Source organism: Enterobacter sp. MF024, from assembly GCF_005843915.1.
Lineage (GTDB): Bacteria > Pseudomonadota > Gammaproteobacteria > Enterobacterales > Enterobacteriaceae > Enterobacter > Enterobacter barmai.
In genome coordinates this window covers 57,342-114,772 of record NZ_VCBB01000010.1, presented here as the reverse complement: position 1 = coordinate 114,772, position 57,431 = coordinate 57,342, and the positions used below count along the sequence as shown (strand labels likewise).

At 56.9% G+C, this 57,431-nt stretch carries 54 protein-coding genes, 1 pseudogene and 1 other annotated feature (1 of these 56 only partly in view); of the genes and pseudogenes, 15 read left to right on the top strand and 40 right to left on the bottom strand.

The window, feature by feature from the left end:
- The 4 genes and pseudogenes from lspA to FFB58_RS23080 form a co-directional block, all read right to left on the bottom strand.
- Positions 1 to 268 carry the 5' portion of a signal peptidase II gene (gene lspA / locus FFB58_RS15920; protein ID WP_039030431.1) on the bottom strand. The gene continues 233 nt to the left of window position 1, outside the view, so only the first 268 of its 501 coding nucleotides appear in the window; it begins with the start codon at positions 266 to 268; the stop codon falls past the left edge of the window.
- Positions 268 to 3,084, bottom strand: a complete 2,817-nt coding sequence (gene ileS, locus FFB58_RS15915; protein ID WP_138370400.1) for an isoleucine--tRNA ligase — start codon at positions 3,082 to 3,084, stop codon at positions 268 to 270. Before ileS ends, lspA begins: the two co-directional genes overlap by 1 nt.
- A 33-nt stretch (positions 3,085 to 3,117) precedes the next feature.
- Positions 3,118 to 4,056, bottom strand: coding sequence for a bifunctional riboflavin kinase/FAD synthetase (ribF, locus tag FFB58_RS15910; RefSeq protein WP_138370399.1), 939 nt, complete (start codon positions 4,054 to 4,056; stop codon positions 3,118 to 3,120).
- A gap of 7 nt (positions 4,057 to 4,063) precedes the next feature.
- Positions 4,064 to 4,282: pseudogene (locus tag FFB58_RS23080) on the bottom strand (DUF2575 domain-containing protein).
- A 101-nt stretch (positions 4,283 to 4,383) separates the two neighbouring features.
- Here FFB58_RS23080 and rpsT point away from each other — a divergent pair.
- Entirely contained in the window at positions 4,384 to 4,647 is a 264-nt protein-coding gene (rpsT, locus tag FFB58_RS15895; RefSeq protein ID WP_012015991.1) for a 30S ribosomal protein S20, read from the top strand.
- A 57-nt stretch (positions 4,648 to 4,704) separates the two neighbouring features.
- Here rpsT and nhaR read toward each other — a convergent pair whose 3' ends face one another.
- From nhaR to dnaK, 4 genes are all read right to left on the bottom strand, one after another.
- A complete protein-coding gene (nhaR, locus tag FFB58_RS15890) occupies positions 4,705 to 5,604 on the bottom strand; it encodes a transcriptional activator NhaR (protein ID WP_039030434.1) in 900 nt (299 codons plus the stop codon).
- A 58-nt stretch (positions 5,605 to 5,662) separates the two neighbouring features.
- Complete coding sequence (gene nhaA, locus FFB58_RS15885) at positions 5,663 to 6,838, bottom strand: Na+/H+ antiporter NhaA (RefSeq protein ID WP_138370398.1); 1,176 nt, start codon at positions 6,836 to 6,838, stop codon at positions 5,663 to 5,665.
- 172 nt (positions 6,839 to 7,010) lie between these two features.
- Complete coding sequence (gene dnaJ, locus FFB58_RS15880) at positions 7,011 to 8,144, bottom strand: molecular chaperone DnaJ (protein WP_039030436.1); 1,134 nt, start codon at positions 8,142 to 8,144, stop codon at positions 7,011 to 7,013.
- An 86-nt stretch (positions 8,145 to 8,230) separates the two neighbouring features.
- Positions 8,231 to 10,150, bottom strand: coding sequence for a molecular chaperone DnaK (gene dnaK / locus FFB58_RS15875; RefSeq protein ID WP_039030437.1), 1,920 nt, complete (start codon positions 10,148 to 10,150; stop codon positions 8,231 to 8,233).
- A gap of 296 nt (positions 10,151 to 10,446) precedes the next feature.
- On the opposite strand from dnaK, the gene satP reads away from it, so the two are divergent.
- From satP to FFB58_RS15855, 4 genes are all read left to right on the top strand, one after another.
- Complete coding sequence (gene satP / locus FFB58_RS15870; RefSeq protein ID WP_138370397.1) at positions 10,447 to 11,016, top strand: acetate uptake transporter; 570 nt, start codon at positions 10,447 to 10,449, stop codon at positions 11,014 to 11,016.
- Positions 11,017 to 11,268: 252 nt separating this feature from the next.
- Positions 11,269 to 12,342, top strand: coding sequence for an iron ABC transporter permease (locus FFB58_RS15865; RefSeq protein WP_039030439.1), 1,074 nt, complete (start codon positions 11,269 to 11,271; stop codon positions 12,340 to 12,342).
- A complete protein-coding gene (locus FFB58_RS15860) occupies positions 12,339 to 13,115 on the top strand; it encodes an ABC transporter ATP-binding protein (protein WP_138370396.1) in 777 nt (258 codons plus the stop codon). Before FFB58_RS15865 ends, FFB58_RS15860 begins: the two co-directional genes overlap by 4 nt.
- Before the next feature lie 15 nt (positions 13,116 to 13,130).
- On the top strand, positions 13,131 to 14,267 hold the full coding sequence (locus FFB58_RS15855) for an ABC transporter substrate-binding protein (protein WP_138370395.1): 1,137 nt from the start codon (positions 13,131 to 13,133) through the stop codon (positions 14,265 to 14,267).
- A gap of 29 nt (positions 14,268 to 14,296) precedes the next feature.
- Here FFB58_RS15855 and FFB58_RS15850 read toward each other — a convergent pair whose 3' ends face one another.
- From FFB58_RS15850 to tal, 3 genes are all read right to left on the bottom strand, one after another.
- Positions 14,297 to 15,586, bottom strand: a complete 1,290-nt coding sequence (locus FFB58_RS15850; protein ID WP_138370394.1) for an MFS transporter — start codon at positions 15,584 to 15,586, stop codon at positions 14,297 to 14,299.
- 123 nt (positions 15,587 to 15,709) lie between these two features.
- Complete coding sequence (mog, locus tag FFB58_RS15845) at positions 15,710 to 16,297, bottom strand: molybdopterin adenylyltransferase (RefSeq protein WP_103178202.1); 588 nt, start codon at positions 16,295 to 16,297, stop codon at positions 15,710 to 15,712.
- Between the two features lie 111 nt (positions 16,298 to 16,408).
- Entirely contained in the window at positions 16,409 to 17,362 is a 954-nt protein-coding gene (tal, locus tag FFB58_RS15840; RefSeq protein WP_039030444.1) for a transaldolase, read from the bottom strand.
- A gap of 261 nt (positions 17,363 to 17,623) precedes the next feature.
- Here tal and FFB58_RS15835 point away from each other — a divergent pair, with 261 nt between their 5' ends.
- Positions 17,624 to 19,054: a sodium:alanine symporter family protein gene (locus FFB58_RS15835; RefSeq protein WP_138370393.1), complete on the top strand. Its 1,431-nt coding sequence runs from the start codon at positions 17,624 to 17,626 to the stop codon at positions 19,052 to 19,054.
- A gap of 66 nt (positions 19,055 to 19,120) precedes the next feature.
- Positions 19,121 to 19,894 (top strand): peroxide stress protein YaaA, encoded by a 774-nt coding sequence (yaaA, locus tag FFB58_RS15830; protein WP_138370392.1) that lies wholly within the window; start codon positions 19,121 to 19,123, stop codon positions 19,892 to 19,894.
- Positions 19,895 to 19,924: 30 nt separating this feature from the next.
- Here yaaA and FFB58_RS15825 read toward each other — a convergent pair whose 3' ends face one another.
- The 7 genes from FFB58_RS15825 to yjjY form a co-directional block, all read right to left on the bottom strand.
- Positions 19,925 to 20,212, bottom strand: a complete 288-nt coding sequence (locus FFB58_RS15825) for a DUF2502 domain-containing protein (protein ID WP_138370391.1) — start codon at positions 20,210 to 20,212, stop codon at positions 19,925 to 19,927.
- 293 nt (positions 20,213 to 20,505) lie between these two features.
- Positions 20,506 to 21,792: a threonine synthase gene (thrC, locus tag FFB58_RS15820; RefSeq protein WP_138370390.1), complete on the bottom strand. Its 1,287-nt coding sequence runs from the start codon at positions 21,790 to 21,792 to the stop codon at positions 20,506 to 20,508.
- A gap of 3 nt (positions 21,793 to 21,795) precedes the next feature.
- Entirely contained in the window at positions 21,796 to 22,725 is a 930-nt protein-coding gene (thrB, locus tag FFB58_RS15815; RefSeq protein ID WP_039030449.1) for a homoserine kinase, read from the bottom strand.
- A gap of 1 nt (position 22,726) precedes the next feature.
- Complete coding sequence (thrA, locus tag FFB58_RS15810) at positions 22,727 to 25,189, bottom strand: bifunctional aspartate kinase/homoserine dehydrogenase I (protein ID WP_138370389.1); 2,463 nt, start codon at positions 25,187 to 25,189, stop codon at positions 22,727 to 22,729.
- A gap of 25 nt (positions 25,190 to 25,214) precedes the next feature.
- Positions 25,215 to 25,332, bottom strand: a sequence feature (Thr leader region).
- Positions 25,271 to 25,339, bottom strand: coding sequence for a thr operon leader peptide (thrL, locus tag FFB58_RS15805; RefSeq protein WP_138370475.1), 69 nt, complete (start codon positions 25,337 to 25,339; stop codon positions 25,271 to 25,273). It overlaps the preceding feature by 62 nt.
- Positions 25,340 to 25,551: 212 nt before the next feature.
- Positions 25,552 to 26,238 carry a tRNA/rRNA methyltransferase gene (locus tag FFB58_RS15800; protein ID WP_039030450.1) on the bottom strand — a complete coding sequence of 229 codons (687 nt, stop codon included), beginning with the start codon at positions 26,236 to 26,238 and terminating at the stop codon, positions 25,552 to 25,554.
- Between the two features lie 399 nt (positions 26,239 to 26,637).
- Positions 26,638 to 26,778, bottom strand: a complete 141-nt coding sequence (gene yjjY, locus FFB58_RS15795; protein WP_001541509.1) for a protein YjjY — start codon at positions 26,776 to 26,778, stop codon at positions 26,638 to 26,640.
- A gap of 95 nt (positions 26,779 to 26,873) precedes the next feature.
- On the opposite strand from yjjY, the gene arcA reads away from it, so the two are divergent.
- The gene (arcA, locus tag FFB58_RS15790; protein ID WP_039030451.1) at positions 26,874 to 27,590 is read left to right on the top strand and encodes a two-component system response regulator ArcA; all 717 of its coding nucleotides are present in this window, start codon (positions 26,874 to 26,876) and stop codon (positions 27,588 to 27,590) included.
- A 44-nt stretch (positions 27,591 to 27,634) separates the two neighbouring features.
- On the opposite strand, the gene creD is transcribed toward arcA, so the two are convergent.
- Genes creD through creA form a run of 4 tightly spaced genes read right to left on the bottom strand, consistent with a single transcriptional unit; the run spans position 27,635 to position 31,641 of the window.
- Positions 27,635 to 28,984, bottom strand: a complete 1,350-nt coding sequence (creD, locus tag FFB58_RS15785) for a cell envelope integrity protein CreD (protein WP_138370388.1) — start codon at positions 28,982 to 28,984, stop codon at positions 27,635 to 27,637.
- A 58-nt stretch (positions 28,985 to 29,042) separates the two neighbouring features.
- On the bottom strand, positions 29,043 to 30,467 hold the full coding sequence (creC, locus tag FFB58_RS15780) for a two-component system sensor histidine kinase CreC (RefSeq protein ID WP_138370387.1): 1,425 nt from the start codon (positions 30,465 to 30,467) through the stop codon (positions 29,043 to 29,045).
- Complete coding sequence (gene creB, locus FFB58_RS15775) at positions 30,467 to 31,156, bottom strand: two-component system response regulator CreB (RefSeq protein WP_138370386.1); 690 nt, start codon at positions 31,154 to 31,156, stop codon at positions 30,467 to 30,469. The genes creC and creB overlap by 1 nt, the downstream gene beginning before the upstream one ends.
- A gap of 14 nt (positions 31,157 to 31,170) precedes the next feature.
- Entirely contained in the window at positions 31,171 to 31,641 is a 471-nt protein-coding gene (gene creA, locus FFB58_RS15770) for a protein CreA (protein WP_039030455.1), read from the bottom strand.
- 212 nt (positions 31,642 to 31,853) lie between these two features.
- On the opposite strand from creA, the gene robA reads away from it, so the two are divergent.
- Positions 31,854 to 32,723, top strand: coding sequence for an MDR efflux pump AcrAB transcriptional activator RobA (robA, locus tag FFB58_RS15765; RefSeq protein ID WP_039030456.1), 870 nt, complete (start codon positions 31,854 to 31,856; stop codon positions 32,721 to 32,723).
- Here the strand turns inward: robA and gpmB are convergent.
- A complete protein-coding gene (gene gpmB, locus FFB58_RS15760; protein ID WP_039030457.1) occupies positions 32,720 to 33,367 on the bottom strand; it encodes a 2,3-diphosphoglycerate-dependent phosphoglycerate mutase GpmB in 648 nt (215 codons plus the stop codon). The two genes, robA and gpmB, sit on opposite strands and share 4 nt — an antisense overlap.
- A gap of 49 nt (positions 33,368 to 33,416) precedes the next feature.
- Between gpmB and yjjX the strand changes: the two genes are divergently transcribed.
- Positions 33,417 to 33,932, top strand: a complete 516-nt coding sequence (gene yjjX / locus FFB58_RS15755) for an inosine/xanthosine triphosphatase (protein ID WP_039030628.1) — start codon at positions 33,417 to 33,419, stop codon at positions 33,930 to 33,932.
- Positions 33,933 to 33,993: 61 nt separating this feature from the next.
- On the opposite strand, the gene trpR is transcribed toward yjjX, so the two are convergent.
- Together trpR and sltY are read right to left on the bottom strand one after the other, a co-directional pair.
- Complete coding sequence (gene trpR / locus FFB58_RS15745; protein WP_039030458.1) at positions 33,994 to 34,320, bottom strand: trp operon repressor; 327 nt, start codon at positions 34,318 to 34,320, stop codon at positions 33,994 to 33,996.
- Positions 34,321 to 34,376: 56 nt separating this feature from the next.
- Positions 34,377 to 36,314, bottom strand: a complete 1,938-nt coding sequence (sltY, locus tag FFB58_RS15740; protein WP_138370385.1) for a murein transglycosylase — start codon at positions 36,312 to 36,314, stop codon at positions 34,377 to 34,379.
- Between the two features lie 220 nt (positions 36,315 to 36,534).
- Here sltY and ettA point away from each other — a divergent pair, with 220 nt between their 5' ends.
- Positions 36,535 to 38,202: an energy-dependent translational throttle protein EttA gene (gene ettA / locus FFB58_RS15735; RefSeq protein ID WP_138370384.1), complete on the top strand. Its 1,668-nt coding sequence runs from the start codon at positions 36,535 to 36,537 to the stop codon at positions 38,200 to 38,202.
- Positions 38,203 to 38,393: 191 nt separating this feature from the next.
- Here ettA and nadR read toward each other — a convergent pair whose 3' ends face one another.
- The 3 genes from nadR to serB form a co-directional block, all read right to left on the bottom strand.
- A complete protein-coding gene (nadR, locus tag FFB58_RS15730; protein WP_039030461.1) occupies positions 38,394 to 39,626 on the bottom strand; it encodes a multifunctional transcriptional regulator/nicotinamide-nucleotide adenylyltransferase/ribosylnicotinamide kinase NadR in 1,233 nt (410 codons plus the stop codon).
- A 35-nt stretch (positions 39,627 to 39,661) separates the two neighbouring features.
- Positions 39,662 to 41,047 carry a DNA repair protein RadA gene (gene radA, locus FFB58_RS15725; protein ID WP_138370383.1) on the bottom strand — a complete coding sequence of 462 codons (1,386 nt, stop codon included), beginning with the start codon at positions 41,045 to 41,047 and terminating at the stop codon, positions 39,662 to 39,664.
- 75 nt (positions 41,048 to 41,122) lie between these two features.
- Positions 41,123 to 42,091 (bottom strand): phosphoserine phosphatase, encoded by a 969-nt coding sequence (gene serB, locus FFB58_RS15720; RefSeq protein WP_138370382.1) that lies wholly within the window; start codon positions 42,089 to 42,091, stop codon positions 41,123 to 41,125.
- Between the two features lie 121 nt (positions 42,092 to 42,212).
- On the opposite strand from serB, the gene FFB58_RS15715 reads away from it, so the two are divergent.
- Together FFB58_RS15715 and lplA are read left to right on the top strand one after the other, a co-directional pair.
- Positions 42,213 to 42,857: a YtjB family periplasmic protein gene (locus tag FFB58_RS15715; protein ID WP_039030464.1), complete on the top strand. Its 645-nt coding sequence runs from the start codon at positions 42,213 to 42,215 to the stop codon at positions 42,855 to 42,857.
- A gap of 38 nt (positions 42,858 to 42,895) precedes the next feature.
- Positions 42,896 to 43,912 carry a lipoate--protein ligase LplA gene (gene lplA / locus FFB58_RS15710; protein ID WP_138370381.1) on the top strand — a complete coding sequence of 339 codons (1,017 nt, stop codon included), beginning with the start codon at positions 42,896 to 42,898 and terminating at the stop codon, positions 43,910 to 43,912.
- Between the two features lie 62 nt (positions 43,913 to 43,974).
- On the opposite strand, the gene deoD is transcribed toward lplA, so the two are convergent.
- The 4 genes from deoD to deoC form a co-directional block, all read right to left on the bottom strand.
- Positions 43,975 to 44,697 carry a purine-nucleoside phosphorylase gene (gene deoD, locus FFB58_RS15705; protein WP_014068806.1) on the bottom strand — a complete coding sequence of 241 codons (723 nt, stop codon included), beginning with the start codon at positions 44,695 to 44,697 and terminating at the stop codon, positions 43,975 to 43,977.
- An 89-nt stretch (positions 44,698 to 44,786) separates the two neighbouring features.
- The gene (gene deoB, locus FFB58_RS15700) at positions 44,787 to 46,010 is read right to left on the bottom strand and encodes a phosphopentomutase (RefSeq protein WP_138370380.1); all 1,224 of its coding nucleotides are present in this window, start codon (positions 46,008 to 46,010) and stop codon (positions 44,787 to 44,789) included.
- 51 nt (positions 46,011 to 46,061) lie between these two features.
- Complete coding sequence (deoA, locus tag FFB58_RS15695; protein ID WP_138370379.1) at positions 46,062 to 47,384, bottom strand: thymidine phosphorylase; 1,323 nt, start codon at positions 47,382 to 47,384, stop codon at positions 46,062 to 46,064.
- 124 nt (positions 47,385 to 47,508) lie between these two features.
- Positions 47,509 to 48,288 (bottom strand): deoxyribose-phosphate aldolase, encoded by a 780-nt coding sequence (gene deoC / locus FFB58_RS15690; RefSeq protein ID WP_205735743.1) that lies wholly within the window; start codon positions 48,286 to 48,288, stop codon positions 47,509 to 47,511.
- 261 nt (positions 48,289 to 48,549) lie between these two features.
- On the opposite strand from deoC, the gene FFB58_RS15685 reads away from it, so the two are divergent.
- The gene (locus FFB58_RS15685; RefSeq protein WP_138370377.1) at positions 48,550 to 50,100 is read left to right on the top strand and encodes a YjjI family glycine radical enzyme; all 1,551 of its coding nucleotides are present in this window, start codon (positions 48,550 to 48,552) and stop codon (positions 50,098 to 50,100) included.
- Positions 50,072 to 50,932 carry a YjjW family glycine radical enzyme activase gene (locus FFB58_RS15680; RefSeq protein WP_039030470.1) on the top strand — a complete coding sequence of 287 codons (861 nt, stop codon included), beginning with the start codon at positions 50,072 to 50,074 and terminating at the stop codon, positions 50,930 to 50,932. Before FFB58_RS15685 ends, FFB58_RS15680 begins: the two co-directional genes overlap by 29 nt.
- Here FFB58_RS15680 and FFB58_RS15675 read toward each other — a convergent pair.
- The 8 genes from FFB58_RS15675 to FFB58_RS15640 form a co-directional block, all read right to left on the bottom strand.
- Complete coding sequence (locus tag FFB58_RS15675) at positions 50,927 to 51,709, bottom strand: metal-dependent hydrolase (RefSeq protein WP_138370376.1); 783 nt, start codon at positions 51,707 to 51,709, stop codon at positions 50,927 to 50,929. The two genes, FFB58_RS15680 and FFB58_RS15675, sit on opposite strands and share 6 nt — an antisense overlap.
- Complete coding sequence (locus FFB58_RS15670) at positions 51,706 to 52,776, bottom strand: patatin family protein (protein WP_039030472.1); 1,071 nt, start codon at positions 52,774 to 52,776, stop codon at positions 51,706 to 51,708. Before FFB58_RS15670 ends, FFB58_RS15675 begins: the two co-directional genes overlap by 4 nt.
- Before the next feature lie 137 nt (positions 52,777 to 52,913).
- Positions 52,914 to 53,075, bottom strand: coding sequence for a DUF1328 family protein (locus FFB58_RS15665; protein WP_002887716.1), 162 nt, complete (start codon positions 53,073 to 53,075; stop codon positions 52,914 to 52,916).
- Between the two features lie 127 nt (positions 53,076 to 53,202).
- Entirely contained in the window at positions 53,203 to 53,820 is a 618-nt protein-coding gene (gene osmY / locus FFB58_RS15660) for a molecular chaperone OsmY (protein ID WP_039030473.1), read from the bottom strand.
- Positions 53,821 to 54,134: 314 nt separating this feature from the next.
- Positions 54,135 to 55,724 (bottom strand): peptide chain release factor 3, encoded by a 1,590-nt coding sequence (gene prfC / locus FFB58_RS15655; protein WP_039030474.1) that lies wholly within the window; start codon positions 55,722 to 55,724, stop codon positions 54,135 to 54,137.
- Between the two features lie 90 nt (positions 55,725 to 55,814).
- Complete coding sequence (gene yjjG, locus FFB58_RS15650; protein WP_138370375.1) at positions 55,815 to 56,492, bottom strand: pyrimidine 5'-nucleotidase; 678 nt, start codon at positions 56,490 to 56,492, stop codon at positions 55,815 to 55,817.
- 18 nt (positions 56,493 to 56,510) lie between these two features.
- Entirely contained in the window at positions 56,511 to 56,954 is a 444-nt protein-coding gene (rimI, locus tag FFB58_RS15645; protein ID WP_138370374.1) for a ribosomal protein S18-alanine N-acetyltransferase, read from the bottom strand.
- A complete protein-coding gene (locus tag FFB58_RS15640) occupies positions 56,923 to 57,336 on the bottom strand; it encodes a DNA polymerase III subunit psi (protein ID WP_138370373.1) in 414 nt (137 codons plus the stop codon). Before FFB58_RS15640 ends, rimI begins: the two co-directional genes overlap by 32 nt.
- Positions 57,337 to 57,431: the final 95 nt, after the last annotated feature.

The window sequence follows — 57,431 nt, the reverse complement described above, 5'->3', positions numbered from 1 at the left end:
CGCGGTACATCAGCACAGCCAGCACCACACAGATACCGAGCGCGATACCTGCAAAGAACCAGCGCTGCCAGCCGCCGCTGTCGGCCAGGAAGCTAAACGCCGCGCCATAGTTACGCGCATAGTGCAGATTAAGCGACGGGAACAGCGGTACGGTGTCCCCCAGAGCAAAGTTCTGGAGGATCAGGTACTTGCTGCCCAAATCAATAATCAGCACGACTACCACCAGCCACAGCCAGCGCAGCCCTGTTGAAGAGAGTGATTTACTCATCAGGCAAACTTACGTTTTTCGCCATCACCGGCGACGTTGCTGACACAGCGTCCGCAGATATCTGCGTGTTCCGCCACCTTGCCGACATCGGTAGTGTAGTGCCAGCAGCGCGGGCACTTATCACCATCGGCTTTCACCAGCGCCACTTTCAGCCCTTTGAGCAGTTCGCTCTGCTGGGCATCAGCGCTCGCGTCGGCATAATCCGCAACTTTCGCACCGGAGGTCAACAGGACAAATCGTAATTCATCGCCCAGCGCCGTCAGCTTCGCCGCCAGCTCTGGCTCAGCGTACAGGGTCACTGCCGCTTCCAGAGAGCCGCCCACTTTCTTATCGGTACGCGCCTGCTCGATAACCTTGTTCACTTCGCCGCGCACTTTCAGCAGCTCGTCCCAGAAAGCATCGTTCATGGCTTCAGTTTCAGCCAGACCAAACAGGCCTTCATACCACTCGCCGGTGAAGACATACTTCTCACGGTCGCCTGGCAGATAGCCCCAGATCTCATCTGCGGTGAAGGACATGATCGGTGCCATCCAGCGCACCAGCGCTTCCGCGATGTGGTACAGCGCGGTCTGGCAGCTGCGACGCGCCACGCTGTCCGCTTTGGCGGTGTACTGACGGTCTTTGATAATGTCGAGGTAGAAAGAGCCCATCTCGATGGAGCAGAAGCGCATCAGGCGCTGCACCACTTCGTGGAAGTCGTAAGAGTCATATGCTTTAACGATGTCTTCCTGCGCCGCCTGGGCACAGCCTACCGCCCAGCGATCCAGCACCACCATCTCTTCCGGTTTCACCATATCTTTTGCCGGATCGAAACCGTTGAGGTTCGCCAGCAGGAAGCGCGCGGTGTTACGGATACGACGATAGCTGTCGGCAGCACGTTTCAGGATCTCGTCGGAGACCGCCATCTCGCCGGTGTAGTCGGTGGATGCCACCCACAGACGCAGAATATCCGCGCCCAGCTTGTTCATCACGTCCTGCGGGGAAACGGTGTTACCGATAGATTTGGACATCTTGCGGCCCTGACCATCCACGGTGAAACCGTGAGTCAGCACCTGACGGTATGGCGCTTTGCCCTTCATGGCGGTAGAGATCATCAGAGATGACATAAACCAGCCACGGTGTTGGTCAGAACCTTCCAGATACATGTCGGCAGCGTGACCGGCAAATTCCGGACGCACGTCAACCACGGAGGAGTGGGTAGAACCGGAGTCGAACCAGACGTCCAGGGTATCCGGCACTTTCTCGTAGGTATCAGCGTCGTCGCCCAGGATGTCGCGGGAGTCGAGATCCCACCACGCCTGAATGCCGTCAACCTCAACGCGTTTGGCCACTTCTTCCATCAGCTCCAGGGTGCGCGGGTGCAGCTCCTGGGTCTCTTTATGGACGAACAGGGACATAGGTACGCCCCAGGTACGCTGACGGGAGATACACCAGTCAGGACGGTTCGCGACCATGGATTCGATACGCGCCTGGCCCCAGTCAGGGATCCACTGCACGCCTTTGATCTCAGAAAGGGACTGCGCGCGCAGGCCTTTCTGATCCATGCTGACGAACCACTGCGGGGTCGCACGGAAGATGATCGGCGTCTTGTGGCGCCAGCAGCATGGATAGCTGTGCTGCATTTTCTCAACGTGCAGCAGTGAGCCGTTGTCGCGCAGCAGGTTGACGATGATGTCGTTGGCTTTGAAGACGTTGATGCCGTCCAGCGTCGGATACGTGCCTGGCAGGTAAGCACCGTCCGGGCCAACCGGGTTAGCGATTTCCAGACCGTACTGCAGGCTGATGTTATAGTCATCCGGGCCGTGACCACCGGCGGTATGTACCGCACCGGTACCCGCTTCCAGGGTAACGTGCTCGCCCAGGATTGCCGGAACGTCGAAATCAAGGAACGGGTGTTTAAAGCGCATCAGTTCCAGCTCAGCGCCCTTCACGGTGCCGAGGATTTTGTAGTCGGTGATGTTCGCGCGCTTCAGCACGCTCTCAACCAGATCTTTTGCCAGGATCAGCGCGCGGCCTTCAACCTGTACCAGCGCGTATTCGAACTCCGCAGAGAGGGAGATCGCGCGGTTAGCAGGCAGGGTCCACGGCGTGGTGGTCCAGATAACCAGTGAGATTGGGCCATTGACGCCCGGCAGACCAAACTTGGCCTGCAGCGCATCCTGATCGACACCTTCAAAGGCCACGTCGATGGATGGAGACGTTTTGTCGTAATACTCAACTTCCGCCTCAGCCAGCGCAGAGCGGCAGTCCACGCACCAGTGCACCGGCTTGGCGCCTTTGTGCAGGTGGCCGTTGCCGATGATTTTGCCCAGCGCACGGATGATGTTGGCTTCGGTTTTGAAGTCCATGGTCAGGTACGGGTGCGACCAGTCGCCCAGCACGCCCAGACGGATAAAGTCTTCGCGCTGACCGTCAACCTGGGTAGCGGCGTATTCGCGGCATTTGGCACGGAATTCAGCAGCGGTGAACTTCTCACCCGGCTTGCCGAACTCCTGCTCCACTTTCAGCTCGATCGGCAGACCGTGACAGTCCCAGCCTGGAACGTAAGGCGAGTCATAGCCCATTAAGCCTTTGGACTTAACGATAATGTCTTTCAGAATCTTGTTTACAGAGTGACCAATATGAATGCTGCCATTCGCATAGGGAGGGCCATCATGCAGAATGAAAGTTTTTTTACCTTTTTTGGCTGCACGGATGATGCCGTACAGGTCATCATCGGTCCAACGCGCCAGCATTCCCGGTTCACGCTTGGCGAGGTCGCCGCGCATCGGGAACCCTGTTTCCGGCAAATTCAGGGTTGATTTATAGTCACTCATCAGATTCTCGGTTCCGTATTTATATCTCAGGCATTAAGCCGGGTTTGATAGCCCAAAAATGTCGCGGGCTGTTAATTCATCTCTCGCGATTTGCGCTTTCAGCTCATCAAGCGAGGCGAATCGCTGCTCATTGCGTATTTTTTTACGCAGGATTACATCTATATGGCGACCGTAGAGGTCCATTACAACGTCCAGCAAATGCACTTCGAGCTGCTGGCGTATGCCAGCCACTGTCGGACGGGTGCCAATATTGGCGACGCCGGGTAAAGGCTTATCGCCGAGCCCCGTCACTTCTACCGCATAAACCCCTTTGACCGGGGAAACCTGACGGCGCAACGGTAAATTCGCCGTAGGGAAACCAATGGTGCGACCCAGTTCATCGCCATGCACCACACGCCCGGAAATGGAGAACGGGCGTCCGAGCAGTTTTGCTGCGGTATCGAGATCGTCATCGGCTAAGGCCTGACGAACCGCCGTGCTGCTGATGCGCACGCCGCCTTCGCAAAAGGTCTGGGTGCTGGTGACGTCAAAGCCATACTCCAGGCCAGCCTTCTGTAATAGCAAGAAATCCCCCTGACGACCAGCGCCAAAGCGGAAATCATCCCCCACAGCCAAAAACTGCACGCCAAGACGATCGACCAGCAGGTCGCCGACAAAATTTTGTGCCGTCAGCGCGGCAAAACGTCGGTCGAAACGGACGCACAGGACATAGTCCACGCCGCACTGCGCGAGATAACGTAATTTTTCACGCAGGCGGGTCAGGCGTGCAGGCGCCTTATCGCTGGCAAACAGCTCCAGCGGCTGCGGCTCAAAAATCATGACTACAACCGGCAGACCACGAGCCCGCCCTTCTTCACGCAATCCCTGCAACAGCACCTGATGCCCACGATGCACGCCGTCGAAATTACCAATAGTCAGCACACACCCGTGCGGGGCCTGACTCAGATTATGTATGCCGCGTATCAGCTTCATGACTGGCTCAAAACAGTGAAAATCGCCAAAGTATACCTTGTACAGCGGTTAAGGTTAACCGGCGATTGTTCACGCAAAACAGAAAGCCGTAATGATTTCATCAGGGTTGCCTTTCACAGCGAAAAAATCTGTCTACAGATGACGTTTTTTGTGTCGAAAAGCTGTATTCAGGAGAGACAAGCTGGTAGAATCCTGCGCCATCACTACGTAACGTAGCGTCGCTAATTAACGGCGCTTATTTGCACAAATCCATTGACAAAAGAGGGCAAAGAGGGCATATTCCTCGGCCTTTGAATTGTCCACATAGATCATATTTGGGAGTTGGACTTGGCTAATATCAAATCAGCTAAGAAACGTGCCGTTCAGTCTGAAAAGGCTCGTAAGCACAACGCAAGCCGTCGCTCTATGATGCGTACTTTCATCAAGAAAGTATACGCAGCAATCGAAGCTGGCGACAAAGCTGCAGCGCAGAACGCATTTAACGAAATGCAACCAATCGTGGATCGTCAGGCTGCTAAAGGTCTGATCCACAAAAACAAAGCAGCGCGTCATAAAGCAAACCTGACCGCGCAGATCAGCAAACTGGCTTAATCGCCACTTGTTGTTGCTTGTTTAAAGAACCCGCTTAACGCGGGTTTTTTTATGCCTTCAGAGTGCCGGTGGCGTAAACAGCGCGCTGTAATCCTGGTTACAGATACGCTGCACCGCCGGGTGCTGAATCATTCTTGCAGCAAATATCGCGTGATACTCTTCCATCACGTTGTCCACCCGCCCTATCTCGGTAATTTTCTCGTCCGCATACAGATCCTGGGCATACAGCGTTGGGGCGACAAAAATCGCGTTATGCGCCTCACCGAAGGCTTTCATTAGCGCGGCATCGTCAAACTCACCCAGAATTTCAACGTTCAGCCCCTGGGAGTTAAACCAGTTCAGCAGCTTGCGGCCCAGCATCGAACGACGACCGGGCACCAGTAAACGACGCTCTTCCAGACAGGCGGGAAACGGCTTTTCTGGCGGCGGATTGCTGCACCAGAAGCTGACGCCGCACTCGCCAATTTTCACCGAGAAAAGACCTTCCTGTTGGGTGGAGTCGATAGGGCAGTCGGAGATAATCATATCCAGCTTGTGCTGGCTCAACTGCTCCAGCAGCATCTCGTGCGTGGATTCAAAACAGCGCAGGTGGATCTGCTCATCCTTCACCACTGCCGCATCCAGCACCCCGCTGACCAGCCGTTTTGACAACGCATCCGCAATGCCCACGTCGAAGAGCAGGTTCGACTCTTTGCGGTAGTTGACGATATCGAGCATCTCCTGGCTCAGGGTGAACATTTTGTCCGCGTAGCGAAACACCAGCTCGCCCAGTTCACTTGGCTCGATACCGCGCCCTTTGCGCTTGAACAGCTTCCCCTGCAGGCGTTCTTCAAGGGCTTTGATCTGCCCGGTAATGGTCTGTGGCGTCAGATAGAGCGCCTCCGCCGCGCCGACAACCGAGCCCTCTTTATAGACATGCCAGAAGTAGTAAAGATGGTTGTAGTTAAGATGAGACATACGCTCCTCGCTCCCTGATAGTGTTAACGGGAGGGCGGCCTGCCCTCCCGGAGTCCCGTTACGCCGGATGCCCCTGCCCCGGCAATTTCGTTTTCAGTAAGGCATAGCCAGTGAATGCCGACAACAGCGATCCGGTTAAGATAGCCAACTTAGCCCAGTCGATGAGCTCAGGTGCACTCGCGCCAAACGCCAGCGTGGAAATAAAGATCGACATTGTAAAGCCAATCCCGCAAAGGACGCCAACGGCCATGATCTGCCGGCAGGTGGTTCCGTGCGGCAAGGTGGCCAGCTTCAGCTTCAGCGCCAGCCAGCAGAAGAGGCTGATCCCTAGCGGCTTACCGATAAACAGCCCGGCGATGATCCCCAGCGGCAGCATTGACATCATTCCATCCAGCGTGACGCCCTTAAGGGAGACACCGGCGTTAGCAAAGGCGAAGAGCGGCAGGATCATAAAAGCGACCCATGGATGCAGCACGTGCTCCAGCTGCTTCGCTGGCGATTTACCGTCCTGCTTCTTCAGCGGCACGAAGAAGCCAATAATCACCCCGGCCAGGGTGGCATGCACGCCCGATTTCAGTACGGCCGTCCAGAGCACCATCCCCACCAGCACATAGATACCAATCCGACGCACGTTGAAGATGTTCAGCAGCGCCAGTGCGGCGATAGCTGCCGCCGCCACGCCCAGGGACAGCATCGACAGCTCGCTGGTATAGAACAGGGCAATAATAACTATCGCGCCCAGGTCATCGATGATTGCCAGCGCCATCAGGAAGATTTTCAACGCCATCGGCACGCGGTTGCCTAACAGCGCCAGGACGCCTAATGCAAAGGCAATATCCGTGGCCGCCGGGATAGCCCAGCCATCACGGGCAATAGGATCCTGATAGTTAAACGCCAGATAGATAAGCGCCGGGACGACCATCCCGCCGATAGCGGCAATCACCGGGAATGCCGCACGCTGACGGCTTGCCAGGGAGCCTTGAATCAGCTCACGCTTGACCTCCAGCCCCACCAGCAGGAAAAAGACCGCCATCAGGGCATCGTTGATCCACAGCAGCATGTTCTTGTTGATTTCCAGCACGCCGACCCGTAACTCAACGGGGGTTTCCAGAAAAGCGTGGTACAGGTCGCGGGTCGCGCCCAGATTTGCCAGCAGCATGGCGATGGCTGCGGCCAGGATAAGAATGATGCCGCCCGCGGCCTCATTCTGGAAAAAACGATTCAGAAGTTTCACTATTACTCTCTCTTTTTACGACAATCCTTCGTTAAAACCATCATACGCGCGGATATTCATCGGTAAAAGCAGGTTAACATTGACTATTGATTCAGTTTTTCCGATCTAAATTTAGCAGGTATAAAAAAGCCCGGCATCGCTTCCGGGCTTTTAGAACAACGTCAGCTCAGCGTTAGCGAGTCAAATCGTCAAAGAACTTTTTTACGCCATCAAAGAAGCTTTTGGAACGCGGGCTGTTGTTCTCACCCGTCGGGCCGCCAAAGCTCTCCTGCAGTTCTCGCAGCAGCTGCTTCTGCTTCTCGTTCAGGCCAACCGGGGTTTCCACCACCACGCGGCAAAGCAGGTCGCCCTGAGCGCCGCCACGGACGGATTTCACACCTTTACCGCGCATGCGGAACAGCTTGCCGGTCTGGGTTTCGCCAGGCACTTTCAGGTTTACGCGACCGTCCAGCGTTGGCACTTCGATCTCGCCGCCCATTGCCGCCATGGCAAAGTTGATCGGCACTTCGCAGTACAGGTTGTTGCCTTCACGTTCAAAAATTGCATGCTGCTTCACCTGCACCTGAACGTACAGATCGCCTGCCGGTGCGCCGTGCTCCCCTGCTTCGCCTTCGCCAGACAGACGAATACGATCGCCGGTATCCACGCCCGCCGGGATTTTAACCGACAGGGTTTTGGTCTTCTCGACGCGACCATGGCCGTGACATTTGTTGCATGGATCCTTGATCAGCGTACCGCGACCCTGACAGTGCGGACAGCTCTGCTGCACCGCGAAGAAGCCCTGGCGCATCTGCACCTGGCCTGAACCGTGACAGGTTGGACAGGTCTGTGGCTTGGTGCCGACTTTCGCGCCGCTGCCGTGGCAGACGTCGCACTCTTCAAGAGTCGGGATGCGGATCTCTTTCGTCACGCCACGCACCGCTTCTTCCAGCGTCAGCTCCATGTTGTAACGCAGGTCTGCGCCACGGGCTGCACGCTGACGACCGCGGCCGCCACCGAAGATGTCGCCGAACACGTCACCAAAGATATCGCTGAAATCTGCGCCGCCGCCACCAAATCCGCCGCCGCCCATACCGCCCTGTTCAAACGCGGCATGGCCGTACTGATCGTAGGCTGCACGTTTCTGCGCATCGGTCAGGATTTCGTAGGCTTCTTTGATCTCTTTAAACCTGGCTTCGGCCTCTTTGTCACCCTGGTTGCGGTCCGGGTGATATTTCATGGCCAGGCGCTTATACGCCTTTTTGATTTCACGCTCTTCCGCTGTTTTGGAAACGCCCAAAATCTCGTAATAGTCTTGCTTTGCCATCTTGTTTTATCTGCCCCTAACATGCGTGCACGGGCGGAGAGGAAACCTCTTCGCCCGTGCCAGTGTATTACCCGTTCAAAGGGCGATTATTTTTTGTCTTTCACTTCTTCAAACTCTGCGTCGACAACATCGTCATCTTTCGCGTTGTTGGCAGAAGCGTCAGCACCCGCGCCAGCCTGCTGCTGTGCGTGTTGCTGCTGAGCGATCTCCATCAGCTTCTCGGAAGCCTGCGCCAGCGCCTGCATCTTCGCTTCGATGTCGGCTTTGTCTTCGCCTTTCAGGGACGCTTCCAGCGCGCTCAGTGCAGACTCGATAGCCGTTTTGTCGTCAGCTGGCAGTTTATCGCCTGCTTCTTCAACCTGCTTACGGGTGCTGTGCAGCAGATGGTCACCCTGGTTGCGGGTCTGAACCAGCTCTTCAAACTTACGGTCAGACTCGGCGTTCGCTTCTGCTTCGCGAACCATTTTCTGGATCTCTTCTTCATTCAGACCGGAAGAGGCCTTGATGGTGATCTTCTGCTCTTTACCGCTGTTTTTGTCCTTCGCGGAAACGTGCAGGATGCCGTCAGCATCGATGTCGAAGGTGACTTCGATCTGTGGCATGCCGCGCGGCGCCGGGCTGATACCATCGAGGTTGAACTGGCCCAGATCTTTGTTATCCGCGGCACGTTTACGCTCACCCTGCAGCACATGGATGGTTACCGCAGACTGGTTGTCTTCAGCGGTAGAGAACACCTGGCTGTGCTTGGTTGGGATGGTGGTGTTTTTGGCGATCAGCGCCGTCATCACACCGCCCATGGTTTCGATACCCAGAGACAGCGGGGTAACGTCCAGCAGCAGTACGTCTTTCACTTCACCGGTCAGTACACCACCCTGAACGGCAGCACCGATAGCAACGGCTTCGTCCGGGTTAACGTCTTTACGCGGCTCTTTACCAAAGAATTCAGCCACTTTCTTCTGAACCATTGGCATACGCGTCTGACCACCGACCAGGATAACGTCCTGGATTTCGGATACGGACAGGCCCGCGTCCTGCAGAGCAACTTTCAGCGGCTCGATGGAACGGTTAACCAGGTCTTCTACCAGGCTTTCCAGTTTCGCGCGAGTCACTTTGATGTTCATGTGTTTTGGACCGGTCGCGTCTGCAGTGATGTACGGCAGGTTCACGTCGGTCTGCTGCGCAGAAGAGAGCTCAATTTTCGCTTTTTCTGCGGCTTCTTTCAGGCGCTGCATGGCCAGCGGGTCGTTACGCAGGTCAATGCCCTGATCTTTCTTAAATTCGTCAACGAGATAGTTGATCATGCGGCTGTCGAAGTCTTCACCACCCAGGTGGGTATCACCGTTGGTTGCCAGAACTTCGAAGGTTTTTTCGCCGTCAACTTCGTCGATTTCGATAATAGAGATATCGAAAGTACCGCCACCCAGGTCGTATACCGCGATGGTGCGGTTGCCAACTTCTTTATCCAGACCGTAGGCCAGTGCCGCTGCGGTTGGTTCGTTGATGATACGTTTGACTTCCAGACCCGCGATACGGCCGGCGTCTTTAGTCGCCTGACGCTGAGCATCGTTGAAGTAAGCTGGAACGGTGATAACGGCTTCAGTTACCGGCTCACCCAGGTAATCTTCAGCGGTTTTCTTCATTTTTTTCAGCACTTCAGCAGAGATCTGCGGCGGTGCCATTTTCTGACCTTTAACATCAATCCAGGCGTCGCCGTTTTCAGCGCCGATGATTTTGTACGGCATGATGGCTTCATCACGCTGCACTTCTTCGTCCTGGAAGCGACGGCCAATCAGGCGCTTGATCGCAAACAGTGTGTTTTGCGGGTTTGTCACTGCCTGACGTTTAGCCGGCTGACCAACCAGAGTTTCACCATCCTGGGTATAGGCAATGATAGAAGGCGTGGTGCGATCGCCCTCGGCATTCTCCAGCACACGTGCAGTAGTGCCGTCCATAATCGCTACACAAGAGTTGGTAGTACCCAGGTCGATACCAATAATTTTACCCATCTAAACGTCTCCACTATAAATTCGGTCAACATGTGGTTGTGTACCTGTAATAAGGGCAGAAGATGCTTTTTCAACTGTCCAGATTTGAATTTTTTCAGGTCCACACACTGCGGTTGACTACAAGATGGGGTCGCAACGGCAACCATCAAGGGGGGCGGATAAAAAAATTTTTAATTTCACCCTGATTAGATCATAGACGGCATCGATAGCGCCCATTATGATGCCGCGCCCCGCCAGGGAGAATTGGCGTGGGATTCACCATTTCACCATATTAATGATGATTTTTTTGAGGACTTATGGGCAACACTAAGTTGGCTAATCCGGCTCCGCTGGGCCTGATGGGTTTTGGCATGACCACCATCCTGCTGAACCTGCACAACATCGGGTTCTTCCCGATGGACGGCATTATCCTGGCGATGGGCATTTTTTATGGCGGCATCGCACAGATCTTCGCGGGCCTGCTGGAATATAAGAAAGGCAACACCTTTGGTTTAACCGCGTTCACCTCTTACGGTTCATTCTGGCTGACCCTGGTCGCCATTCTGCTGATGCCGAAAATGGGTCTGACCGACGCCGCTAACCCGCAGTTCCTGGGCGTTTATCTGGGCCTGTGGGGCGTCTTCACGCTGTTCATGTTCTTCGGCACGCTGGTGGGTAACCGCGCGCTGCAGTTCGTGTTCCTGAGCCTGACCGTGTTGTTCGCCCTGCTGTGCGTGGGTCACCTGGTGAGCAACGGCGAAGCCATTATTCACGTGGCTGGCTGGATTGGCCTGGTCTGCGGCGCCAGCGCCATTTACCTGGCAATGGGTGAAGTCCTGAACGAGCAGTTCGGTCGTACCGTGCTGCCGATTGGTGAAAAACACTGATCCCCTTCGTGCCCGCCCTGCGGGCACGAACTCCTCTATGCGGTTGCGCTTTCCCCTTTTTAAATCTGACTGTTTTTTAGCCGCATCAGAAACGATACGTAAACAGAACGGTAATAATCACCTCATTTAATTGATAAGCATTATCATTGCGAATAGTGTGACCCGCGCATCCCGGATAATGGATATCAGGCAGCCACCAAAATGGAACCAGCAGGGGATAAATGATTCTTTTGTGTTGCATAGGGTTATCTGATGAATTCCAGCCTTGCCGCCCGCGAGCAAACTGGCGAAGCCATTATCGCGTCGCATTACCGTAAAGTCCTTGTCAGGCGTTTTACCCTGGCAGGCGTGCTGCTCTTCTTTATACTTTGCTCCCTGATCCTCGATTTCACGCTCGGTCCTTCGGGCATCTCCGTTTCTACGCTCTGGCACACCCTGGTCGATGCCGCTTCAGTCGATGCCGGTACGCGCGTCATTGTCTGGGAGCTGCGGCTGCCGTTTGCGCTGATGGCGGTCGCCGTCGGTATGGCGCTGGGGCTTGCCGGAGCCGAGATGCAAACCATCCTTAACAACCCGCTCGCCAGCCCGTTTACGCTTGGGGTGTCGTCTGCCGCCTCCTTCGGCGCTGCCCTGGCAATTGTGCTCGGACTGGGCATCCCCGGCATTGCCGATAAATGGTTTATTCCGGCAAACGCCTTTGTCTTTGCCCTGCTGGCCTGCTTTATTCTGGACGGCATCAGCCGCTGGACCCGCGTGGCAACGTCCGGCGTGGTGCTGTTCGGGATCGCGCTGGTCTTTACCTTCAACGCCCTGATCTCCATTCTGCAGTTTGTTGCCAGCGAAGACACCCTGCAAGGGCTGGTCTTCTGGACGATGGGCAGCCTGGCAAGAGCCTCATGGGATAAGCTGGCGATCCTGGCCGTGGCGCTGCTGATTATCGTGCCGCTGTCGCTTAAAAATGCCTGGAAGCTAACGGCGCTGCGATTGGGAGAAGATCGCGCCGTCAGCTTCGGGATTAACGTCAAAAAGCTGCGCCTGGCGACGCTGCTACGCATCAGCATTATTTCGGCGCTGACCGTCGCCTTTGTCGGGCCGGTAGGCTTTATTGGCCTGGTGGCGCCGCATATCTCGCGCATGATGTTTGGCGAGGATCACCGTTTTTATCTGCCCGGCAGCATGCTGATTGGCGCTCTGGTGCTTTCGCTGGCCTCCGTGTTTTCCAAGAACATCGTTCCCGGCGTCATCATTCCTGTTGGCATTGTCACCTCGCTGGTGGGGGTGCCGTTCTTCCTGAGCATCATTATTCGTAACCGGGGGAACGTATGACCGACGGCCTTCGCGTCCGGGATCTGCACACCGGCTATCGCAAGAAAAAAGTCATCAGCGGGCTAACCACCCCACGACTTCCTCGCGGACAGATCACCGCCCTGCTGGGGCCGAACGGCTCGGGCAAATCCACCCTGCTGCGCGCGCTGGCAGACCTCAATCCCGCTCAGGGCGAGTTACTGCTTAACGGCGAGGATCTGATGACCCTGCCCCCGGCAAAGCGGGCGCAGAAGGTGGTTTACCTCCCGCAATCCCTGCCTCAGGGCGTGCATCTGCATGCGCTGGAATCGGTGATCGTCGCCCGTCGTGCCAGCGGCAGCGTGAATACGCAAAACGTTGAGCAGGAGGCGTACGCCATTCTTGAAAAGCTGGGCGTCGCCCATCTGGCAATGAGTTTTCTGGATCAACTTTCCGGCGGGCAAAAGCAGCTGATTGGCCTCGCGCAGTCCCTGATCCGCCAGCCCGACCTGCTGTTGCTGGACGAGCCCCTGAGCGCCCTCGATCTTAACTACCAGTTCCATGTGATGGATATCGTCGCCCGCGAAACGCGGCTGCGCAACATCGTCACCGTCGTGGTGATCCACGACATCAACATTGCCCTGCGCCATGCGGACTATGCCCTGATGCTGAAAGCCGGCGAGCTGATCGCCAGCGGCCTGCCGGGAGAGGTGGTCACGCCCGTCAATCTGGCAGCGGTTTATGGCGTGGACGGCCGGGTCGAATACTGCTCCCGCGGGCTGCCCCATGTGGTGGTCGACGGGTTAACACCATAAAAAGACGGGGAAAACATGACGCTAAAAAAAATCATCGCCGCCGCCGGAGGGCTGGCACTGTTCATTACGCCGCTCATCGCCCAGGCGCAAAGCTGGCCGGTAACGGTCAAGGATATGGATAACCGCACGGTCACGGTGGAGCACGAACCGCAGCGCATCATTTTGCAGGACGGACGCGACATCTTCGCCCTGGCGCTGCTGGAGCGCGATAATCCGTTCGCGAAGGTGGTGGCGTGGAATAATCTGCCGAAAAAGCAGGATACCGAAACCTGGAACGTGCTGAAGGGCAAGTGGCCGGAAGCGGAGAAGATCCTCGACATGAAGTTTTCCGACCAGGGAAATGTCGACCTCGAAACGGTTATCTCCCGCCAGCCAGACCTGATGATCGCCCAGCTGCGCGCTAAGCCCTCGCTGGTGCAGTCCGGCGTACTCACGAAGCTCGAAGCCCTGCACATTCCGGTCATCTTCGTTGACTACGAGCTGCACCCGGTAGAAAACACCCTGCCGAGCATTGCCCTGCTGGGTAAGGCGCTGGGCCAGACCGACCGCGCCCAGGCCTACATCGATTTCTATCAGCAGCGTCTGGATAAAATCCACCAGCGTCTGGCAACCGTCAGCAAAAAACCGCTGGTCTTTATCGAACCTATTGCCGGCGTCGGCGGGCTGGATAATGGCTGCTGCTTTACCCACGCGCGTAACGGCTGGGGCGGACTGGTAGAAGCTGCGGGCGGGATCAATATCGGGTCACAGCTGCTGCCAGGTGCGACCGGGAATGTCTCGGTGGAGAAGATTATCTCCCTGAACCCGGATTACTACCTGATGACCGGTTCAAAACGTCCAGGCAAAGGCACGGCCATTATCCCGTTTGGCTATAACGTCCCGGCAGGCGAAGTAACGACGGCGTTCAACGCGCTGGTGGGGCGTCAGGGAGTGGCCAGCATTCCGGCGGTGGCTCAGGGCCATACCGGGGCGCTCTATCACCACTTCTATAACAATCCGTACAACATCTTCGCCATCGAGACGTTGAGCAAAATCTTCTATCCAACGCTGTTTAAGGATGTGGATCCGCAGGCGGATTACCACGCCATCATCACTGACTTCACCCACATCCCGGATGACAACATCATCCTGAGCTACACCCCTTCGCACTAATAAAAATGCCGGGCTCTGCCCGGCATTTTTTATCCCGCGAGGACCGGTACTTCCACCGGTTTCTGGCGCAGCCAGATCCCAAGAGCCAGCCCCATGAGCGACAGCGCCAGCACGTACCAGGCAGGTGCCATCGGCGACACGCCCATCAACAGGGTGACGGCAACCGGCGTCAGCCCGCCGAAGATGGCGTATGAAACGTTATAGGAGAATGAAATACCGGTGAAGCGCACTTCCGGCGGGAAGGCGCGAACCATCACGTAAGGCACCGCACCCACCACGCCCACGCAAAGCCCCACCGTACCGTAGAGCAGGAACAGCTGTTCGGGATGGCTGCCCGCCAGATGGTAAAACGCCCAGCTCGACCCGGCCAGCAGCAGGCTGCCGATGATAAAGGTCAGGCTGGAGCCGATACGATCCACCGCCAGACCGGCAATCAGGCAGCCAAAGCACAGCATGATGGTGGCGAAACTGTTGGCCTGCAGCGTCACCGCCGGGGCAAAGCCGTACTGTTTTTGCAGCCAGACCGGCGACATCAGGATCACCACCACGATGCCCGCCGACAGCAGCCAGGTCAGCAGCATCGATACCACCACCGCCTTTCTGTGCCGTACCACTACCGCTTTAACCGGCAGTTCCTGCGCCAGCGCCTTGCGCTGCTGCATCTCAAGGAATACAGGCGTCTCCTGCAGCCAGCGACGCAGATACATGGCCACCAGACCAAAGGCCCCGCCCAGCAGGAACGGAATACGCCAGCCCCAGTCGTGCACCGCCTGCTGGGTCATGCTGGTATTGACCAGCGTCGCCACCACCGAGCCGAGCAGAATGCCGACGGTCAGCCCTGCGGTCAGCGTGCCGCAGGCAATGCCGATCCGCCGGGCCGGAACATGTTCCGCCACAAACACCCATGCGCCCGGCACTTCACCGCCAATCGCCGCCCCTTGCAGGATGCGCATCAGCAGCAGCAGTACCGGCGCGAGAATGCCCATCGAGGCATAGGTCGGCAGCAGGCCAATCGCCAGCGTCGGTACCGCCATCAGCAGGATGCTGAGGGTGAACATCTTTTTGCGCCCTACCAGATCGCCAAAGTGGGCCATCACGATGCCGCCGAGCGGGCGCGCCAGATAACCGGCGGCGAAAATGCCAAAGGTCTGAACCTGACGCAGCCATTCGGGGATGTCCGCCGGGAAGAACAGCTCCCCGACGACAGCGGCGAAAAAGACGAAGATGATGAAGTCATAAAACTCCAGCGCGCCGCCGAGAGCGGCAAGCGTGAGGGTTTTATAATCCTGACGATTGAGAGGCCGGGTGTAATGTGACATAGCGAACCATTATGGGCTGAATTGTTGAGTTATATTTACAGCGATCGTAAAGAAAAAATTACTATACCGTAAATCAATTAGCAGGCTACCGTCGTTACAGCTTATGTCACATTATTGTTAATTTCAGGAGATTGTTTCACGCCTTGCGCTTTTCGGGCGAAAAGCTGCTACTACCTGCGGATCGGTTTCGACGTAAGGCCCTTCCAGAAGCTGTACACAATACGGTACGCTGGCAAAAATCCCCGCGACCACCACCTTGCCGTCAGCCTCTTTTACGCCTTCCAGCGTCTCTTTAATCGACTTAGGCTGGCCCGGTAAGTTGAGGATCAGCGCCTGCTTGCGGATCACCCCGACCTGGCGTGACAGGATTGCCGTTGGCACAAAGTGTAGACTGATCTGGCGCATCTGTTCGCCAAAGCCCGGCATTTCACGGTCAGCAACGGCAAGGGTTGCGTCCGGCGTCACATCCCGGCGCGCGGGCCCTGTTCCGCCCGTGGTCAGCACCAGATGACAGCTCATTTCATCAACCAGTTCACACAGGGTTTGCTCGATGACGGCCTGTTCATCCGGGATCAGACGCGTTTGCACTTCAAACGGCGTAGTCAGAGCAGAAGCCAGCCAGGCTTCCAGCGCAGGAATGCCTTTATCTTCATAAACACCGCTGGAGGCGCGGTCAGAGACAGAAACTAAGCCAATGCGTAAGGTATTCATATTCATTCCATTCAAACAATACAGATTGAGGAGAATGATACACGCAGGAAAGAGATTGAGACAGGATACGAGAGAGGTAGCGTGACCGGGAGCCCGGTCACGCCAGAATGATTACAGCAGTTCGCCGATCATTTTTTCCAGTTTTTCCTGGTCGATTGCAAACTTACGGATACCGTCCGCCAGTTTGTCTACCGCCATTGGATCCTGGTTGTGCTGCCACAGGAACTCGGATTCAGTGATGCGCTCTGGACGGGCTTTCACTTCGCCGCTGAAGCTCAGCTTACGCTCGATTGCGCCTTCGCTTTCTGCCAGCTCTTTCAGCAGCGCAGGTGCGATGGTCAGGCGGTCACAGCCAGCCAGTTCCAGGATCTCGCCCACGTTACGGAAGCTTGCGCCCATCACCACGGTTTCATAGCCGTGCTGCTTGTAGTATTCGTAAATCTCGGTAACGGAAACCACGCCCGGATCTTCAGCTGCCGCGTACTCTTTCTTATCAGTATTGGATTTGTACCAGTCCAGAATACGGCCCACAAATGGAGAGATCAGGAACACGCCCGCTTCTGCACATGCGCGCGCCTGCGCGAAGGAGAACAGCAGGGTCAGGTTACAGTTGATGCCTTCTTTTTCCAGCTGCTCTGCAGCGCGGATGCCCTGCCAGGTGGAAGCCAGTTTGATCAGGATACGGTCGTTGCTGATGCCAGCATCGTTGTACAGTTTGATCAGGCGTTTGGCTTTAGCGATGGACGCTTCGGTGTCATAGGACAGACGCGCATCCACTTCGGTAGAAATACGGCCCGGAACCAGCTTCAGGATCTCCAGACCAATGTTAACGGCCAGTTTGTCGGTCGCATCAACAACCTGCTGATCGCGGGAATCACTCTGGCTTTTCGCCCAGGCAACAGCCTCATCAATCAGTTTGCGGTATTCAGGGATCTGTGCAGCGTTAAGGATCAGAGAAGGGTTCGTTGTGGCATCCTGCGGCTGGTACAACTTCATTGCCGCGATATCTCCGGTGTCAGCGACAACAGTCGTGAACTGACGAAGGGAGGTTAATTTATCCGTCATGATAGTGTTTCTCTTTAACTTGCCCTGGATAATTCGCGTTACCAGCAGGATGCCAGAAACGGAAAAATGACAGGTTTACTTGTTAGGGGGATGTAACCGGTCTGCCCTGATGATAACACGACGGAATGTCAGCGCAACCGCAGACAATGCGCTGAAGAATACTGTGATAAACTCCTCAAATTAATTGGCTGCTAATTAACTGTTTGCTCAATCATTCGAAACGATTACCTATTCACTTTGGCATCAACAAGAGGGACGTTAATGCCTGATTACCTGTCGTTTATTAATGAAGTCCTGTGGGGTTCGATGATGATTTACCTGCTTTTTGCGGCAGGTATCTGGTTCACCGTTCGCAGCGGCTTTATTCAGTTTCGCTCTATTCCCCAACTGCGAAAGAATCTGAAAAATAGCCTGAGCCCCCAGCCGGGAGGTTTAACCTCGTTCCAGGCGCTCTGCACCAGCCTGGCGGCCCGGGTCGGCAGCGGGAATTTAGCCGGGGTCGCGCTGGCGATCTCCGCCGGTGGTCCAGGGGCAATATTCTGGATGTGGATGACCGCCATCATCGGCATGGCCACCTCTTTCGCGGAGTGCTCGTTAGCGCAGCTTTATAAAGAAGCGGATAAACAGGGGCAGTTTCGCGGCGGCCCGGCCTGGTATATGGCCCGGGGCCTCGGCATGCGCTGGATGGGCGTGCTGTTTTCGATCTTTTTGCTCGTCGCCTACGGCCTCATTTTCAACACTGTTCAGGCCCACTCTGTCGCCCACGCGCTGCGCTTTGCCTTCGATTGCCCGGAGGTTCTGACCGGCGGCACGCTGGCCGCGCTCACCGTGGTGGTGGTCATCACCGGCATTAAAGGCGTCGCCAGGCTGATGCAGTGGATGGTGCCGGTAATGGCGCTGCTGTGGGTGATGGCCAGCCTGCTTATCTGTGCCTGGCATGCCGAACAGTTACCGGCGGTTTTCAACCTGATCTTTAAAAGCGCCTTTGGCTGGCGCGAAGCGGCGGCCGGAGCGCTGGGCTACACCCTGAGTCAGGCCCTGACGGCAGGTTTTCAGCGCGGCATGTTTTCCAACGAAGCGGGTATGGGCTCAACCCCCAATGCCGCCGCAGCTGCCGCGTCCTGGCCCCCTCACCCGGCCTCCCAGGGGATCGTGCAGATGATCGGCGTATTCGTCGATACCATCATCATCTGTACCGCCAGCGCCATGATTGTGCTGCTGGCAGGCCCGGTGGATCTCCCGGCAGATACCGCAGGCATACAGATAATACAGCAGGCGCTGATAAATCTGACCGGAGGCTGGGGTGCCGGATTCGTGGGATTCATCATCATCCTGTTCGCCTTCAGCTCAATTGTGGTGAATTACATTTATGCCGAAAACAACCTGCTCTTTTTACACCCGGATGCCCGGCGCTCGCGCTGGCTGTTGCGGGGCGGCGTTGCCCTGATGGTGCTGCTCGGATCGCTGCTGAGCCTGCCGACGGTCTGGCAACTGGCGGATATCATCATGGCGCTGATGGCGATCACTAACCTGACGGCCATCCTGCTGCTCTCCCCGGTGGTGACCCTGATCGCCCGGGACTATCTGCGCCAGCGCAAACTGGGCGTGCAGCCGGTTTTCGACGTCTCGCGTTATCCCGAGATTGAAGAGCAGCTTGCTCCCGGCGCCTGGGATGATTTGCCGCGTCGATAACAGCCATCGATCACTCGAGGCGGTTTTTTTGATAAAGTCGCACCACTTCCCCTGCAAGGACTGGATATGCTGATTCTGATTTCACCTGCTAAAACGCTCGACTACCAGAGCCCACTTGCCACCGGGCGCTATACCCAGCCGGAACTGCTGGATCATTCGCAACAGCTGATCCGCGAAGCGCGTAAGCTTTCGGCCCCGCAAATTGCGAGCCTGATGAGCATCAGCGACAAGCTGGCGGATCTGAATGCCACCCGTTTTCACGACTGGCAGCCGGATTTCACGCCGTCGAATGCGCGTCAGGCGATTCTGGCCTTCAAAGGCGACGTCTACACTGGCCTGCAGGCAGAAACCTTTAGCGAAGCGGATTTTGATTTCGCCCAGCAGCATTTGCGTATGCTCTCCGGCCTGTACGGCGTGCTGCGCCCGCTGGATCTGATGCAGCCTTACCGTCTGGAGATGGGGATCCGCCTGGAAAATGCGAAAGGGAAAGATCTCTATCAGTTCTGGGGCGAGACCATCACCAACAAGCTGAACGATGCCCTGGAAGCCCAGGGTGACAACATTGTCATCAATCTGGCTTCAGATGAGTATTTCAAAGCCGTCAAACCGAAGAAGCTGAATGCAGAGATTATTAAGCCAGTCTTCCTCGACGAGAAAAACGGCAAGTTTAAGGTCATCAGCTTCTATGCCAAGAAAGCCCGTGGTCTGATGAGCCGCTACATCATTGAAAAGCGCCTGACGAAGCCAGAGCAACTAACCGCCTTTAACAGCGAAGGTTATTTCTTTGATGAGGAAGCCTCAGGAAAAGGCGAGTTGGTCTTTAAGCGTCACGAGCAGTAATGCGAAACCCCGCCACCTGGCGGGGTTTTGTTAATGATGCTTCCAGTCCGGTCCCGGACGGTGATCGTCATGACGATCGTTGTGGCGATTATCATGATGTTCATCATGCGGGTGCCAGCGGTTGTCCCGCCACTCATAATGTGACTTCCACCAGTCATGGTCGCGCCAGCGGCCGCCATCCCAGTAGTGTCCCTGTTTATCCCGATCGCCAATCTGTAATTTGACCGCCGGAACCAGGGTGATTTCAGAGGCCTGAACCGCCATCGGAGCCACCAGCATCAGAGAAAGCGCGATAAGCACAGGTTTCAGTTTAGACATAGGTTACTCCTTATTAATCCTGCCCGTTGTGGGCCGATGTAAGGAGATTACGTGAGGGGCATGGAGGATGTTATTCTCTGCAATCCTATTCTGTAAGTGACCGCATTTATTGGGAATTTCTACTTTTTCCCTGCTATTTTTCTCCTTAATTTCTTCACAAAAAAGCCGGGTGGCGCAGAGGCGTACCCGGCTGGATTGTGCGGCCTGATGCCCGGCGGCGCGGTGCTTGCCGGGCCTACAACTCGAGCTCGTGTAGGCCGGGTAAGGCGAAGCCGCCACCCGGCAAAAAGCGCTTACCCGCGGGTCATCATCAACTTACGCAGCGCAGCAAAATCGGCCGGCAGGTTGTGCGACAGCAGCGGCAGATCGGCGCGCTCGGCCAGCTCTTTCGGCAGCGGCAGAGATTCACCGAGGATCTCGTCCACGCTCTCTTTGAACTTCGCCGGATGCGCCGTGCCGAGGAACAGGCCGTACTCGCCCGGGTTCAGCTGATCGCGCAGGGCACGATAGGCTACCGCAGCGTGCGGTTCAGAGGTGTAACCCACCTGCTTCAGCTCACGCATGGTCTCTTTGGTGGTTTCGTCGGTCACCGCCGCGTAGCCCAGTTCGTTCAGACGCCAGATTTTACGGCGGAACAGCTCTTCCACACGCGGCCAGTTGTTAGGCTGGGACACATCCATCGCGTTAGACAGGGTGGCCTGCGTAACGTTTGGCGTCCACTTGCCCTCTTTCAGGAAGCGCGGAACGGTGTCGTTGGCGTTGGTGGCGGCGATAAAGCGTTTCACCGGCAGGCCCAGAGATTTCGCCAGCAGGCCTGCGGTCAGGTCGCCAAAGTTGCCGCTCGGCACCGAGATCACCAGCTGGTTACGCGCTTCCTGCGGCAGCTGCGCCACCGCTTCGAAGTAGTAGCAGATCTGCGCCAGCAGACGGCTGATGTTGATGGAGTTCGCGGAGTTCAGGCCCAGCGCCACCTTCAGATCTTCATCATCGAAGGCCTGCTTAACCAGCGCCTGACAGGCATCGAAATCGCCGTCGATGGAGACGGTTTCAATGTTGCCGCCGAGAGTACAGAACAGTTTTTCCTGCAGCGGGCTGATTTTCCCCTGCGGATAGAGGATCACCACGCGGACGTTTTTCAGGCCGTAGAAGGCATGCGCAACCGCCGCACCGGTATCGCCGGAGGTGGCCGTCAGGATGGTCACCGGCTTATCGCCGCTGATGTGGGTCAGCATCTGCGCCATAAAGCGGCCGCCGAAATCTTTAAAGGCCAGCGTCGGGCCGTGGAACAGCTCAAGACAGCCGACGTCCGGCTCCACCTGGCTTACCGGTGCCGGGAAGGCAAAGGCCGCGCGGACGCGCTCTTCCAGCAGCTCCTGCGGGATCTCGTCGCCGATAAAGGCGGAGAGAATTTTGGTGCTGCGGGTGACGAAATCCTGCTTCAGCATGTCGTCGATTTCGGTCAGACCGAATTCCGGCAGGTCGTGCGGGAAGAACAGCCCCTGGTTTTTGCCCAGCCCCTGCGTTACGGCCTGTGCAAAGCTTACCTGCTCGTTATGATCTTTAAGATTGTAGAGTTTCATCGTTTATCCCAGTACTCGTGCGCCCGCCGTATCCAGACGGCAAATATGAACAAAGCCTTCCTGATTTTGCAGGTAGTTTTTCTCCAGCCAACCCGCAACCCGCTCAGCCGTATCCGGCTTGTCGCAGAGTGCAAACAGGGTCGGCCCGGAACCGGAAATACCGCAGGCCAGCGCGCCGATATCCAGCGCGGCGCTGCGGGCTTCATTGAAGCCAGGCAGCAGTTTGGTGCGGTACGGCTCAGCAATAACATCTTTCATCAGTTTTGCCGCAAGAAGCGGCTGACGGGTATAGCAGGCATGAATAAAGCCCGCCAGATGACGACCGTGCGCGATGCAGTCCTGACGGCGATACTGCGCCGGCAGAATGGCGCGCGCTTCCGCGGTCGACACTTTAATGCCCGGATACGCCAGTACCCACAGCCACTCGTCAAAGCCTGGCACCTGCTGGCTGATGATGCCGTTCTCTTCGATCATCAGCTGCATACCGCCCAGGAAACAAGGGGCGACGTTATCATAATGAATGCTGCCGGAGATGCGCCCTTCCAGCTCGCCCATCAGGGCCAGCAGACGGGTGTTATTCAGCGGTTTGCCGCAATGTTCGTTCATCGCCACCAGCCCGGCGACCACCGAACAGGCGCTCGAACCCAGCCCGGAGCCAATCGGCATGCTTTTTTCCAGCGTCATGGCGACCGGCACGTTTTTACCGATCTCCTGACAAAAACGCTCCCAGCACTGATAGACAATATTCTCGCGCGGGTCGGTCGGCAGCTTGCTGGCGAAACGCCCGACGTTGTTCAGACTGAAGCTCTCCGCGGCTTCTACCGTAACCGTATCACCCAGCAATGCGCCATTCACCGGCGTCACCGCCGCGCCCAGCACATCAAACCCGACGCTCATATTGGCGCTGGAAGCCGGGGCATAAACTTTGACCATGTTAAACTCCTAACTTCCATGACAGGGTACGCAGCAGATCGGCAAACACCCCCGCCGCCGTGACATCGTTCCCCGCGCCATAGCCGCGAAGGACCAACGGCAGTGGCTGATAATAGTGGCTGTAAAACGCGAGGGCGTTTTCGCCATTTTTCACTTTGAACAGCGGATCGTTACCGTCTACCGCCGCGACTTTGACCCGGCAGACGCCGTCTTCTTCGATGTTGCCAACATAGCGCAATACCTTGCCTTCATCACGGGCTTTTGCGACGCGGGACGCAAAAGCGTCATCCAGCTGCGGCAGGTTAGCCATAAAAGTCGCAACATCGCCCGAGTCGTCAAAACCTTCCGGCAGGACCGGTTCGATGACGATATCCGACAGCTCCAGCTCACGGCCCGTTTCGCGGGCGAGGATCAGCAGCTTGCGCGCCACATCCATGCCGGAGAGATCGTCACGCGGGTCGGGTTCGGTGTAACCCAGCTCACGCGCCACTTTGGTCGCTTCCGACAGGCTCATGCCCTCGTCCAGCTTGCCAAAGATAAAGGAGAGCGAGCCCGACAAGATGCCGGAAAAACGCTGGAGTTCATCACCGGCGTTGAGCAGGTTTTGCAGGTTTTCGATAACCGGCAGCCCGGCGCCGACGTTAGTGTCGTACAGGAACTTACGGCGTGATTTCGCCGCCGCATGGCGCATCTGATGGTAGTAATCCATCGACGAGGTGTTGGCCTTTTTGTTTGGCGTCACCACGTGGAAACCTTCGCGCAGGAAGTCGGCATACTGATCGGCCACCGCCTGATGGGAGGTACAGTCGACGATGACCGGGTTCAGCAGATGGTACTCTTTCACAAGGCGGATCAGGCGGCCAAGATTAAACGGCTCTTTCGCTTCCGCCAGCTCTGCCTGCCAGTTCTCCAGATTCAGCCCGTGAACGTTGGTCAGCAGGGCTCTGGAGTTGGCAATACCGCAGACGCGCAGGTCGATATGCTTTTTCTTGAGCCACTCCTGCTGGCGCTTAAGCTGCTCCAGTAACGCTCCACCGACGCCGCCGACGCCAATCAGGAATACCTCGATGACCTGATCGGTGTTGAACAGCATCTGGTGCGTCACGCGCACGCCGGTAGTGGCATCGTCATTATTCACCACCACGGAGATAGAACGCTCCGAGGAGCCCTGGGCAATGGCGACAATATTGATGTTCGCCCGCGCCAGCGCGGCAAAGAACTTCGCAGAGATGCCGCGCAGGGTGCGCATGCCGTCACCCACCACGGAGATGATCGCCAAATGCTCCTGAATTGCCATCGGCTCCAGAAGTTCTTCTTTCAGCTCCAGATAGAACTCTTCTTCCAGCGCGCGGCGGGCACGCAGGCAGTCCACCTGCGGGACGCAGAAGCTGATGCTGTATTCAGACGAGGACTGGGTGATGAGCACCACCGAGATACCGTTGCGCGACATAGCCGCAAACACGCGCGCCGCCATGCCGACCATGCCTTTCATGCCCGGCCCGGAGACGTTGAACATCGCCATGTTATTGAGGTTGGAGATGCCTTTCACCGGCAGCCCATCTTCATTGCTGCTGGCGCCAATCAGCGTACCTGGCGCCTGCGGATTGCCGGTATTTTTAATCAGGCAAGGGATCTGGAACTGGGCGATAGGGGCGATGGTACGAGGGTGAAGCACTTTGGCGCCGAAGTAGGAGAGCTCCATCGCTTCCTGATAAGACATCGACTTCAGCAGGCGGGCATCGGGCACCTGGCGCGGGTCGCAGGTATAGACGCCGTCGACGTCGGTCCAGATTTCACAGCAGTCGGCGCGCAGACAGGCGGCCAGCACGGCGGCGGAGTAGTCAGAGCCGTTACGGCCCAGCACCACCAGCTCCCCTTTCTCATTCCCGGCGGTGAAGCCCGCCATCAGAATCATATGGTCGGCAGGAATTTTGCCTGCCGCAATGCGACGGGTAGATTCGGCGATATCTACGGTGGATTCGAGGTAATGACCAACAGCGAGCAGTTTTTCGACGGGATCGATCACCGTGACGTTATGGCCGCGCGCTTCCAGCAGGCCCGCCATGATGGCGATAGAGAGTTTTTCACCGCGGCAGATCAGCGCCGCGTTAATGCTGTCCGGGCACTGCCCCAACAGGCTGATACCATGCAGAACGTGTTTGATCTGGGCGAATTCTTGCTCAACAAAGGCCTTGAGCTGGGCGTGAGGAAAACCAGGTTGTGCATCTGCCAGGCCCTGCAGCAGGCTGGCAAAAATCTGCTCAGCGTCGCTGATGTTCACCAGCGCATCCTGACCCCCGATGGTTTTCTCAATCATCGCCACCAGGTGATTGGTAATTTTAGCCGGGGCAGAGAGTACCGTCGCCACCTGCCCCTGCCTGGCATTACTCTCCAGGATATCGGCAACACGCAGAAATCGTTCTGCATTTGCCACTGATGTACCGCCGAACTTCAACACTCGCATGGTTGTTACCTCGTAATCTTTGGCCGAAAAAAAAGCCCGCACTGTTCAGGTGCGGGCTTTTTTCTGTGTTTCCTGTACGCGTCAGCCCGCACCGTTACCTGTGGTAATGGTGATGGTTGTGGTAATGGTGATGATGCTGATGCGTTTCATGGATGTTGTGTACTCTGTAATTTTTATCTGTCTGTGCTGTCTGACTCTATTGGTTAAAGCAAACCTGCCGGTAAGTCAACGAATTTCTAATTTGATCACATTTTCCGGCCCTTTCACGTCTCTCTGCCTGAGTTTTTATTTCCGTCCAGATCAGACCGTACACAGCTCATTTTTTGGAGCATTCAACCATAACGAAAAACTATGACAGCGTTTTACTCTGCCAGTTTTTTTTCGATATCGTGCAGTAATCTGTGCAACATTGCCGTGTCTCGCTGTCCTAACAGACCCAACCGCTGCTGTAACCACTCCGCCATTTTTTGGTCGTCGGCGACATTCAGCGACGTCAACAGACGTTCAGTGCGCGAACGCAAGGCAGAAAGTTGGTTTTCATCCACCTCAGCCGGAGGCGAAGCAGGGTTTTGCATCAAGGATGCTAATTGATAGCAGTAGACCATCACGGCCTGACCCAAATTCAGCGACGGATAATCTGCCACCATCGGCACGCCGGTCAGCACGTCCGCAAGTTCCAGTTCCTCGTTCGTCAGGCCGGAATCTTCGCGGCCAAAAACCAGCGCCATTTTGGGCAGCCACTGACTTTTTTCTGCCAGTAAAGGCACCAGCTCAGCGGGCGTGGCGTAGTAATGGAACTTTGAGCGACCGCGGGCGGTCGTCGCTACGGTAAAAGAAATATCGTGCAGCGCGTCGGCAAGCGTTTCGTAAGTGGTTAAATTATCGAGGATATCTCCCGATCCATGCGCGACACGACGCGCCGCAGGCTCGGCGTGCGCTTCACTGGCGACAATACGTAAATCGGTAAACCCCATGGTCTTCATGGCCCGTGCGGCGGCGCCGATATTCTCTGCTCTTGCTGGGGAAACCAGTACGATAGACAAATGCATTTATGTTCTCTTTTTAGGCAGTTAGCCGATAAAAATGTGATGGGCATCATCATATTACGCATCACGAATTTACAAATTTGCAACAGAAATCACCGAAATAGCGTTTCACTACAAATTAAAAACACTAAACTATTTCATGAATGAACTTTACGCGATAATGTTAAAGAACAACGCTTATCCTTATGTTTAATAATGATAATAGTTTCTCAGGCTCAATGTTGACATTGGATTCACCTTGTTTATTAATAAACTACTGCAACTAGTTGGTTTATTGAAAATTTGTGACAAAGGCTAGCAATCCGCTACGATGATTTCATCAAACTGTTAACGTGCTACAATTGAACTTGATATATGTCAACGAAGCGTAGTTTTATTGGGTGTCCGGTGTCACTTAGCCTGTTATGTTGCTGTTAAAATGGTTAGGATGACAGCCGTTTTTGACACTGTCGGGTCCAGAGGGAAAGTACCCACGACCAAGCTAATGATGTTGTTGACGTTGATGGAAAGTGCATCAAGAACGCAATTACGTACTTTAGTCACGTTACGCCGGTCATGTTAATTTGTGGCATGTATCAGGCAGGTCAGGGACTTTTGTACTTCCTGTTTCGATTTAGTTGGCAATTTAGGTAGCAAACATGCAGACCCCGCACATTCTTATCGTTGAAGACGAGTTGGTAACACGCAACACGTTAAAGAGCATTTTCGAAGCAGAAGGCTACGATGTCTTTGAAGCGACCGATGGCGCAGAGATGCATCAGATCCTTTCTGAAAATGATATCAACCTGGTTATCATGGACATTAACCTGCCGGGTAAAAACGGCCTTCTGCTGGCGCGTGAACTGCGTGAGCAGGCGAACGTTGCGTTAATGTTCCTGACCGGCCGCGACAACGAAGTTGATAAAATTCTTGGCCTGGAAATCGGCGCGGATGACTACATCACCAAACCGTTTAACCCACGCGAGTTAACCATTCGTGCACGCAACCTGCTGTCCCGCACCATGAACCTGGGCACGGTCAGCGAAGAGCGTCGTAGCGTAGAGAGCTACAAATTCAACGGCTGGGAACTTGATATCAATAGCCGTTCTCTGGTGAGCCCGCAGGGCGACCAGTATAAGCTGCCGCGCAGTGAATTCCGCGCCATGCTGCACTTCTGCGAAAACCCGGGCAAGATCCAGTCCCGTGCAGAACTGCTGAAAAAAATGACCGGCCGTGAGCTGAAGCCGCACGACCGTACCGTCGATGTAACTATCCGCCGTATTCGTAAACACTTCGAATCCACGCCGGATACCCCAGAAATCATCGCCACCATTCATGGTGAAGGCTATCGTTTCTGCGGCGACCTGCAGGAGTAATCCCGCACGCAAGCCATAAAAAACGGCGCTTTCGCGCCGTTTTTTTATTTCCATATCCGCATCGCATCTTTATCCGGTGACGCCGGTGGCTCCGTGCGTTTCGGCTGGGAGAGCGAGTACCAGTCAAAGTGCCGCGTAAGGTACATCACCGCAAACAGCGCCAGTGCCAGTACGGCTGAACCCAGCAGCAACGCGCTGTCTTCCGAACGCAGCAGGAACCACATCACCACGTCCAGCCCCAGCAGCGCCAGCACAAACAGGCCGCTGCGTTTCCAGCTTTTCAGCACCGCCTGCAGGTAGACACCGTTCATTAATGCTCCCACCAGGCTGGCGATAATCCACGCCGGGGTGAATCCCACATGCTCAGATAACGCCAGCAGCACCAGGTAGAACAGCACCAGCGCCAGCCCCACCAGCAGATACTGCATCGGGTGCAGCCGCAGCCCGGTTAAGGTTTCGAAGACGAAGAAGGCCATAAACGTCAACGCAATCAGTAGAATGGCGTACTTAATCGCCCGGTCGGTCAGCTGATACTGGTCGGCAGGAGTCGCAACCGTGACGCTGAACGCCGGGATCGCGTTCCATTCAGGAACCTCGTTGTCGTTGAACCAGCCTGCCAGATTGTTCGCAAACCAGCTGCTTTTCCAGTTCGCCTGGAAACCGGACGCGCTAATCTCATGCTTAACCGGCAGGTAATTGCCCATAAAGCCCGGGTGCGGCCAGTTGCTGGTAAGGGTCATCTCGCTGTTACGTCCCACCGGAACCACCGCAAAGCTGCCGGTGCCGGCCAGATTCAGCGACATCTCCAGCGAGAGGGTTTTAGACTCCAGCGCCTTGTCGGTCAGCGGAATATGAATGCCGGATAACGCCCCATACACGCCAGCGCCGGGCTCGATGTTAAGCGTCTCACCATTGATTTTTGAGATGCTCACTGCGCCAATCCCGCGCGCGTCACCCACGCCGACCACGATAAACGGCTTGCCGAGCGTCATCGTCTCACCCTCAAGCTCCGCCAGTTTTTCCGTGGTGAACTGCGCCTTAATGTTGAGATCGCTATTCCAGATTTGCCCGTCATAAATGCCGATGCTTCGCGTCTGCACGTGCTGCTTGCCGTTGACAAGCAGCGTCTCCGGCAGAATGAAGTGCATATAACGCTTCTTGTACTCCACCTTTTTCGCGTCCTCCTGCTTGTAATAGACCTCCGTCACCGGAATGGCGATCAGCGGGCCGACCAGCTGCTGCGGGCCGCTGGTGCTTTGACGCAGGGTATTTTCGACCTCGTCGCGGTAGCTCTCCCGCTCCGAAATCAGGTTGCCCACCATTATCAGCGGGACGAGTAACAGCAGGATGCACCCCAACAGGGTGGTGACTTTCCAGAACAGGGGGGATTTCATATCAGGTCTCCTTTGTGATGGGGAGAGCCTAACAACGCTATGTGGGGCCAGTTTGAAGTTATGTGAAGGGACGGTGAAGTGTCAGCGTGGCGATCACGCCGCCGTCAGTACGGTTTTGCAGATCGATACTTCCCTGATGCAGACGCGTCACCTCCTGCACAAACGCCAACCCCAGCCCGCTGCTTTTCAGCCCGTTCTGGCGCGGGAGCGAATAGAAGCGTTCAAAAATTCGCGGCCGGGCGTAATCCGGTATCCCACTTCCGGTATCGGTCACGGCGATCTCAACCTGCCTGTGAGACTGATTGGCCGCAAGCTGGATCGTTCCACCCTGCGGCGTGAAGTCGATAGCGTTATCCAGTAAATTGCCCAGCGCCTGCTCAAGGAGATCGGCATCCCCCTCCACGCAGCACCCGCTCTTTTGCCAGCTCAGGGTGATATTTCGCGAGGCCAGCGTCGCCGCGCGCGCGTCGGCGAGTCGCGAGAACAGCTCGTCAATGCTGACGCTGACCGGAACAATCTCGACCCGGTTTTCCAGCCGCGCCTGGGCGAGAAGTTTTTCCACCAGCGACTGCATGCGCGCGTTTTGCACCAGAATGTTATCGATAAACCGCGCCGCCACCTGCGGCGGGGGCTGCTCTGTCAGGATCTCCGCCGCTCCGCGGATGGCGGCCAGCGGGCTTTTCAGCTCGTGGGTGAGCGCGTGCACATAGTGTTCGATGTAATTTTTCCCCTCCAGGCGAACGCGCATGTTCTCTAATGCCTGCGCCAGCTTGCGCAGTTCACTGCTGCCCGGATCGGGCAACGGCAGAGGGCTATCCGTGGTCACCGAGTCGGCATAGCGCGACAGGGTGTTAATCGAGCGGTTAATCCACCAGGCCACCGCCAGACCAATGAGCAACGCCAGGCCCAGCAACGCCCCGCCTGCCCACAGGATCCGCCGCTCGCTGCGCTGGATCACCGGCGCCATCGCGCTGTTGGGTTTTCCGACCGACAGCACGCCGATGATCTTGCCCTGATCCACCACCGGCGCGGCAACGTACATCACCGTGCTCTCAGGATCCTGCGGATTGCCCGGAGTGCTGCGGGCGCCGTACTCCCCGCGCAGGGTCAGCCAGACGTCGTTCCAGCGTGAGTAATCCTCGCCCACCGCACGTCCGGCGGAGTCAAATACTACCCTGCCGCGGGCATCGGTCATGTAGACGTGATACTCGTTACGCACTTTGTGGATGCCGCCAATATTGGCGCGAAACGGACGCTGATGGAGGCGGGAAAAGGCCTGGGCCAGCTTGCCTTCCTGCGGGTTGTCCGAGAGCAAGTCGTCTCGCCCCACCTCCGCCAGCAGCGTCGCGGTGTCAATCAGCGTCCCTTCGGTGGCCCTGCGCACGCCGGGCTTCACCTCCTGAACAAAGATCGACAGCACAAACCACGCGGCGATGGCCACGATCAGGAAGTAGCCCAGCAACAGCCGCATGCCGATGCGCATTAATACAGTCCCAGACTATAGCCCATGCCGCGATGGGTGCTGATGGGGGAGAGCCGATCGTTTATCGCCCGAAGCTTGGCGCGCAGGGTTTTGATATGGGTGTCGACGGTGCGATCGAAACTGTCGCCCTCTTCCCCCCACACTTTATCCATCAGCTGCTGGCGAGAAAAGACGCGGCCCGGCGCGTTCAGCAGCGTTTTGAGCAGCAGGAACTCGTAGCGCGTCAGGGGTAAGGGCTCACCAAACCAGCTGATTCTGGCGGCAGGTTCGTTCAGCTCAAACTGGCCGATACGAACGATCTCTGAAGGCGCGGCGGATTTTTGCATGCGCCGCAGAATGGTCCGCACCCGGGCGCATACCTCCCGGGGGGAAAAGGGTTTGGCGACGTAATCATCCGCACCGATCTCAAGCCCGAGCAGCTTATCCACCTCATCGCTGCGGGCCGTCAGGAACAGCACCGGCAGCGAGGGATGCAGGACCAGAAGCTGACGGCACAGTTCAAACCCGCTGATATCCGGCAGCCCCACGTCCAGGATGGCGATCGCCGGGCTCTGTCGGCGCGCCTCCTCCAGCACCGGCAGGCCACGCTCAAAGGCCGTCACCGCAAACCCCTCCTGCTGGAGCATATAGATCAGCGTATCGGCAATGCTGATTTCATCTTCAACCAGCCAGACCACAGGTTGCTGCATGCTGTATCCCTGAATTAATGCCACGGCATAATTGGCACCGCGCTCAGCGCGTTTTTCGGCGAACCTTCGACGACTTTATCCGAGTAGGCCAGGTAAGCCAGGGTGTTACGTTTCGCATCATAGAAACGCACTACCTGCAGTTTTTTGAACACCAGCGAGGTGCGTTTCTGGAACACAACGTCACCCTGGGATTTACCGTTTTTGATCTTCTCGCTCAGCTCGACTGGCCCCACCTGCTGGCAGGAGATGGCGGCATCAGAGGTGTCTTCCGCCAGCCCAAGGCCCCCTTTTATCCCGCCGGTTTTTGCCCGGCTGATATAGCAGGTCACGTTCTTCACATCGGGATCGTCAAAGGCTTCAACGACAATTTTGTGGTCCGGCCCGAAAACCTTGAACACGGTATCAACAGAGCCAATTTCCTCTGCCTGCGCGGCCTGACCGGTTAATACCAGCAGCGCCGTGACGATCAATGTCTTGTATTTCATATTGTTACCATATTTGAAAATTGAACTGCGTAATTATTCAACAATCATATAAAAAAAGCAGCAAGATCACAGCATTAGAAAATATCCTTCCGGATCATCAGGAAAATCGCATTTAAGCGCAAAAAAAACACTGAATGCTAAAACATCAAAAAATGCTATTATCCGCTAACCTGTTAGCAGGGTACCTGCTGTTTTAAGGATGAGGATAGTATATGGATCAGGCTGGAATTATTCGCGATCTTCTTACCTGGCTGGAAGGCCATCTGGATCAGCCTTTGTCACTCGATAATGTAGCGGCAAAAGCGGGATATTCTAAGTGGCATTTACAGCGGATGTTTAAGGATGTCACCGGTCACGCCATTGGCGCCTATATCCGCGCCCGTCGTCTTTCCAAATCCGCCGTGGCGCTTCGCCTGACTGCGCGTCCCATTCTGGATATCGCCCTGCAGTACCGTTTTGATTCACAGCAGACCTTCACCCGCGCGTTCAAAAAACAGTTCTCGCTGACGCCTGCGCTCTATCGCCGCTCGCCGGACTGGAGCTCGTTCGGCATGCGTCCGCCGCTGCGCCTCGGCGAGTTCACCATGCCGCAGCATGAGTTCATCACTCTCCCAGAGACCCACCTGATCGGCACCACGCAGAGCTACTCCTGCTCGCTGGAGCAGATCTCCGAATTCCGTCATCAGATGCGCGTCCAGTTCTGGCGCGAGTTCCTCAGTCACGCGCCGGCCATCCCGCCGCTGCTGTATGGCCTGAACGAGACGCGTCCAAGTCTGGAAAAAGACGACGAGCAGGAGGTCTTCTACACCACCGCGTTAACGCCGGAAATGGCCAATGGCTATATTCAGGGGTCGAAACCGGTTGTGCTGGAAGGCGGTGAATACGTGATGTTCACCTACGAAGGGCTGGGGACCGGCGTGCAGGACTTTATCCTGACGGTCTACGGCACCTGCATGCCGATGCTGAACCTGAACCGCAGAAAGGGGCAGGATATTGAACGTTACTATCCTGCCACTGAGTTGAAACCGGAAGAAGGTCCTATCGAACTGCGTTGCGAATACCTGATTCCTGTCCGCCGTTAACGCTGCAGCTCATCTAACGCAGGGGCATCGAGATGCGAGATATCCCCTGCCATCTCCACAATCCAGCCTGAAGCCAGCCACGGACTCTGCTGATAGTCGATGCGGGAAAGCGAGCAGTTGCGCAGACGCAGGCGGCGTTCAGCCCATGCCGGAAGCCCGAGAATGGTGCTGACCAGACAGCCCAACGCCATCCCGTGACTGACCAGCAGCGGTCGGCTCCCCTGCGGAAGATCAAGGCAGGCCGCCAGCGCCGCGTGCATACGCTCGCTCAGCTCCAGCATCGATTCACCTTGCGGGATACGGCCCTCTTCGCTGCCGTTGACCAGCGTACGACGCCAGCCCTCTTCTTCTTCGGTCAGGGTATCGATAAGACGCTGTTCCAGCACCCCCATATCCAGCTCGCGCAGGCGGGCATCCACAGTGACATCGCAGCCGCAGGCCTGCGCGATGATCTCCGCTGTGCGTCGCGTGCGACCTAAATCGCTGGCGATGATGTGGGTGATGCCCAGTGTTTTGGCACGTTCGCCAACCTGCCAGGCCTGTTGCTCGCCCTTGGCAGTGAGTGGACTGTCTGACTGGCCTTGAATACGTCGCTCGGCGTTCCACTGCGTTTCACCGTGGCGAACAAGGTATACCTGTAACATGCTTTTTTTCCGTTATACTGCGATGATATTTTTAGAGTTAGGCTTAATTATGCACCAGGTTGTCTCAGCTACCACTAATCCTGCCAAAATTCAGGCAATTCTAAGGGCATTTGCCGAGATCTTCGGCGAAGGATCCTGCCATATCGAATCCGTCAACGTCGAGAGCGGCGTCCCGGAACAGCCAATCGGCAGCGAAGAAACCCGCGCTGGCGCACGGAATCGCGTGGCAAACGCCAGGCAGGCATATCCGCAAGCGGACTTTTGGGTCGCCATTGAAGCCGGGATCGACGAAGGCAGTACCTTCAGCTGGGTGGTGATCGAAAGCGCACATCAGCGCGGTGAAGCACGTTCCGCCACCCTGCCGTTACCGGCGATCATTCTGGATAAAGTACGCGAAGGGGAAGCCCTTGGGCCGGTGATGTCGAAATACACCGGCATCGATGAGATCGGACGTAAAGAGGGGGCGATTGGGGTGTTTACCGCCGGCGCGCTCACGCGTTCAAGCGTTTACCACCAGGCGGTGATCCTGGCGTTAAGCCCGTTTCATAACGCGATTTACCGTTAATAGCCGGATGGCGGCTTCGCCTTATCCGGCCTGGGGCGTAGGCCTGATAAGCGCAGCGCCATCAGGCGTTTTTCAGCAGCACATTCTCAAGCCACTGGCGTAATTCTACCGGCGCGGACTTCAGGCTGTTTGAGCCGCGGGTGATGGTCGCGATCCCCGCCCCCAGCTCGCTTTTCAGCTCGCGCTGGCTCATTTCACCGCGCAGCAACTCCTCAATGATGCGCACCCGGGTACCCAGCGCCTCGCGCTCGTCGGGGGTGAGCATCAGCTGCAGCAGCGGCAGATGCAGATCCTGTTCATATGACTGGCGAAGCAGCTCCACAAAACGAAGCCACTCCTGATGACGCTGCTCGGCCATCGCCGATGAGTAAGGTGAATTCTGGGTCATGTTATGCCGCCTTTCGTACTCTTAAACGAGTACAAGCATAACATAACCCTCACCGATCAGTAACGTCGCTGCCACTCACTGTCGCTCATCAGGGTATCTTTCTGCCCCATGAAGTAGCGATAGTAAGCATCATACGCCAGCACGTTCTTCACATAGCCGCGGGTTTCCGAGAACGGAATGCTCTCAACAAACGCCACCGCGTCGATGCGTCCGGCGCTGTTGCCAAGCCAGGTGCGCACGCGTCCCGGCCCGGCGTTATAGGCCGCCGAGGCGAAGATGCGGTTGTCGCCGAACTGATCGTAGACGCTCTGCAGATAGGTGGTGCCGATCTTGATATTGGTTTCTGGATCCAGCAGCTGCGACGGACTGGAGTAGCCCGGAATACCAAACTTCTTCACCGTGTGGGCAGCCGTGGCGGGCATTACCTGCATCAGACCGCTGGCCCCGACCGGCGAGCGCACTTTCGGGTTCCAGGCGCTCTCCTGACGGGCAATCGCCATCGCATAGCTCTGGGGAATGTCTTTCCCGCTGGTGTAACGATCGAACAGATCTTTATAGGCCAGCGGGAAACGCTCCTCGAGATGATCCCACAGCTTGCCGGCGATCGTCGCCTGCACGCTGAGATCCCACCAGTGATTATCGAAGGCATAGCGCGCAAGCTGGGCTTTTTCATCTACGGTACGGCTGGTGACCAGGTTCGCCCATTCGCTGCGGGCGGTGTTATCCAGATTCCAGTACATCAGCTCGCGCACCCGCGCCATCTCCGGCCCTTGCACCAGCGCGGCGTTGACGCCGGACGGCGCTTTATCAATCTTAAGGGTGTACTCTTCGCCAAGCCGCTGGGCCGCCACCATCGGATAGAAACCGCGCTGCTGCATCAGGCTGCGCAGGATCGATTTTGCCTCCTCATTACGCCCCCTCTCCAGCAGCAGATCCGCCTGCCAGTAGCGCCATTCATCCTTCTCTTTTGCTTCCATCGGCAGACGCGCCAGCCAGGTGTTCAGGCCGCGGCGATCGCCGTTCCCCAATGCCATGCGCACACGACGCTCCACCAGCGAGGTGGAGTTTGAACGCATGATGGCGTCATCACGCCAGCGTGCCTGTTCGTCAGTAAGGTCATTGCCCATCAGTCGCCACGCCACGATATCGCGCAGCTCCTGGGTTTGATCCTCATTAAGCTGCTGCGCCTGAGCGAGGGTTGGGATCATCAGCCGGGCGTTTTCCACGTCATCCCGCGCCACGCTGGTGAAGGCCACCGCCGCCATCTGACGGGTAAAATCGGTCGCGCCGGTGTTGCGGGCGAAGTCCATCACCGTTTTCGGATCGTTCGCCAGCTGGATCAGGGCGCTGGAGATGGTCTGGTAATCCGACGGCATCTGCCCGGCAAGGGTGGTGACCAGACGGGTATTACCCGCTTTCATCGCCAGACGAATACGCTCCAGATACGCCAGAGGATCCTGTTTGCCGGAAGCGCGCCAGGCGCCAAACAGCGAGTCGCAGGCGTTAGGCTGGCTTTTACCGGTGAGCCACAGCTCTTTGGCACCGTTCCAGGCCTCTTCCTGCTGGCCCGTCGCCCATTTTGCGTAATAGTAGTTGCACTGCGCTTCGGTAGTGCCCGGTTTATCCGGGCTAAAGGCCAGCAGGCCGCGCCAGTCTTCACGTCGCGCCAGTTCGTTCACAAAGCGCGACTGCAGGGTGCGCGCCGGGGGCAGCGTCGGGTTGGCCTGAATAAAGTTTTTAACGGTGATCGTCGGCTGGTTCATCAGATCGTCGGTAAGCTGACGGTATTCCAGATAGGGATAGAGCGGATACGCTTTCAGCGTCGGCATCAGGGCCTGCACTGTCTCCATCTGTCGCTGATCCCATGCCTGTTTGATCTGTGCATAGCGGTTACGTTGTTCATCCAGTGAATCGGCTCGCGCTGCGCTGCTGATGGTCAGCACGCAGACGCTGGCAGCCAACAGTCGCCAGCCCACTTGTTTGGCTTTTACCACACGCTCATCCTCTGTTAATCGTCATTAAATGCAGCATCGTGCCGCGCAAAAGCGTAATTAACTTATGCTAACCAGGCATCCCCCAACGCGCCACGTTACCGACACATTTTTACCTTTCTTGCGCGTTTTAACACTCCAGACGTCGATGGCTGGGATTAGGCGGGGAAAAAGGCTACACTTCGCCACTATTCTCATCACGATAAAAGAGGCGAAGTCCAACGTGGCTCAATTCGTTTATACCATGCATCGTGTCGGCAAAGTGGTACCGCCGAAACGTCATATTCTTAAAAATATCTCGCTGAGCTTCTTCCCGGGCGCAAAAATTGGTGTGCTGGGTCTCAACGGTGCCGGTAAGTCCACCTTGCTGCGCATCATGGCGGGCATCGATACAGACATCGAAGGTGAAGCCCGCCCGCAGCCTGGCCTCAAAATCGGTTACCTGCCACAGGAACCGAAGCTGAACCCGGAACACACCGTTCGCGAATCCGTTGAAGAAGCCGTTTCCGAAGTGGTTAACGCGCTGAAGGGTCTGGAAGAAGTGTACGCGAAGTACGCCGAGCCGGATGCAGACTTCGACAAGCTCGCTGCCCAGCAGGGTAAATATGAAGAGATCATCCAGGCACACGACGGTCACAACCTGAACGTACAGCTGGAGCGTGCGGCCGATGCCCTGCGCCTGCCAGACTGGGATGCAAAAATTGAAAAACTGTCCGGTGGTGAACGCCGCCGCGTCGCGCTGTGCCGTCTGCTGCTGGAAAAGCCAGACATGCTGCTGCTCGACGAACCAACGAACCACCTGGATGCGGAATCCGTAGCCTGGCTGGAACGCTTCCTGCACGACTTCGAAGGGACCGTTGTGGCTATCACCCACGACCGTTACTTCCTCGATAACGTTGCCGGTTGGATCCTGGAGCTGGACCGCGGTGAAGGTATTCCGTGGGAAGGTAACTACTCCTCCTGGCTGGAGCAGAAAGATCAGCGTCTGGCGCAGGAAGCTTCTCAGGAAGCGGCGCGTCGTAAGTCGATTGAGAAAGAACTGGAGTGGGTTCGTCAGGGCACTAAAGGCCGTCAGTCTAAGGGCAAAGCCCGTCTGGCACGCTTCGAAGAGCTGAACAACACCGAATACCAGAAACGTAACGAAACCAACGAACTGTTTATTCCGCCTGGAGCACGTCTGGGGGATAAAGTCGTTGAGGTCAGCAACCTGCGTAAATCCTACGGCGACCGCGTTCTGATCGACGATCTGAGCTTCTCGGTACCGAAAGGCGCTATTGTTGGGATCATCGGTCCGAACGGCGCGGGTAAATCGACCCTGTTCCGCATGATGTCCGGTCAGGAACAGCCTGACAGCGGCACTATCACCCTCGGCGAAACCGTGAAGCTGGCATCCGTTGACCAGTTCCGTGACGCAATGGATAACAGCAAAACCGTCTGGGAAGAAGTTTCCGGCGGCCTGGATATCATGCGTATCGGCAACACTGAAATGCCAAGCCGTGCCTATGTAGGCCGCTTCAACTTCAAAGGTGTTGATCAGGGTAAACGCGTGGGCGAGCTGTCCGGCGGTGAGCGTGGTCGTCTGCATCTGGCGAAACTGCTGCAGGTTGGCGGTAACGTCCTGCTGCTCGATGAACCGACCAACGACCTGGACATCGAAACCCTGCGCGCGCTGGAAAACGCCATGCTGGAGTTCCCGGGCTGCGCAATGGTTATCTCCCACGACCGTTGGTTCCTCGACCGTATCGCTACCCACATTCTGGATTACCAGGATGAAGGTAAAGTGGAGTTCTTCGAAGGTAACTTCACCGAATACGAAGAGTACAAGAAACGCACCCTGGGCGCCGACGCCCTGGAGCCGAAGCGTATCAAGTACAAGCGTATCTCGAAATAAAAAGCAAAACGGCAACCAACAGGTTGCCGTTTTTGTATGTGTTTTTCCCCCTCTCCCCTTTGGGGAGAGGGCCAGGGTGAGGGGATCAGGCCGCACAGCACTATCTGCCGGGTGGCGGCTTCGCCTTACCCGGCCTACAAAACTGTAGGCCCGGCAAGCATCGCGCCGCCGGGCAATTAGCGGCAGAAGGGTTACCCCTTCTCCCCCATCATCTCTTTCACCAGCTCCACGCAGCGCAGGAAGCGGTTGTCATAGTCCGCCTCTTCCACATGCACAAAGTCGATATTGTTCGCGTCGAGCATCTCTACCAGCATGGTCTGGAACTCTTTTCTGTCCACTGAACTGCCGAGACTGCGCATCCCATCCGCCACCCAGGGGGTGTTGTTCTCCAGCAGGATCACCAGGTCGAAGCGGTATTCGTCGATCAGCGCCTGCACAAACGGGTGCTCGCGCCCTTCGTATTTTTTACAGAACGCCTGGGTGGTGACGAAATCGGTATCGACAAACGCCACTTTATTGGCGTATTTCACCGCGAAATCAATGTACTGTGCGTGCCCCAGCGCAATCTTGTCGTAGTCGGAATACTGCAGCGCCATCTCATCGCCGCCGAGGTGCGAGAAGACGTAATCCCGGCCATATTCCCAGGCGCTGGTGGTGTTGAAGATGTTGGCCAGCTTGTTGACCAGGGTCGACTTACCGCTGGATTCGCCGCCGAGGATCGCCACCGTGCGCACAAAGAACGGCTTCACTTCCGTCGGGATGTACTCCCAGTAGCGGAACGGGTTCTCACGGATCTGCGCCCCGCTGATGTTCATAAAGGTGCGTTTAGGGTCGATCAGCACCGTTTCCGTGCCCAGATGTTCGGGATATTGCGAGGCGTCAGACTCTTCAGAGGTGTAGATAAAGTTAGGCTGGATGCCCTTCTCTTCCATAAAGGCTTTGATGCCGTTGCTCCACACGTCCCAGCCGTGCGGATACGGCTCCATGCCCTCTTCGTTGAAGGCATGAATGCGGATATTTTTCTGGTACTTAAAGGTCTGCAACAGCCAGCGCAGGCGGTCGGGGACGGTGGGCTGCTGGGACATGGCGCTCGCTTCGAACAGCTCGCGATCGCGCTTCTCATCATAGCCCATGATGATATGCAGCTCGTCCACCTGGCTACAGGCGCGCTGGATCAGATAGATATGCCCGGTATGCAGCGGATAGAACTTGCCGAACACCACGCCGATGTTCTTCTGCATCCGCGGAAATTCAAGTCCCAGAAAGCGGTGCAGCGCTTCCAGCTTCTGCGCGCTGGGGCTTTTGATTTTGGCATTCAGCAGCTGGCTTAAATAGCCCTTGGTCATACCGCTGGCTTCCGCCACCTGCTGCAGGGTGCAGCCTTTCTGGCGGATTGCGGTCTTGATATAGTCAAATGACGACATAAATTACGGTGCCTCCTGCAACATCGAATAGGTAATTATAAGTCGTCAAAGACGTTTAACGCATCTGCGAGTTTCTTCACCCCAAACACTTTCATCCCTTCGGGGATTTTTTTCGGCACGTTGGCGGCGGGCACAATCGCCCGGCGGAAGCCGTGTTTTGCCGCCTCGGAAATGCGCTCCTGACCGCTCGGCACCGGACGGATCTCACCGGCCAGACCGACTTCGCCAAAGACCACCAGATCCTGCGGCAACGGACGGTCGCGCAGGCTGGAGACCATCGCCAGCAGCAGTGCCAGGTCGGCGCTGGTTTCGGTGACTTTTACCCCACCGACCACGTTCACAAACACATCCTGATCCGCCATCTGCAGGCCGCCGTGACGGTGCAGCACCGCCAGCAGGATCGCCAGACGGTTTTGCTCAAGACCCACTGCCACGCGACGGGGATTGCCCATCATCGAGTGATCGACCAGGGCCTGGATCTCCACCAGCAGCGGGCGCGTCCCTTCCCAGACCACCATCACCGAACTGCCGGAGGTGACTTCATCGCCGCGGCTCAGGAAGATGGCCGACGGGTTGCTGACTTCTCGCAGCCCCTGCTCGGTCATGGCAAAGACGCCCAGTTCGTTCACCGCGCCAAAGCGGTTTTTGTGGCTGCGCAGGGTGCGGAAACGGGTATCAGCATCGCCATCCAGCATTACCGAGCAGTCGATACAGTGTTCGAGCACCTTCGGGCCAGCCAGGGCGCCATCTTTGGTGACGTGGCCGACCATGATGATTGCCACGCCGCGCGTTTTGGCAAAGCGCGTCAGGTAGGCGGCGGTTTCGCGCACCTGGGCGACGCTGCCCGGCGACGACTGCACGTCCGCCATGTGCATCACCTGAATGGAGTCGATCACCATCAGCTTCGGCTCCTCTTCTTCAGCAATCATGCAGATCTGCTCGATGCTGGTTTCGGAGAGCATATTGAGGTCGTTGGTGGGCAGCCCCAGTCGGTGGGCGCGCATCGCCACCTGCTGCAGCGACTCTTCCCCGGTGACATAGAGCGTTTTCATCTGCGACGCGAGCTTGCAGAGGGTTTGCAGCAGCAGGGTCGATTTACCCGCCCCCGGGCTACCGCCAATCAGAATGGCGCTGCCCGGCACCACGCCGCCGCCCAGCACCCGGTCAAACTCTTTAAAACCGGTGGAGAAGCGCGGCAGGGCTTCGAGGCTGATCTCGGAGAGTTTCTGGACTTTCGATACGCCCGCATTGCCCGCATAACCGCTCAGACGCTCGTTACGGGCAACGGTTGGCGAAGCGGCAATGCCGCGCACTTCGGTGATGGTGTTCCAGGCATGACAGGCGCTGCACTGCCCCTGCCAGCGCGGATAATCCGCCCCACATTCATTACAGACAAATGCGCGTTTTGGAGCTTTCGCCACGTTTTACCTCTTTATTTCTGCGCGGCCTGCTTGCGGGGTGGTGCTCTCGCTTGCCCGGCAAGCAGGCCTATACAACTATTTCTGGTTTACGCTGCCGGAGAGAATGCAGAACACCCCCATCAGGTCAGCATGACGGATAATGACTTCCGTCTTTTCATTCACGGTCGGTTTGGCATGATAGGCAATGCCAAGCCCGGCCACTTTAATCATCGGCAGATCGTTCGCGCCGTCGCCAATCGCCACCGTCTGGGCAACCGGGATGTCATATTTTTCCGCCAGACGCGTCAGGGTGTTGGCCTTAAACTGGGCGTCGACGATCTCGCCAATCACCTTCCCGGTAAGTTTGCCGTCGCGGATCTCCAGCTCGTTGGCAACTACGGCGTCCAGACGCAGCTTGTCGCGCAGATACTCGGCAAAGAAGGTGAAGCCGCCCGAGGCGATAGCCACTTTCCAGCCCAGGGTCTCCAGCTTCAGCACCAGCTGCACCAGGCCCGGCATCAGGGGCAGCTTTTCACGCACCTGCATCAGGATATTCGCGTCGGCATCTTTCAGGGTCGCCACGCGCTGTTTCAGGCTGGCGGTGAAGTCCAGTTCGCCACGCATGGCGCGCTCGGTCACTTCGGCCACCATCTCGCCCGTACCGGCAAGTTTAGCAATCTCGTCGATGCATTCGATCTGAATGGCGGTAGAATCCATGTCCATCACCAGCAATCCCGGGGTTTTCAGGTGCGGGATTTTACCCAGCGGTGCCACATCGAGGCCCGCGTCGTGCGCCAGACGGGTGGCGCGCTGGGTCAGGGAGCCGGCCAGGCGGATCACCTGGTAGTCTTCCACGCACCAGGCCGCCACGATCACCATCGCCGCGCCCAGCTTGCGCTGATAGGTTGTTAACTGCTGTTTATCCAGGCCGCGTCCATACAGCAGCCAGCCGCTACGGCCAGCATGGTAATCCAGTGGCATTACCTCATCGCCACTTAATGAGAGCGGCAATCCTGGCCAGAGAGAGACATCATTGGGCAGGTCGCACCAGGTAATGTTTGGCATTAAAGCTCCTGTAAAATCGTTCGCGCCGGGAATCATCCAGGGGGTGAAAATAACGCATGAGGCTACCTTGTAACCATCACTTCTGGCAACATTAACCCCGAAAATTTTCAGCAGGTGGAATATGGCTCGTGCAAAACTGAAATTCCGGCTTCATCGTGCCGTGATTGTCCTCTCCTGTCTCGCCCTGTTAGTGGCGCTGATGCAGGGCGCATCGTGGTTCAGCCAGAATCATCAACGGCAGCGCAATCCGCAGCTTGAAGAGCTAGCGCACACGCTGGCGCGACAGGTGTCGCTCAACATCGCCCCGCTGATGCGAACCGAAACGCCGGATGAGAAGCGCATCAGCCAGGTGCTGCATGTTCTGACGGAAGAGAGCCGCATCCTCGACGCCAGCGTTTACGACGAAGAAGGTGGCTTGATTGCCCGCTCAGGGGAGCAGGTCGAGGTACGCGACCGGCTGGCGCTGGACGGTAAAAAAGCCGGCGGCTACTTTAACCAGCAGCTGGTGGAGCCGATTCAGGGCAAAAACGGTCCGCTCGGCTATCTGCGCCTGACGCTCGACACCCATACCCTGGCCACCGAGGCCAAACAGGTGGATAACACCACCAATATTCTGCGCCTGATGCTGCTGCTGTCGCTGGCGATTGGCGTGGTGCTGACCCGCACGCTGCTGCAGGGCAAACGCACCCGCTGGCAGCAGTCGCCGTTCCTGCTCACCGCCAGTAAATCGGTGCCTGAAGAGGAAGAGAGCGAAAAGAAAACCTAGTGGTTTTGTCGATAACCGTTTCAGGAAAGGAAATCTGCATGTCTACATTGCGTCTGCTTATCTCAGATTCATACGATCCCTGGTTTAACCTTGCGGTGGAAGAGTGCATCTTCCGCCAGATGCCCGCCACCCAGCGCGTGCTGTTCCTGTGGCGCAACGCCGACACGGTGGTGATTGGCCGGGCGCAAAACCCGTGGAAAGAGTGCAACACGCGACGCATGGAAGAGGACAACGTGCGCCTGGCGCGTCGCAGCAGCGGCGGCGGCGCGGTATTTCACGACCTCGGCAATACCTGCTTTACCTTTATGGCCGGAAAGCCGGAGTACGACAAAACCATCTCCACCCGCATTGTGCTGAATGCGCTGCAGGCCCTGGGCGCCACGGCGGAAGCCTCCGGGCGTAACGACCTGGTGGTGAAAACGGCAGAGGGCGACCGGAAGGTCTCCGGTTCGGCCTACCGCGAAACCATGGACCGCGGTTTTCACCACGGTACCCTGCTGCTGAATGCCGATCTCAGCCGCCTGGCGAACTACCTCAATCCCGACCAGAAAAAGCTGCAGGCCAAGGGCATCACCTCCGTGCGTGGCCGGGTGGCGAATCTGGTGGATCTGCTGCCGGGCATCACCCATGAGCGGATCTGCGACGCCGTTACAGAGGCGTTTTTTGCCCACTATGGCGAGCGCGTTGAAGCCGAAGTCATTTCACCTGACAAAACGCCGGATCTGCCGAACTTCGCCGAAACTTTTGCCCGCCAGAGCAGCTGGGAGTGGAACTTTGGTCAGGCGCCTGCCTTCTCGCATCTGCTGGATGAACGCTTTACCTGGGGCGGCGTGGAGCTGCACTTCGACGTCGAGAAGGGCCATATCTCACGCACGCAAGTCTTTACCGACAGCCTGAACCCGGCCCCGTTAGAGGCGCTGGCGGCGCGTCTGCAGGGCTGCCTGTATCGGGCGGATATGTTGCAGCAGGAGTGTGATGCCCTGACTGGCGACTTCCCGGAACAGGAAAAAGAGCTACGGGAGCTGTCGGCGTGGATTGCGGGGGCGGTGCGGTAATAAAAAAGCCGGATGGAAAACTGTACGCCCGGTAAGCGAAGCGCCACCGGGCACAACAGGTCTTACTCTTTATCGCCCAGCAGAACGGATTCCAGCGCGATTTTGATCATGTCGTTGAAGGTGGTCTGACGCTCAGCGGCAGTGGTCTGCTCGTGAGTGCGAATGTGGTCAGACACGGTGCAGATGGTCAGGGCTTTCGCACCGAACTCAGCCGCTACGCCGTAGATACCTGCCGCTTCCATCTCCACGCCCAGGATGCCGTATTTCTCCATCACGTCGAACATCTCGCCGCCGTCCGGCGCGTAGAACAGGTCCGCGGAGAAGATGTTGCCTACGCGAGCGTCAACGCCCAGCGCTTTGGCTGCGTCAACGGCGTCACGCACCATGCCGAAGTCAGCGATTGCCGCGAAGTCGTGGTCTTTGAAGCGCATGCGGTTAACTTTGGAGTCGGTGCAGGCACCCATCCCGATAACGATGTCACGCAGCTTCACGTCCATACGCACGGCGCCACAGGAGCCCACGCGGATGATCTTCTTCACGCCGAAATCGGTGATCAGCTCTTTGGTGTAGATGGAGCAGGATGGGATACCCATACCGTGACCCATTACGGAAATTTTGCGGCCTTTGTAGGTCCCGGTGAAGCCCAGCATGCCGCGAACGTTGTTCACTTCACGCACGTCTTCGAGGAAGGTTTCTGCAATGTGCTTCGCACGCAGCGGGTCGCCAGGCATCAATACGACGTCAGCGAAATCACCCATCTCTGCATTAATGTGAGGAGTTGCCATCTTCAGTTCCTTTTACATTGTTTATTCTTTTCACCCTCTCCCTGTGGGAGAGGGCCGGGGTGAGGGCATCAGACCGCACCCAACATAATTCAGAACATGGCCCTGCCATATTCCATATCAGACGTACCAAAGTATTTCGCAATGGTCTGGCCGATGTCCGCGAAGGATTCACGGTGACCCAGAGAGCCTGGTTTTACTTTCGGGCCGTACACCAGCACCGGAATGTGCTCGCGGGTGTGGTCGGTACCGGTCCAGGTCGGGTCGCAGCCGTGGTCGGCGGTCAGGATCAGAATGTCATCTTCACCCACCAGCTCCATCAGCTCCGGCAGACGGCGGTCGAACAGCTCCAGACCCGCAGCGTAGCCAGCGACGTCGCGACGGTGACCCCAGGAGGAGTCGAAATCGACGAAGTTGGTGAAGACGATAGTCTTGTCGCCCGCCTCTTTCATCTCTTTCACGGTAGCGTCAAACAGCGCGTCCAGACCGGTGGCTTTCACTTTTTTGGTGATGCCGCAGTTAGCGTAGATATCCGCAATCTTACCGACGGAAACCACCTGGCCATCTTTCTCTTCAACCAGTTTCTGCAGCACGGTCGGCGCTGGCGGTTCTACGGCCAGATCGTGACGGTTGCCGGTACGCTGGAAGTTGCCCGGTTTGTCGCCCACAAACGGACGCGCGATCACGCGGCCAATGTTGTAGCCGCCTTCGGTCAGCTCTTCACGGGCGATTTCGCACAGCTCGTAAAGACGATCCAGGCCAAAGGTCTCTTCGTGGCAGGCAATCTGGAACACGGAGTCAGCAGAGGTGTAGAAAATCGGCTTGCCGGTTTTCATGTGCTCTTCGCCGAGCTGGTCCAGAATGACGGTGCCGGAAGAGTGGCAGTTGCCGAGATAGCCCGGCAGGTTTGCGCGCTCAACCAGCTTATCCAGCAACTCCTGCGGGAAGCTGTTCTCCTGATCGGAGAAATAGCCCCAGTCGAACAGAACCGGCACACCGGCGATTTCCCAGTGGCCTGACGGGGTGTCTTTCCCGGAAGAGAGCTCGTGAGCCCAGGCGTATGCGCCAACCACTTCGGCGTTGGCGTCCATACCGGCTGCCACTTTACCGGTGGAACCTTCATGGGCTTTAACCAGGCCCAGACGGGTCAGGTTTGGCAGATTCAGCGGGCCCTGACGACCGTTGTTCGCTTCGCCTTTTGCACAGGCTTCAGCAATGTGACCCATGGTGTCTGCACCGGTGTCACCAAAGCGATCTGCATCTTCTGTAGCGCCGATGCCGAAAGAGTCCAGCACCATAATAAATGCACGTTTCATATGTTCTCCGTACTCAGTGCTTCATAAAAAAGCGATCAGATCAGTATACCGCTATTCGGTAATACGACGATAGACCGAAGGCGAGCTTTCTGGGGCATTATCCGCCAGAGTAATGGCAGCCTTCACGGCTTTCGCCGCGTCCTGCCAGCTGTTTTCATCTTTCGCGTGGATCACCGCCAGCGGACGTTGACCGTCAACGCTGTCGCCCAGACGGGCCATATCGGTGAAGCCGACGCTGTAATCAATGCTGTCGGAAGCCTGACGACGACCGCCGCCCATGGAGACCACCGCCATACCCAGCGCGCGAGTGTCCATCGCCGAGACGAAGCCTTCGGTATCCGCGTACACCGCTTTGCTGAGCATCGCGGTTGGCAGGTATTTGGCGTAGTTTTCCACGAAATCGGTCGGGCCTTTCTGGGCAGCAACCATGCGGCCAAAGATCTCCGCCGCTTTGCCGTTATCCAGCACCGCCTGCAGTTTCGCCCGGGCGTCGGCGTCATCGTTCGCCAGTTTGCCTGAAATGAGCATCTCGACGCACAGCGCCATGGTCACCTCGAACAGGCGCGGGTTGCGGTATTCACCTGTCAGGAACTGTACCGCTTCGCGCACTTCAACCGCGTTACCCGCGCTGGAAGCCAGCACCTGGTTCATGTCGGTAAGCAGTGCGGTGGTGCGCACGCCAGCGCCATTGGCAACGCCAACGATCGCTTCGGCAAGCGCCGCTGAGAGTTCGTAGGTCGGCATAAAGGCGCCGCTGCCCACTTTCACGTCCATCACCAGCGCATCCAGACCTTCGGCCAGTTTCTTGGCAAGGATCGAAGCGGTGATCAGCGGGATGGAGTCGACGGTCGCGGTAATGTCACGCGTGGCGTAAAAACGCTTGTCCGCCGGAGCAAGAGAGCTGGTCTGGCCGATAATCGCCACACCCACATCTTTAATAATGTCGCGGAAGCGGTTGTCATCCGGGAGGATATCGAAGCCCGGAATGGCTTCCAGTTTGTCGAGCGTGCCGCCGGTATGACCGAGGCCGCGCCCGGAAATCATTGGAATGTAGCCGCCGCAGGCAGCGACCATTGGCCCCAGCATCAGCGAGGTGACATCACCCACGCCGCCGGTGGAGTGTTTGTCCACGATCGGGCCATTAAGGTTAAGGCTCTTCCAGTCCAGAACGGTTCCTGAATCCCGCATCGCCATGGTCAGCGACACGCGCTCCGGCATCGCCATATCGTGGAAGAAAATGGTCATCGCCAGGGCGGCAATCTGCCCTTCAGAGATGGTATTGTCGCGAATGCCGTTGATAAAGAAACGGATCTCTTCGTCGCTTAAAGCATGACCATCACGTTTTTTACGAATAATTTCTTGTGCGAGAAACAAAATAACCCCCTGAGGAAGTGAGTCGAAGGCTAACCGTAGGCCGGGTAAGCGTAGCGCCACCCGGCGAACCGGAACAACGCCGGATGGCGGCTACGCCTTATCCGGCCTACAACGAATAGTGCTATTAGTAGCTGCTTGCGCTCTTACCGTCGCCGTGACCCAGTGCTTTCAGCAGGCTGGCCAGCAGGCTGGATGCGCCGAAACGGTAGTGGCGGGCGTCTGCCCAGTCGGCACCGAACAGCTCATCGGCAATCGCCAGGAACTGCTGCGCGTCTTCTGCGGTACGCACGCCGCCCGCCGGTTTGAAGCCCACGGTTTTTTCTACGCCCATATCGCGGATCACTTCCATCATGATGCGTGCGCTTTCCGGGGTGGCATTGACCGGCACTTTACCAGTGGAGGTTTTAATGAAGTCTGCACCCGCTTTAATAGAGATTTCAGACGCTTTACGGATTAAAGCCTCTTCTTTCAGCTCGCCGGTTTCGATGATCACTTTCAGCAGCACGTTTGCCGCTGCGCAGGCCTCTTTACAGGCTTTCACCAGCTCAAAGCCCACCTGCTCGTTACCGGCAATCAGCGCGCGGTAAGGGAAGACCACGTCAACTTCGTCAGCGCCGTAAGCGATGGCGGCGCGGGTCTCTGCCAGCGCGATTTCGATGTCGTCGTTACCGTGTGGGAAGTTGGTCACGGTGGCAATACGCACGTCCGGCGTGCCCTGCTCTTTCAGGGTCTTACGCGCGATCGGAATGAAACGCGGATAGATACAGATAGCCGCCGTGGTGCCCACCGGGGTTTTCGCCTGATGACACAGGGCGATCACTTTCTCGTTCGTGTCGTCGTCATTCAGGGTGGTCAGATCCATCAGTTTTAAAGCACGCAGGCTGCTTGCGGTTAAATCGGTCATAACATTCTCCGGGCGTATAGCCGTAAAATTTCACCTTGCGGGTCTGTGAGTATTCTAACATTCACCCGCTTTCTCACTTCGACATTCATCACAGTTAATGAAATATGCATACAAATTTGCATAACCATAATGAGATCAACTTCAAATAATTTAGCTACAACTGCTGATTAAAGCGTCAGGCACCCGCGCAGGATCAAAGGCGACCGGAGGGACTCTTTCTACAATCTTCCGCTGTCCATGCAGAAGAATAAGGAAGCGACAATGTCCCCATCCACCCCCGCCGCCCTGCAACAACGTTGCCAGAAAATTGTGACAAGCCCGGTGTTAAGCCCCGAACAAAAACGCCACTTTCTGGCGCTGGAGGCAGAAAACAATCTGCCCTACCCGGCCCTGGATAACGATGCGCGTCTGGCGCTGGCCGGGGGATTTATCTGCGATATGTTTGAAGGCCACGCGCCTTACAAACCGCGCTACGTGTTGCCTGACTATGCGCTGTTCCTGAAACAGGGTTCAGAGTGGCTGGACCTGGAAGGCGCTCAGGATCTGGATGATGCGCTGTCGCTGCTGACCATCCTTTACCACCATGTTCCGTCCGTTACCGCCATGCCGGTGTTCCTCGGCCATCTCGATACGCTGCTGCAGCCGTATGTTAGAATTCTAACACAAGAAGAAATCGATATTCGAATAAAACGTTTCTGGCGCTACCTCGATCGCACCCTGCCGGATGCCTTCGTCCATGCCAATATTGGCCCGGCAGACGGCCCGATAACGCGCGCCATTTTACGCGCCGATGCAGAACTTAAGCAGGTTTCACCCAATCTCACCTTTATTTACGATCCCAAAATCACGCCGGACGATCTGCTGCTGCAGGTGGCGAAGAACATCTGCGAATGCAGTAAACCGCATATCTCCAACGGGCCGGTAAATGATAAAATTTTCACAAAAAATGGCTTTGGCGTGGTCAGCTGTTACAACTCGCTGCCGCTGGCAGGCGGGGGAAGCACCCTTGTGCGCCTCAACCTGAAGGCCATCGCGGAGCAGAGCGAAACCCTCGAGGCGTTCTTTACCCGCACCCTGCCGCACTACTGTCAGCAGCAGATCGCCATCATCGATGCCCGCTGCGACTTCCTGTATCAGCGTTCCGGCTTCTTTGAGAATAGCTTCCTGGTGAAAGAAGGGCTGATCGATCCCAACCGTTTTGTGCCCATGTTCGGCATGTACGGCCTCGCCGAAGCGGTGAACGTGCTGTGCGAGAAAGCGGGGATTAACGGGCGCTACGGCAAAGATGACCAGGCCAATGCGCTGGGGTATCGCATCAGCGAGCAGCTGGCGGCCTTTGTGGAAGCCACCCCAGTTAAACATGGCTGGCGACACCGCGCCATGCTCCATGCCCAGTCGGGGATCAGCTCTGACGTGGACACCACGCCGGGGGCGCGTCTGCCGTATGGCGATGAGCCGGATGCGATTAGCCACCTGCTGGCGGTCGCGCCGCATCATCGCCACTACCACGCCGGGATCAGCGACATCCTGACCCTGGACGAGACCGTGAAGCGCAATCCGCAGGCGGTGGTGGAACTCTGTCTGGGCGCTTTCCGCGCCGGGATGCGCGAATTCAGCGCTAACGTTTCAGGGAACGATCTGGTTCGTGTGACGGGGTATATGGTGCGGCTGTCCGATCTGGAAAAATACCGCGCCGAAGGCTCGCGCACCAACACCACCTGGCTGGGCGAAGAGGCCGCCCGCAACACCCGCATACTGGAGCGCCAGCCGCGCGTGATAAGCCATGAACAGCAGATGCGCTTTAGTCAGTAAGGTTATCCCGTTCTCCTGCGTTGACGGGCCCGGCAGCCGCCTGGCCCTGTTTCTGCAGGGGTGCAACCTGCGCTGCAAAACCTGCCACAACCCGTGGACCATCGGGCGCTGCAACGACTGCGCCGCCTGCGTGCCGCACTGCCCGCACGATGCGCTGAATATTCAGGCCGGACGGGTCTGGTGGGATGACGCGACCTGCCAGCAGTGCGATACCTGTCTGCAAATGTGCCCGCAGCAGGCGACGCCCATGGCGCAGCGGTTAAGCGTGGAGGAGGTTATCGTGCAGATCCGCAAGGTCGCGCCCTTTATCTCCGGCATCACCGTCAGCGGCGGGGAAGCCACCACCCAGCTGCCGTTTCTGGTGGCGCTGTTTTCCGCGCTGAAAGCCGATCCGCAGCTTCAGCATTTGTCCTGTCTGGTGGACAGTAACGGCCTGCTAAGCGAAACCGGCTGGCAAAAGCTGCTCCCGGTGTTTGATGGCGCAATGGTCGATCTTAAGGCCTGGGACAATGCCCATCACCGTTTCCTGACCGGGCGCGACAACGCGCTTATCAAGCACAGCATTCGCTGGCTGGCGGCACACCACCGGCTGAGCGAGCTGCGTTTACTGGTGATCCCGGATCGCTGTGATTACCTGACGCACCATCGCGAACTGGTCAAATTTATCCGTCAGCTGGGGGATGTTCCGGTCAGGATCAACGCTTTTCATGCCCATGGCGTCTACGGCGAAGCCCGTCACTGGCGCAGCGCGACGGCCGATGATGTCGAACCGCTGGCGCAGCTGTTGGAGCGTGAGCAGATCGCAGTGATCCGCCCGGCGCTCTATCTATAGCGGCAGGTTGAACAGCGCGCGGGTGTTATCCAGCAGCGCCTGGGCGATCTCATCCGCAGGCTCCGGGCGCAGTTCACATAATGTTGTAAATACCCTCGCCGCCTGCTCAGGGCGGTTCGGCTGGCCCTGAAAACCGTTGAGCGGCATATCAGGGGCATCGGTCTCCAGCAACAGGGCGGAGAGCGGTAGCTGCGCCATCACATCACGGGTTTTACTCGCGCGGGGATAGGTGATGGTGCCGCCGACGCCAATTTTATAGCCCATCTCCACAAAACGCTGGGCCTGCTGCAGGCTTCCGGCAAAGCCATGGACCACCCCGGTTCGCGGCAGATTGTGGCGCCTGAGGTGCATCGCCAGCTTGTCGTGGGTGCGCCGGGAATGGAGGATCACCGGCAGATCGTAGCGTTTCGCCAGCTTCAGCTGGGCATCAAGGATCGCTTCCTGTCGTTCGAAGTGAGGATCCTCGCGATAGAGATCGAGGCCGATCTCCCCCACCGCCACCAGCCTTTCCGGCTTTGCCGCCAGCGCCGCTTCCAGCGTGTCCAGATGCGCATCCTGATGGGATTCAATCACAATGGGATGCAGACCCAGAGCCATATACAGCGCCGGATAGCGCGCCCCGAGATCCAGCACCCGATCGATGCTCGCCACATCAATGGCCGGAACCACGATGCCCATAACGCCCGCCTCGGCGGCACGCTGGATGCTGGCGGGCTCATCACCGGTAAAGGGGGAGAAATCAAAGTGACAATGGGTATCAATAAAGCGGTAAGTCACGCCAGATCCTCGTTATCAAACAGGGTGTCGTTGGCCTGCGGGGCATCCACGAGCGGGGTGGTAAGCGCATCGTTGGCCACGCTTGCAGGAGGAACCACCACCGTGGCCGGGGCGATGATCCGCTGGTGGCGGCGCAGCGGCGGCTGTTCGGCAAGCAATTTGCCCACCGTCGCCAGGAAATAGCGCCCGCACAGACGTCCGGTTTTGTAGTCGTCCCGCAGAGCGGGGATGCGGCTGCCCAGCGCCATGCTGTTAAGCGGTTTTGGCGGATAGATTTCGAAGATCCTGAGTTTGCCCGGCGGCTTTTCAATAAAATGCTGGATGGCGTGATAGCTCGCCTCATGGTGCGACACCAGGTTGAGCATCGGTTGCAGGCTGCTTTCACCCAGCCAGCGCTCCATCCGCTTAAACCACTGCGGCGTATAGTACATCTGCGACGGCACGGTGCGGATCACCACGATGGTATTCGCGCCGCGTCGGGCCGCCTCCTGCACCGGGATCGCATCGCTGACGCCGCCGTCCAGATAGCTAATCCCGTCCAGCAGCGCCCCCGTGCGGTAGAAACCGGGGATGGCGCTGCTGGCGCGAAGAATATCCAGCCAGTTCTCTTTTTGCGGCGAAAAGTAGCTTGCCGAGTAGTCATCGCCGCGACAGGCGCACATCCAGAAGGCTTTGCCGGCATCGAACAGGCGCGAGGCGCTGTCCATCGCCAGCGGCATTTTGCTGGCGGTGGCGTCCAGCAGCCAGTCGAGATCGATAAGATTGCCGCCGCGCACAAAGCGCAGCGGATCGAAGAAATCGCGGGAGGTGGTGTAACGCATGATCACTTTGCGGGCGTAACCCGGCTGATTACAGACGTAGGCCGAGAGATTTTGCGCTCCGGCGGAGGTGCCGAAGAAGAGATCGAACGGGTTAAACTGCGCGCGCATAAACTCATCCAGCACGCCGGCCGTGAAGATCCCTCGCTGCCCACCGCCTTCACATACCAGCGCAATCTGGCCTGGCCGAAAGGGTTTCAGTGCTAACGGCGCAATATTGCCGAGCGTTACCGGAATTCGCTGCCCCACCTCTGCTTTCCTGTTTTTTATTTGTTATATCCCTACACAGTAGCGCACACCCGCCGGTTTTCCCAAACCCGATATCCACCAAATAAAAAGGCCCATGCTTAACATGGGCCTTTTCTTCAGCATAACGGTTACCTGAGCTATGGACGACGGCGTCCGGTGAACAGGCTTACCAGGAACAGGATAATACCGACGACGAAGACAATTTTCGCCGCACCCGCCGCGGTACCCGCCAGACCACCAAAACCCAGAGCGGCGGCAATTAACGCGATAACCAGAAAAATGATGCCCCAACGAAACATATGACTCTCCTTTACCATAGTTAATGTCGACCGCATGGTGAGCGCTCAGGTTTGCTCACGGCGATATCTACATGTTTAATTCTTATATCGCCTTCTGGCCTCAGCCAGAAGGACGAATTATCGATTTTTATTTCACTTTCAGATCGTTTTTAACGCTTTTCACGCCATCAATAGCTTTGGCGATGCTTTCAGCACGGTCGCTCTGTGCTTTTGACTCTACTTCACCGCTCAGCTGTACCACGCCGTCAGTGGTTTCCACTTTCACATGACGTGATGGGACGATGTCATCAGCCAGCAGTTTGGCTTTGATTTCACTGGTGGTCGCTGCGTCACCAGCATAGCCCTTGGCAGATTGCTCTTTGCCATCACGGACATGCAGTTTATCGCTGACGGATTTCACACCTTCAACACCTTTCGCCACGCTAACGGCTTTTTCAGCCTGCGCCTGGCTTTCTACAAAGCCACTCAGCGTAACGACGTTTTTATCGGTTTCTACGGAAATATCGGTGCTCTTAATGTCATCAGCATCCACCAGCGCAGCTTTTACTTTTGCTGTGATAGAGCTGTCATCCATGAAGTTACCGACTTTATTCATAGAGTTATCGATTTTTTCACCAGCGGTATTGGCTGTGGATTGCGCTTTGTCGGTTGCAGTGGTTTCCGCCATCGCAGAACCGCATACCAGTGCGCTACCCATCATTACCGCCAGCAGAGTTTTCGAAATCTTCAGTTTTTTAGTATTCATCGATGTATTCCTGTGTTTTGCTCCGACTTCGAGCGTCAATCATTACGTGCAAGTAGTCTTTATTACTACCAATCAACACTCGGGCGAGATGAGAACCTTATCAACACGCATTGAATGGAGCTTTCATCTGCGCCCGGTGTTAAACACTGAGTTAAATATAGATCACTCTCACAGGCGCGCTTTCAGAATCGGGCAAAAAATGAGCAATAAGCAGCAAAAGCCGTTGAATTAAGAACATTCCGCAAGGGATTAATAAGGCAGGGATTTAAAGAGATTTAAGCAGAGCACGGCGGCTGCCGTGCTCCGGGAAGGGATTAGTGCTCGCGGGTTTTGCGGAACTGAATATCCGGATAACGATCGTGCGCCAGGTTCAGGTTAACCATGGTCGGGGCGATATAGGTGAGGTTATCACCGCCGTCGAGCGCCAGCTGGATCTCGTTCTTACGCTTAAACTCTTCGAATTTCTTCACGTCAGAACACTCTACCCAGCGGGCGGTCGCCACGTTCACCGATTCGTAAATCGCTTCAACGTTGTACTCGCTCTTCAGACGGGCAACCACCACGTCAAACTGCAGCACACCCACGGCGCCCACGATCAGGTCGTTATTGGCGATTGGACGGAACACCTGTACCGCGCCCTCTTCCGACAGCTGAACCAGCCCTTTCAGCAGCTGTTTCTGCTTCAGCGGATCCTTCAGGCGGATACGGCGGAACAGTTCCGGTGCGAAGTTCGGAATACCGGTGAACTTCATCATCTCGCCCTGGGTAAAGGTGTCACCAATCTGGATGGTGCCGTGGTTATGCAGACCGATGATGTCGCCCGGGTACGCCTCTTCCACGTGGGAACGGTCGCCGGCCATAAAGGTCAGCGCATCCGAGATCACCACGTCTTTACCGGTGCGCACCTGGCGCAGCTTCATGCCTTTTTCATATTTGCCGGAGACCACACGCATAAACGCCACGCGGTCGCGGTGTTTCGGGTCCATGTTGGCCTGAATCTTAAAGACGAAGCCGGTGAACTTCTCTTCACTGGCGACCACTTCACGGGTGTCTGTGTTACGCGGCATCGGCTGCGGCGCCCACTCCACCAGGCCGTCAAGCATATGGTCTACGCCGAAGTTACCCAGTGCGGTACCGAAGAAGACCGGGGTAATTTCGCCGCTCAGGAACAGCTCCTGGTCAAATTCGTGGGAAGCGCCTTTGACCAGCTCCAGCTCATCACGCAGCTGGCCAGCCAGCTCTTCGCCTACCGCCGCGTCCAGATCCGGGTTATCCAGCCCTTTCACGACACGCACTTCCTGAATGGTGTGACCTTTACCGGTCTGATACAGGTAAGTTTCGTCTTTATAAAGGTGGTAAACGCCCTTGAAGAGCTTGCCGCAGCCAATCGGCCAGGTGATTGGCGCGCAAGCGATCTTCAGCTCGCGCTCCACTTCATCCATCACTTCCATCGGATCGCGAATGTCGCGGTCGAGTTTGTTCATGAAGGTCAGGATCGGCGTATCGCGCAGACGGGTGACTTCCATCAGCTTACGGGTACGATCCTCAACGCCTTTTGCGGCATCGATAACCATCAGGCAGCAGTCCACCGCCGTCAGGGTACGGTAGGTATCTTCGGAGAAGTCTTCGTGACCCGGGGTGTCCAGCAGGTTCACCAGGCAGTCGTGATACGGGAACTGCATCACGGAGGTGGTAATAGAGATACCACGCTGCTTTTCCATCTCCATCCAGTCCGATTTTGCATGCTGGGCGGAGCCACGGCCTTTTACCGTACCGGCGGTCTGGATCGCCTGTCCGAACAGCAACACCTTCTCGGTGATTGTCGTTTTACCGGCATCCGGGTGAGAGATAATGGCAAAAGTACGGCGTTTCGCCACCTCTTGCAGATAAGGAGACAACGTCATAATTAAATCTTCTTTAAAAAGCGCGACAGCAGGCCGCGCATCATGAATACGAAAATGCGGCTATTTTACCCATCAATGGGGGGCAGGCAATCAATGTTTACACAGGAGTTGCTCCAGTTCGCCGAGGGAGGTCACGGTCCAGGTCGGTTTGATTCCCTCAGGCAGGGTGCGATTGTGCGCGTTCAGCCAGCAGGTTGACAGCCCGGCGTTCATCCCGCCAAGGATATCGGACTCCGCCGTGTCCCCAACCATCAGCACTTTTGACCGGTCAGGGTTCCCGGCCTGAGCCAGCGCATAATCGAAGATTTGCGGGGCCGGTTTTGCCACGCCCACCTGTTCTGAAATCACTAATAAATCAAAGTAGTCACGAAAACCGGTCCGCTCAAGGCGGATCTGCTGGAGCGCGGTAAAGCCGTTGGTGATGATCCCGAGCTTCGCCTTGCCCTTCAGGGAGGCGAGCAGCGACGCGGCGCCCGGCAGCGGGGCGCAGATCTCGGCCATCGCATTCAGGAAGGCATTGTTGAGATCGCCTGGCGGAACGTTAAGGCGATCCGACCACCCCTGGAAACGCTGGTGCTGAAGCTGTAACGCGGTGATAGCGCCGTTCTGGTAGTCCACCCACAGCGGTTTATTCACCGTCTGGTAATCCTGGAAGTCTTCAGCGGTAAAGGTCACGCTGTAGTCGAGAAACATCCGCTGTAAGCCGCCGTACGCGTCAAAGGTAAACAGCGTTTCGTCAGCATCAAAGAAAATCCAGTCCCAGTTCATTGTTACAACCTTTATTAGTTATCCAAGCGGCAGAGCCATGATGATGGCGTCTTCACGTCCTTCTGCGGTGGGGTAATAGTTACGGCGGATCGTCGCCTCGTTAAAGCCCAGGCTTTCATAGAGTGCGATGGCGGCGACGTTCGAGGCCCGTACTTCCAGCCACAGCGTGAACACGTCTCGTGCTTCCAGCTCGCGAATTAAATGTTCCAGCAGTTCTCTGCCCAGCCCACGGCGCTGGAAAGCAGGATCTACAGCGATGTTAAACAGCGTCGCTTCATCCAGAACGACCTGCGTGATGGCAAATGCCGCCAGCTGATTATCGACATCCAGCCGATAGTTCAGGTAACGCTCACCCTGGTTGCTGGCAAAGGTTTTTTCACTCCACGGAAAGGCGTGGGCGCGTTTTTCGATGTCAAAAGCCTGCGCTAAATCAGTCGTCTTGAGGGAAGAAATTGTGTTCATGTTCGCAGATTTGTTGCCACAGCGCGCGACGTGCCGCCGGGTTTACGTTAAGTTCGTCCAGGGCTGGCGTGGCCATGCTCGCGCCCTCCAGAGCAATCTCTTCCTGTACGCCAAGCTGCCAGCTGTTGCAGCGGCTGCCCTCGGGCAGCATGGCGACGCGATCGGGCGTCAGCTGCAGCACCTGGTCGGCCCCCAGCCTCAGCGCGCGCAGCACGTCGGCCACCACCGGCTCGCTCAGCGCGGGCAGGCTCTTCGCCACCATCACCAGACGAATATGCGCCGGAAGGGAGATGGCGATTTCACCCTGCAATGCCGCCGGGCGGCGCAGCGCCCACTGGGTAATGCCCAGTTGCTGTAATTGCCTGTCTCGTCGGGATGCCATTGCCAAAACTCCTGTTTGTCAGGCGCGCAAATATACCAAATGTGTCGAATCTGCGCCATCTACCTACTATAATCCCCGCCTGAGTTTATTGAGGA

Excerpts from the sequence above, each read along its gene's own strand:
- ileS (WP_138370400.1), bottom strand. The coding sequence starts at position 3,084 with ATGAGTGACTATAAATCAACCCTGAATTTGCCGGAAACAGGGTTCCCG.
- ribF (WP_138370399.1), bottom strand. The coding sequence starts at position 4,056 with ATGAAGCTGATACGCGGCATACATAATCTGAGTCAGGCCCCGCACGGG.
- nhaR (WP_039030434.1), bottom strand. The coding sequence starts at position 5,604 with ATGTCTCATCTTAACTACAACCATCTTTACTACTTCTGGCATGTCTAT.
- dnaJ (WP_039030436.1), bottom strand. The coding sequence starts at position 8,144 with ATGGCAAAGCAAGACTATTACGAGATTTTGGGCGTTTCCAAAACAGCG.
- dnaK (WP_039030437.1), bottom strand. The coding sequence starts at position 10,150 with ATGGGTAAAATTATTGGTATCGACCTGGGTACTACCAACTCTTGTGTA.
- satP (WP_138370397.1), top strand. The coding sequence starts at position 10,447 with ATGGGCAACACTAAGTTGGCTAATCCGGCTCCGCTGGGCCTGATGGGT.
- FFB58_RS15865 (WP_039030439.1), top strand. The coding sequence starts at position 11,269 with ATGAATTCCAGCCTTGCCGCCCGCGAGCAAACTGGCGAAGCCATTATC.
- FFB58_RS15860 (WP_138370396.1), top strand. The coding sequence starts at position 12,339 with ATGACCGACGGCCTTCGCGTCCGGGATCTGCACACCGGCTATCGCAAG.
- FFB58_RS15855 (WP_138370395.1), top strand. The coding sequence starts at position 13,131 with ATGACGCTAAAAAAAATCATCGCCGCCGCCGGAGGGCTGGCACTGTTC.
- FFB58_RS15850 (WP_138370394.1), bottom strand. The coding sequence starts at position 15,586 with ATGTCACATTACACCCGGCCTCTCAATCGTCAGGATTATAAAACCCTC.
- mog (WP_103178202.1), bottom strand. The coding sequence starts at position 16,297 with ATGAATACCTTACGCATTGGCTTAGTTTCTGTCTCTGACCGCGCCTCC.
- tal (WP_039030444.1), bottom strand. The coding sequence starts at position 17,362 with ATGACGGATAAATTAACCTCCCTTCGTCAGTTCACGACTGTTGTCGCT.
- FFB58_RS15835 (WP_138370393.1), top strand. The coding sequence starts at position 17,624 with ATGCCTGATTACCTGTCGTTTATTAATGAAGTCCTGTGGGGTTCGATG.
- yaaA (WP_138370392.1), top strand. The coding sequence starts at position 19,121 with ATGCTGATTCTGATTTCACCTGCTAAAACGCTCGACTACCAGAGCCCA.
- FFB58_RS15825 (WP_138370391.1), bottom strand. The coding sequence starts at position 20,212 with ATGTCTAAACTGAAACCTGTGCTTATCGCGCTTTCTCTGATGCTGGTG.
- thrC (WP_138370390.1), bottom strand. The coding sequence starts at position 21,792 with ATGAAACTCTACAATCTTAAAGATCATAACGAGCAGGTAAGCTTTGCA.
- thrB (WP_039030449.1), bottom strand. The coding sequence starts at position 22,725 with ATGGTCAAAGTTTATGCCCCGGCTTCCAGCGCCAATATGAGCGTCGGG.
- thrA (WP_138370389.1), bottom strand. The coding sequence starts at position 25,189 with ATGCGAGTGTTGAAGTTCGGCGGTACATCAGTGGCAAATGCAGAACGA.
- FFB58_RS15800 (WP_039030450.1), bottom strand. The coding sequence starts at position 26,238 with ATGCATTTGTCTATCGTACTGGTTTCCCCAGCAAGAGCAGAGAATATC.
- arcA (WP_039030451.1), top strand. The coding sequence starts at position 26,874 with ATGCAGACCCCGCACATTCTTATCGTTGAAGACGAGTTGGTAACACGC.
- creD (WP_138370388.1), bottom strand. The coding sequence starts at position 28,984 with ATGAAATCCCCCCTGTTCTGGAAAGTCACCACCCTGTTGGGGTGCATC.
- creC (WP_138370387.1), bottom strand. The coding sequence starts at position 30,467 with ATGCGCATCGGCATGCGGCTGTTGCTGGGCTACTTCCTGATCGTGGCC.
- creB (WP_138370386.1), bottom strand. The coding sequence starts at position 31,156 with ATGCAGCAACCTGTGGTCTGGCTGGTTGAAGATGAAATCAGCATTGCC.
- creA (WP_039030455.1), bottom strand. The coding sequence starts at position 31,641 with ATGAAATACAAGACATTGATCGTCACGGCGCTGCTGGTATTAACCGGT.
- robA (WP_039030456.1), top strand. The coding sequence starts at position 31,854 with ATGGATCAGGCTGGAATTATTCGCGATCTTCTTACCTGGCTGGAAGGC.
- gpmB (WP_039030457.1), bottom strand. The coding sequence starts at position 33,367 with ATGTTACAGGTATACCTTGTTCGCCACGGTGAAACGCAGTGGAACGCC.
- yjjX (WP_039030628.1), top strand. The coding sequence starts at position 33,417 with ATGCACCAGGTTGTCTCAGCTACCACTAATCCTGCCAAAATTCAGGCA.
- trpR (WP_039030458.1), bottom strand. The coding sequence starts at position 34,320 with ATGACCCAGAATTCACCTTACTCATCGGCGATGGCCGAGCAGCGTCAT.
- nadR (WP_039030461.1), bottom strand. The coding sequence starts at position 39,626 with ATGTCGTCATTTGACTATATCAAGACCGCAATCCGCCAGAAAGGCTGC.
- serB (WP_138370382.1), bottom strand. The coding sequence starts at position 42,091 with ATGCCAAACATTACCTGGTGCGACCTGCCCAATGATGTCTCTCTCTGG.
- FFB58_RS15715 (WP_039030464.1), top strand. The coding sequence starts at position 42,213 with ATGGCTCGTGCAAAACTGAAATTCCGGCTTCATCGTGCCGTGATTGTC.
- lplA (WP_138370381.1), top strand. The coding sequence starts at position 42,896 with ATGTCTACATTGCGTCTGCTTATCTCAGATTCATACGATCCCTGGTTT.
- deoD (WP_014068806.1), bottom strand. The coding sequence starts at position 44,697 with ATGGCAACTCCTCACATTAATGCAGAGATGGGTGATTTCGCTGACGTC.
- deoB (WP_138370380.1), bottom strand. The coding sequence starts at position 46,010 with ATGAAACGTGCATTTATTATGGTGCTGGACTCTTTCGGCATCGGCGCT.
- deoC (WP_205735743.1), bottom strand. The coding sequence starts at position 48,288 with ATGACCGATTTAACCGCAAGCAGCCTGCGTGCTTTAAAACTGATGGAT.
- FFB58_RS15685 (WP_138370377.1), top strand. The coding sequence starts at position 48,550 with ATGTCCCCATCCACCCCCGCCGCCCTGCAACAACGTTGCCAGAAAATT.
- FFB58_RS15680 (WP_039030470.1), top strand. The coding sequence starts at position 50,072 with ATGAACAGCAGATGCGCTTTAGTCAGTAAGGTTATCCCGTTCTCCTGC.
- FFB58_RS15665 (WP_002887716.1), bottom strand. The coding sequence starts at position 53,075 with ATGTTTCGTTGGGGCATCATTTTTCTGGTTATCGCGTTAATTGCCGCC.
- osmY (WP_039030473.1), bottom strand. The coding sequence starts at position 53,820 with ATGAATACTAAAAAACTGAAGATTTCGAAAACTCTGCTGGCGGTAATG.
- prfC (WP_039030474.1), bottom strand. The coding sequence starts at position 55,724 with ATGACGTTGTCTCCTTATCTGCAAGAGGTGGCGAAACGCCGTACTTTT.
- yjjG (WP_138370375.1), bottom strand. The coding sequence starts at position 56,492 with ATGAACTGGGACTGGATTTTCTTTGATGCTGACGAAACGCTGTTTACC.
- rimI (WP_138370374.1), bottom strand. The coding sequence starts at position 56,954 with ATGAACACAATTTCTTCCCTCAAGACGACTGATTTAGCGCAGGCTTTT.
- FFB58_RS15640 (WP_138370373.1), bottom strand. The coding sequence starts at position 57,336 with ATGGCATCCCGACGAGACAGGCAATTACAGCAACTGGGCATTACCCAG.